General features: G+C 68.6%; 49 protein-coding genes (2 of these 49 running past the window's edge). 34 read left to right on the plus strand and 15 right to left on the minus strand.

All coding sequences use genetic code 11. From position 1 onward, the window contains the following. Window positions 1-1,291, minus strand: partial view of a cytochrome c oxidase assembly protein gene (locus tag ADBZ9K_RS17030; protein WP_526622402.1) — the 5' portion only. It extends 644 nt beyond the left edge of the window; the window shows 1,291 of its 1,935 coding nt (coding positions 1-1,291); it begins with the start codon at window positions 1,289-1,291; its stop codon lies off the left edge, out of view. A 144-nt stretch (window positions 1,292-1,435) separates the two neighbouring features. Between ADBZ9K_RS17030 and ADBZ9K_RS17035 the strand changes: the two genes are divergently transcribed. Next, on the plus strand, window positions 1,436-2,116 hold the full coding sequence (locus ADBZ9K_RS17035) for a DUF5134 domain-containing protein (protein ID WP_526622404.1): 681 nt from the start codon (window positions 1,436-1,438) through the stop codon (window positions 2,114-2,116). A 120-nt stretch (window positions 2,117-2,236) separates the two neighbouring features. Here the strand turns inward: ADBZ9K_RS17035 and ADBZ9K_RS17040 are convergent, their stop codons facing one another. Continuing rightward, window positions 2,237-2,968 carry a zf-HC2 domain-containing protein gene (locus ADBZ9K_RS17040; protein ID WP_526622406.1) on the minus strand — a complete coding sequence of 244 codons (732 nt, stop codon included), beginning with the start codon at window positions 2,966-2,968 and terminating at the stop codon, window positions 2,237-2,239. 79 nt (window positions 2,969-3,047) lie between these two features. Here ADBZ9K_RS17040 and ADBZ9K_RS17045 point away from each other — a divergent pair, with 79 nt between their 5' ends. Both ADBZ9K_RS17045 and ADBZ9K_RS17050 read left to right on the plus strand, forming a co-directional pair. Beyond that, window positions 3,048-3,380 carry an ArsR/SmtB family transcription factor gene (locus ADBZ9K_RS17045; protein WP_526622408.1) on the plus strand — a complete coding sequence of 111 codons (333 nt, stop codon included), beginning with the start codon at window positions 3,048-3,050 and terminating at the stop codon, window positions 3,378-3,380. A gap of 129 nt (window positions 3,381-3,509) precedes the next feature. Then, window positions 3,510-4,196, plus strand: coding sequence for an energy-coupling factor ABC transporter permease (locus ADBZ9K_RS17050; protein ID WP_526622738.1), 687 nt, complete (start codon window positions 3,510-3,512; stop codon window positions 4,194-4,196). 11 nt (window positions 4,197-4,207) lie between these two features. Here the strand turns inward: ADBZ9K_RS17050 and ADBZ9K_RS17055 are convergent, their stop codons facing one another. Further along, the gene (locus tag ADBZ9K_RS17055) at window positions 4,208-5,452 is read right to left on the minus strand and encodes an IS110 family RNA-guided transposase (RefSeq protein WP_526617886.1); all 1,245 of its coding nucleotides are present in this window, start codon (window positions 5,450-5,452) and stop codon (window positions 4,208-4,210) included. A gap of 299 nt (window positions 5,453-5,751) precedes the next feature. Here ADBZ9K_RS17055 and ADBZ9K_RS17060 point away from each other — a divergent pair, with 299 nt between their 5' ends. Genes ADBZ9K_RS17060 through ADBZ9K_RS17070 form a run of 3 tightly spaced genes read left to right on the plus strand, consistent with a single transcriptional unit; the run spans window position 5,752 to window position 7,635 of the window. Further along, window positions 5,752-6,117 (plus strand): PDGLE domain-containing protein, encoded by a 366-nt coding sequence (locus tag ADBZ9K_RS17060; protein ID WP_526622409.1) that lies wholly within the window; start codon window positions 5,752-5,754, stop codon window positions 6,115-6,117. Window positions 6,118-6,121: 4 nt separating this feature from the next. Beyond that, window positions 6,122-6,898 carry a cobalt ECF transporter T component CbiQ gene (cbiQ, locus tag ADBZ9K_RS17065; RefSeq protein WP_526622411.1) on the plus strand — a complete coding sequence of 259 codons (777 nt, stop codon included), beginning with the start codon at window positions 6,122-6,124 and terminating at the stop codon, window positions 6,896-6,898. Beyond that, window positions 6,895-7,635 carry an energy-coupling factor ABC transporter ATP-binding protein gene (locus tag ADBZ9K_RS17070; RefSeq protein WP_526622740.1) on the plus strand — a complete coding sequence of 247 codons (741 nt, stop codon included), beginning with the start codon at window positions 6,895-6,897 and terminating at the stop codon, window positions 7,633-7,635. Before cbiQ ends, ADBZ9K_RS17070 begins: the two co-directional genes overlap by 4 nt. Window positions 7,636-7,706: 71 nt before the next feature. On the opposite strand, the gene mtr is transcribed toward ADBZ9K_RS17070, so the two are convergent. Beyond that, on the minus strand, window positions 7,707-9,119 hold the full coding sequence (gene mtr, locus ADBZ9K_RS17075; protein WP_526622742.1) for a mycothione reductase: 1,413 nt from the start codon (window positions 9,117-9,119) through the stop codon (window positions 7,707-7,709). A 19-nt stretch (window positions 9,120-9,138) separates the two neighbouring features. Further along, window positions 9,139-10,104 (minus strand): alpha/beta hydrolase, encoded by a 966-nt coding sequence (locus ADBZ9K_RS17080; RefSeq protein WP_526622744.1) that lies wholly within the window; start codon window positions 10,102-10,104, stop codon window positions 9,139-9,141. A gap of 182 nt (window positions 10,105-10,286) precedes the next feature. On the opposite strand from ADBZ9K_RS17080, the gene mqo reads away from it, so the two are divergent. The 8 genes from mqo (at window position 10,287) to ADBZ9K_RS17120 (ending at window position 20,704) form a co-directional block, all read left to right on the plus strand. Further along, window positions 10,287-11,855: a malate dehydrogenase (quinone) gene (gene mqo, locus ADBZ9K_RS17085; protein WP_526622745.1), complete on the plus strand. Its 1,569-nt coding sequence runs from the start codon at window positions 10,287-10,289 to the stop codon at window positions 11,853-11,855. Next, the gene (locus ADBZ9K_RS17090; RefSeq protein WP_526622413.1) at window positions 11,852-12,415 is read left to right on the plus strand and encodes a GNAT family N-acetyltransferase; all 564 of its coding nucleotides are present in this window, start codon (window positions 11,852-11,854) and stop codon (window positions 12,413-12,415) included. The genes mqo and ADBZ9K_RS17090 overlap by 4 nt, the downstream gene beginning before the upstream one ends. Next, on the plus strand, window positions 12,412-14,295 hold the full coding sequence (locus ADBZ9K_RS17095; protein WP_526622414.1) for a VWA domain-containing protein: 1,884 nt from the start codon (window positions 12,412-12,414) through the stop codon (window positions 14,293-14,295). Before ADBZ9K_RS17090 ends, ADBZ9K_RS17095 begins: the two co-directional genes overlap by 4 nt. 19 nt (window positions 14,296-14,314) lie before the next feature. Next, window positions 14,315-14,929, plus strand: a complete 615-nt coding sequence (cobO, locus tag ADBZ9K_RS17100; RefSeq protein ID WP_526622416.1) for a cob(I)yrinic acid a,c-diamide adenosyltransferase — start codon at window positions 14,315-14,317, stop codon at window positions 14,927-14,929. After that, on the plus strand, window positions 14,923-16,302 hold the full coding sequence (locus ADBZ9K_RS17105) for a cobyrinic acid a,c-diamide synthase CobB (RefSeq protein ID WP_526622417.1): 1,380 nt from the start codon (window positions 14,923-14,925) through the stop codon (window positions 16,300-16,302). Before cobO ends, ADBZ9K_RS17105 begins: the two co-directional genes overlap by 7 nt. Next, complete coding sequence (cobA, locus tag ADBZ9K_RS17110) at window positions 16,299-17,519, plus strand: uroporphyrinogen-III C-methyltransferase (RefSeq protein ID WP_526622418.1); 1,221 nt, start codon at window positions 16,299-16,301, stop codon at window positions 17,517-17,519. Before ADBZ9K_RS17105 ends, cobA begins: the two co-directional genes overlap by 4 nt. A 33-nt stretch (window positions 17,520-17,552) precedes the next feature. Continuing rightward, entirely contained in the window at window positions 17,553-19,130 is a 1,578-nt protein-coding gene (locus tag ADBZ9K_RS17115; protein WP_526622420.1) for an MFS transporter, read from the plus strand. Between the two features lie 80 nt (window positions 19,131-19,210). After that, complete coding sequence (locus ADBZ9K_RS17120; protein WP_526622422.1) at window positions 19,211-20,704, plus strand: MFS transporter; 1,494 nt, start codon at window positions 19,211-19,213, stop codon at window positions 20,702-20,704. 3 nt (window positions 20,705-20,707) lie between these two features. Here the strand turns inward: ADBZ9K_RS17120 and ADBZ9K_RS17125 are convergent, their stop codons facing one another. The 3 genes from ADBZ9K_RS17125 to ADBZ9K_RS17135 all read right to left on the minus strand — a co-directional run bounded on the left by ADBZ9K_RS17125 (window position 20,708) and on the right by ADBZ9K_RS17135 (window position 24,868). Beyond that, window positions 20,708-22,039, minus strand: coding sequence for a purine-cytosine permease family protein (locus ADBZ9K_RS17125; RefSeq protein WP_526622746.1), 1,332 nt, complete (start codon window positions 22,037-22,039; stop codon window positions 20,708-20,710). Window positions 22,040-22,133: 94 nt separating this feature from the next. Beyond that, entirely contained in the window at window positions 22,134-24,128 is a 1,995-nt protein-coding gene (locus ADBZ9K_RS17130; RefSeq protein ID WP_526622423.1) for a YhgE/Pip family protein, read from the minus strand. 14 nt (window positions 24,129-24,142) lie between these two features. Beyond that, window positions 24,143-24,868 carry an ATP-binding cassette domain-containing protein gene (locus ADBZ9K_RS17135; protein ID WP_526622425.1) on the minus strand — a complete coding sequence of 242 codons (726 nt, stop codon included), beginning with the start codon at window positions 24,866-24,868 and terminating at the stop codon, window positions 24,143-24,145. 115 nt (window positions 24,869-24,983) lie between these two features. Between ADBZ9K_RS17135 and ADBZ9K_RS17140 the strand changes: the two genes are divergently transcribed. Continuing rightward, window positions 24,984-25,694, plus strand: a complete 711-nt coding sequence (locus ADBZ9K_RS17140; protein ID WP_526622427.1) for a VOC family protein — start codon at window positions 24,984-24,986, stop codon at window positions 25,692-25,694. Between the two features lie 122 nt (window positions 25,695-25,816). Further along, a complete protein-coding gene (locus ADBZ9K_RS17145; RefSeq protein ID WP_526622429.1) occupies window positions 25,817-27,559 on the plus strand; it encodes a proline--tRNA ligase in 1,743 nt (580 codons plus the stop codon). Between the two features lie 55 nt (window positions 27,560-27,614). Here the strand turns inward: ADBZ9K_RS17145 and ADBZ9K_RS17150 are convergent, their stop codons facing one another. Both ADBZ9K_RS17150 and ADBZ9K_RS17155 read right to left on the minus strand, forming a co-directional pair. After that, the gene (locus ADBZ9K_RS17150) at window positions 27,615-28,094 is read right to left on the minus strand and encodes a ferritin-like domain-containing protein (protein ID WP_526622431.1); all 480 of its coding nucleotides are present in this window, start codon (window positions 28,092-28,094) and stop codon (window positions 27,615-27,617) included. Further along, a complete protein-coding gene (locus ADBZ9K_RS17155) occupies window positions 28,091-28,624 on the minus strand; it encodes a hypothetical protein (RefSeq protein ID WP_526622432.1) in 534 nt (177 codons plus the stop codon). The genes ADBZ9K_RS17150 and ADBZ9K_RS17155 overlap by 4 nt, the downstream gene beginning before the upstream one ends. Window positions 28,625-28,736: 112 nt before the next feature. Here ADBZ9K_RS17155 and rimP point away from each other — a divergent pair, with 112 nt between their 5' ends. From rimP to ADBZ9K_RS17200, 9 genes are all read left to right on the plus strand, one after another. After that, window positions 28,737-29,270 (plus strand): ribosome maturation factor RimP, encoded by a 534-nt coding sequence (gene rimP, locus ADBZ9K_RS17160; RefSeq protein ID WP_526622747.1) that lies wholly within the window; start codon window positions 28,737-28,739, stop codon window positions 29,268-29,270. Further along, window positions 29,267-30,265: a transcription termination factor NusA gene (gene nusA / locus ADBZ9K_RS17165; protein ID WP_526622434.1), complete on the plus strand. Its 999-nt coding sequence runs from the start codon at window positions 29,267-29,269 to the stop codon at window positions 30,263-30,265. Before rimP ends, nusA begins: the two co-directional genes overlap by 4 nt. Before the next feature lie 78 nt (window positions 30,266-30,343). Then, window positions 30,344-30,721 carry a DUF448 domain-containing protein gene (locus tag ADBZ9K_RS17170; protein ID WP_526622436.1) on the plus strand — a complete coding sequence of 126 codons (378 nt, stop codon included), beginning with the start codon at window positions 30,344-30,346 and terminating at the stop codon, window positions 30,719-30,721. Window positions 30,722-30,801: 80 nt separating this feature from the next. After that, complete coding sequence (infB, locus tag ADBZ9K_RS17175; protein WP_526622438.1) at window positions 30,802-33,612, plus strand: translation initiation factor IF-2; 2,811 nt, start codon at window positions 30,802-30,804, stop codon at window positions 33,610-33,612. Beyond that, on the plus strand, window positions 33,612-34,139 hold the full coding sequence (rbfA, locus tag ADBZ9K_RS17180) for a 30S ribosome-binding factor RbfA (RefSeq protein ID WP_526622440.1): 528 nt from the start codon (window positions 33,612-33,614) through the stop codon (window positions 34,137-34,139). The genes infB and rbfA overlap by 1 nt, the downstream gene beginning before the upstream one ends. Then, entirely contained in the window at window positions 34,114-35,112 is a 999-nt protein-coding gene (locus tag ADBZ9K_RS17185; protein ID WP_526622442.1) for a DHH family phosphoesterase, read from the plus strand. Before rbfA ends, ADBZ9K_RS17185 begins: the two co-directional genes overlap by 26 nt. A 4-nt stretch (window positions 35,113-35,116) precedes the next feature. Next, window positions 35,117-36,454 carry an MATE family efflux transporter gene (locus ADBZ9K_RS17190; protein WP_526622444.1) on the plus strand — a complete coding sequence of 446 codons (1,338 nt, stop codon included), beginning with the start codon at window positions 35,117-35,119 and terminating at the stop codon, window positions 36,452-36,454. Between the two features lie 123 nt (window positions 36,455-36,577). Next, a complete protein-coding gene (locus tag ADBZ9K_RS17195) occupies window positions 36,578-39,625 on the plus strand; it encodes a Calx-beta domain-containing protein (protein WP_526622446.1) in 3,048 nt (1,015 codons plus the stop codon). Between the two features lie 213 nt (window positions 39,626-39,838). Further along, window positions 39,839-44,866 carry a Calx-beta domain-containing protein gene (locus ADBZ9K_RS17200; RefSeq protein ID WP_526622448.1) on the plus strand — a complete coding sequence of 1,676 codons (5,028 nt, stop codon included), beginning with the start codon at window positions 39,839-39,841 and terminating at the stop codon, window positions 44,864-44,866. A 40-nt stretch (window positions 44,867-44,906) separates the two neighbouring features. On the opposite strand, the gene ADBZ9K_RS17205 is transcribed toward ADBZ9K_RS17200, so the two are convergent. Beyond that, complete coding sequence (locus tag ADBZ9K_RS17205) at window positions 44,907-45,665, minus strand: enoyl-CoA hydratase (RefSeq protein ID WP_526622450.1); 759 nt, start codon at window positions 45,663-45,665, stop codon at window positions 44,907-44,909. A 44-nt stretch (window positions 45,666-45,709) separates the two neighbouring features. Here ADBZ9K_RS17205 and ADBZ9K_RS17210 point away from each other — a divergent pair, with 44 nt between their 5' ends. Next, window positions 45,710-45,994 carry a DUF2277 family protein gene (locus tag ADBZ9K_RS17210; protein ID WP_526622452.1) on the plus strand — a complete coding sequence of 95 codons (285 nt, stop codon included), beginning with the start codon at window positions 45,710-45,712 and terminating at the stop codon, window positions 45,992-45,994. Further along, the gene (locus tag ADBZ9K_RS17215) at window positions 45,991-46,536 is read left to right on the plus strand and encodes a DUF1802 family protein (protein ID WP_526622454.1); all 546 of its coding nucleotides are present in this window, start codon (window positions 45,991-45,993) and stop codon (window positions 46,534-46,536) included. The genes ADBZ9K_RS17210 and ADBZ9K_RS17215 overlap by 4 nt, the downstream gene beginning before the upstream one ends. Here ADBZ9K_RS17215 and ADBZ9K_RS17220 read toward each other — a convergent pair. Then, window positions 46,495-48,186, minus strand: a complete 1,692-nt coding sequence (locus ADBZ9K_RS17220; protein WP_526622456.1) for a CocE/NonD family hydrolase — start codon at window positions 48,184-48,186, stop codon at window positions 46,495-46,497. The genes ADBZ9K_RS17215 and ADBZ9K_RS17220 overlap by 42 nt on opposite strands. Window positions 48,187-48,288: 102 nt before the next feature. On the opposite strand from ADBZ9K_RS17220, the gene pptH reads away from it, so the two are divergent. The 3 genes from pptH (at window position 48,289) to truB (ending at window position 50,950) form a co-directional block, all read left to right on the plus strand. Beyond that, on the plus strand, window positions 48,289-49,224 hold the full coding sequence (gene pptH, locus ADBZ9K_RS17225; RefSeq protein ID WP_526622458.1) for an ACP phosphodiesterase PptH: 936 nt from the start codon (window positions 48,289-48,291) through the stop codon (window positions 49,222-49,224). After that, window positions 49,221-49,889 carry a 4'-phosphopantetheinyl transferase PptT gene (gene pptT / locus ADBZ9K_RS17230; RefSeq protein ID WP_526622460.1) on the plus strand — a complete coding sequence of 223 codons (669 nt, stop codon included), beginning with the start codon at window positions 49,221-49,223 and terminating at the stop codon, window positions 49,887-49,889. The genes pptH and pptT overlap by 4 nt, the downstream gene beginning before the upstream one ends. A 194-nt stretch (window positions 49,890-50,083) precedes the next feature. Next, window positions 50,084-50,950 (plus strand): tRNA pseudouridine(55) synthase TruB, encoded by an 867-nt coding sequence (gene truB / locus ADBZ9K_RS17235; protein WP_526622749.1) that lies wholly within the window; start codon window positions 50,084-50,086, stop codon window positions 50,948-50,950. 9 nt (window positions 50,951-50,959) lie between these two features. On the opposite strand, the gene mntR is transcribed toward truB, so the two are convergent. Beyond that, complete coding sequence (mntR, locus tag ADBZ9K_RS17240) at window positions 50,960-51,664, minus strand: manganese-binding transcriptional regulator MntR (protein ID WP_526622462.1); 705 nt, start codon at window positions 51,662-51,664, stop codon at window positions 50,960-50,962. Between the two features lie 80 nt (window positions 51,665-51,744). Here mntR and ADBZ9K_RS17245 point away from each other — a divergent pair, with 80 nt between their 5' ends. After that, complete coding sequence (locus tag ADBZ9K_RS17245) at window positions 51,745-52,722, plus strand: bifunctional riboflavin kinase/FAD synthetase (protein WP_526622464.1); 978 nt, start codon at window positions 51,745-51,747, stop codon at window positions 52,720-52,722. Between the two features lie 7 nt (window positions 52,723-52,729). On the opposite strand, the gene ADBZ9K_RS17250 is transcribed toward ADBZ9K_RS17245, so the two are convergent. Beyond that, window positions 52,730-53,215, minus strand: a complete 486-nt coding sequence (locus ADBZ9K_RS17250; protein WP_526622466.1) for an SRPBCC family protein — start codon at window positions 53,213-53,215, stop codon at window positions 52,730-52,732. Further along, window positions 53,215-53,571 (minus strand): ArsR/SmtB family transcription factor, encoded by a 357-nt coding sequence (locus ADBZ9K_RS17255; protein ID WP_526622468.1) that lies wholly within the window; start codon window positions 53,569-53,571, stop codon window positions 53,215-53,217. Before ADBZ9K_RS17255 ends, ADBZ9K_RS17250 begins: the two co-directional genes overlap by 1 nt. 163 nt (window positions 53,572-53,734) lie before the next feature. Here ADBZ9K_RS17255 and rpsO point away from each other — a divergent pair, with 163 nt between their 5' ends. The 3 genes from rpsO to ADBZ9K_RS17270 all read left to right on the plus strand — a co-directional run. After that, window positions 53,735-54,004, plus strand: coding sequence for a 30S ribosomal protein S15 (rpsO, locus tag ADBZ9K_RS17260; protein WP_059020502.1), 270 nt, complete (start codon window positions 53,735-53,737; stop codon window positions 54,002-54,004). Between the two features lie 299 nt (window positions 54,005-54,303). Continuing rightward, window positions 54,304-56,547 carry a polyribonucleotide nucleotidyltransferase gene (locus ADBZ9K_RS17265; RefSeq protein WP_526622470.1) on the plus strand — a complete coding sequence of 748 codons (2,244 nt, stop codon included), beginning with the start codon at window positions 54,304-54,306 and terminating at the stop codon, window positions 56,545-56,547. Beyond that, a protein-coding gene (locus tag ADBZ9K_RS17270; RefSeq protein WP_526622472.1) for a M16 family metallopeptidase crosses the window boundary here: on the plus strand, window positions 56,525-57,671 show its 5' portion. Its footprint extends 200 nt past the window's final position; only the first 1,147 of its 1,347 coding nucleotides appear in the window; the start codon lies at window positions 56,525-56,527; its stop codon lies beyond the right edge, outside the window. Before ADBZ9K_RS17265 ends, ADBZ9K_RS17270 begins: the two co-directional genes overlap by 23 nt.

Consider the following 57,671-nt stretch of genomic DNA (forward strand, 5'->3'; position numbering starts at 1 on the left):
GCACGAGGAACACCGGGATGAACATGTTGAGGGCCATGTGCTCGGACATGTGCACGCTGAACATCGCCGAGCCGTAGGCCCGCACCCCGGACCCGGTGGTGAACAACAGGGCGGCGCACCCGAGCAACCAGGCCACCGACCGCCCGGGCGGCCAGTTGTCGCCGCGCCGGCGCAGCCGGAGCACGCCGATCAGATACGCGGCCGCCAGCACCACGGCCAGGATCCCGAGCAGGACGTCGAAGCGCCAGACGGTGAGCAGCCGGACGGCGTTGGGGCCCTGCGGTAGTTGATAGCCGAGGAAGACATCCCAGGCGGTGAACTGGTGGGCCAGCAGGCGCGGCGCGGTCTGGATCGCCATCGCCGAGATGGCCGCGACCGCGAGGACGGCGACCAATGCGCCCGCCGTGCCCCCGGCGCGGGCGGTGCGTAACCGGGCGACATCGACCAGCACGGTCACCACCAGCGCGACCGCCGCGAGCACGCCCAGCCGTCCGTAGTCCGAGCCGGTCAGCCCGCCGGAGCCGGTGAGCAGGTACAGCAGCACCGCGCCGTACACCAGGGCCACCGCACCGGCCGCCACCTCGGTCAGCACCACCCTGCGGCACAGCGCCGCGGCGGGCGGGGCAACGGCGGCGCTCACCTTCACTCCGGTCAGGATGGCCAGTGCGGCCGTGAAAACGATGACGGCGCTGGTCGCGTAGTCGTGGTCTGGGCCCTGGCCGGCATTGCCGGACACGGGCAGGGCGATGAGGCCGATGAAGGTGGGGATCAGCAGCACGACGTGCCACACCCACCGCACGGTCAGCCGCAGGACGACGGTGACCACGGCGGCGAAGATGGCCGCAGCGATCCACGCCCGGGCCATCTCCGAAGCGCCCAGCGCACTGCCGATCGCTCCGCTGCTGACCAGCCGCGCGACCGGCATCCCGGCGGCATTGGCCGCCTGGATCGGTACCATCGCCAGCGCGGTGACCAGCCAGACCGGTGCCAGGCGTTCGGCGAGCAGGTGCACCCGGAACGAGGCCGGGTCCAGTACGCCCCGCTCGTCGGGGTCGGCGGTGATGGTGACGAACACCAGGGCGCCCAGGCAGATCGCCGCGGCCAGGGTGGCGACGAAGTACCCGACCACCTCGGCGATGCTCGTGGGGTTGCCGGGGAAGGAATCTCCGGTGGCGCTGAAACGGCGGTCTCCGGAAGCCAGCGCGTACCCGATCAGGGCCGCGACCATCACGACGATGCCACCGACGATCCAGCGGCCCGCCGGCCGGGCGCCTGTCTGGGTCGACCCCATCGTCGTCGTGGCCTTTCACCCGCGGAAAACTCAGCCGCCAGTCTACGACCCGTCGTCGTAGCCAAGTCGCCACGGTGGGAACTTTCTGGTGCGATGAATCGACCAATGCTGACGGGGCAGGGGACGACGCAGGAGGTTTGACCGGTGATCCAGGATCTCGCGCTGCGATGGGTGGTCACCATCCTGTTCGTGCTCAGCGCCGCCGAGTGCCTGTATTCACTGGCGGCCGGGAACCGGCGGCCGGTCAGCGTGGTTGGTCATGTCTTGCACGCCGTGATGGCGGTGGCGATGGCGGTGATGGCCTGGCCGTGGGGTGCGGCGCTGCCGACCGTCGCCCCGATGGTGTTCTTCCTGCTGGCGACCCTCTGGTTCGTGGCGGTCACCGTCAGCCCGGTGGGAGCCGGCCACCGAGTCGCCGGCACCTACCACGCGCTGATGATGCTGGCGATGGCGTGGATGTACGCGGTGATGAACGGGCACCTGCTGCCCGGCCAGTCGGGCTCCGGGGATGCCTCGGGCAGCGCCTCGACCGGTAGCGGCGGCGGCCACGCCGGGCATGCGGGGATGAACATGCCGGGGATGGACATGTCCGGCATGGACATGCCCGCCGCCGACGCCTCCGGGGCTGCGGGAAATCCGGCCTACATCGACACGCTCGACTGGGTGTGCACCATCGGCTTCGCCGTCGCCGCGGTGTTCTGGCTGTACCGCTACCTGGCCGTGCGGATGGATCGGTCCCCGGTACGCGGCGGCCATCCGCTCGGCATCCTGTGCCAGGCCATGATGGCCGCCGGTATGGCCATCATGTTCGGCGTCATGCTGTAGCGGACGGCGTGCACCGAGATCGTCGCCGAGATCGACGTTGTGGCGCTCTCGTCTCGGATTTCTTGTGCGAAACGTTGGTTTCGGCGGCGCTGGGTCGCTCCGCGACTGGCCCTGGGCCTCTCAGGCGGCCGAACCGTCGGTGGGGTAGAGGTGGCCACGGCGACGTCCGCGGGCGGCGTTGTCGGGCAGCACCAGATCCTCGGTCGCCGGGACGGCATCGGATCGGGGTTCGGGCCCGGGGGCCCGGGTGTCGCGCCACACCAGTACGGCCAGCACAGTCCCGGCCAGCACCGGCAGGTGGCTCAGGATGCGGCCGGCCGACACCGCGCCCGACACCGCGTCGCTGACGACGTAGCCGCTGAGGATCGCCGTGAACACCGAAAGCACCCCGGCCAGACCGGCGGCCGCGGTGGGGCGTACCGCGGCGGCGACCATGACCGCGCCGAGTGCCGCCGACCATGCGGTGGACTCGTTGAGCAGGTGCCCGCTCATCGTCATGTGGTGCGCGCCCGCCGACGTCCCGATTGGCGCGCCGAGGGCCTGGGCGACCGCCAGCGCCAGCTGGAGCACTCCCACGGCGCCCAACGTCGCGCGCCGCCACGACGCTGCCGCAGCCGGCAGCCGGCGACGCGCCGGAGGAGGGGTCGGCCGGGCCGGGGGTGCCGCCACTGCGGCCACCTGGGACCGGCCGGCCAGGCGGCGCAGCTGCTGGGTTTGCTCCACAGCACGCGCGTACCACGACCGGCAGTCGGCACAGGTGGCCAGATGCTCATCGACCCGGGCGGCGGGAACGGGTTCGCGTTCCCCGTCAATCCGGGCCGACAACGCCTCACGGGCGACATCGCAGTCCACGTTGCAATAGTCGCGTATCCGGGCCGGTTTGTTCCAGCGTCCCTGGCAGCGGCGCGATGGTGGACTAGATTCCTTAGGCATGGATGAGCCGGGTGCGCAGGGCAAGGTCGCGCTGGCCTCGTCCGCGCTGGCCGACGTGGACATCAACGGCTGGACGCAGCGCTTCGACCTGCTCTCCGATCCGCACCGGCTGGAGATCCTGCTCGGCCTGCACCGGGCGCCGGGTATCTGTGTCGGCGACCTGGCCGAGGCGGTGGGCAGATCAGAAAACGCCGTCTCGCAAGCTCTTCGGGTGCTCCGCCAGCAGGGTTGGGTCACCTCGACCCGGGTCGGCCGGCAGGTCTCCTATCGGCTCGAGGATCACACCGTGCACGACCTGCTGCATTGGATCGGTGCCGCCCACGCCGAATGATGCGCAGCGATTCAATCGATGATCTGAACATGTAGACAGATATCGACGGCGCGCACTAGGCTCCTGCTCGAGGGCCCGGGACACCGACCTCATCGCGAGGAGGCACGCTTGAGCGTCACATTCACCGCCATGCATATGAGCGACGGCCTGGTCAATGCACCGACATCGGTGGTCTTCGGCGTGCTGGCCATCGCCGTAGTGGCGTTCTGTGGCTGGCGGGCGAGGAGCGAGCTGGACGAACGCACCGTCCCCCTGGCCGGACTGGTCGCGGCGTTCATCTTCGCGGTCCAGATGATCAACTTCCCGATCCTGCCGGGCGTCAGCGGGCACCTCCTCGGCGGCGCCCTGGCCGCCATTCTGGTCGGCCCCTACACCGGCGTGTTGTGCATTACCATCGTCCTGGTCGTCCAGTCGCTGCTGTTCGCCGACGGCGGCGTGACCGCGCTCGGGATGAACATCACCAACATGGCCCTGATCGGGGTCGCCGCGGGCTACTCGACCGCGCTGCTGCTCTACACCCTGGTGCGCCGGCGCCGCCCCGAGCCCTCGGTGCCCGCCCTGGGTGTTGTGGCCTTCATCTCCGCGCTAGTCGGAACCGTCTGCGCGTCAATGGGTTTCGTCATCGAATACGCGATCGGGGGCGCAGCCCCGACATCGCTGAGCACCGTGGCGGCCTACATGCTGGGCACGCACGTGCTGATCGGCATCGGGGAAGGGGTGATCACCGCGATGACGGTGATGGCGGTCGCCCGGTCCCGGCCCGATCTCGTCTACCTGCTGCGCCGCAGCCGCGAGCGGGCGGCGGTGCCGGCATGAGTTGCCCTGTGTCAAGCCGCCCGGTGTTGTTCTTGGTTGAGCAGTATTTGGAGGGCGCGATGTTTGGCGGGGTCGTAGGCGATTTCGTCTTGCCAGCAGTGCCAGATGATGTAGAGCCAGGCGCGAGCGAGGATGCGGACGGCGTGGGGGTGGTCGTGTCCTCGGGCGATAGCGCGGGTGTAGACGTCGGCGGCCCAGGGGTTGGCGCGTCTGCTGTCGCCGGCGAAGTCGGTGACAGCGTCCCGGAGTTGTTTGTCTGCAGCCCAACGGAATCCGACGTGTTTGACTTTGCCGGACTGGCGGGTGGAGGGCGCGACACCGGCCAGGCAGGCCAACGATTCGGGGGTGGGGAAGCGGGCGCGGCAGTCCCCGATCTCGCTGAGCAGTCTGGCGGCACGCACGGTGCCCGAGCGGGGCAGGGACGTGAAGATGTGCGCGTCGGCGTGGGCGGCGAGTTGGTCGGCGATGCTGTCGTCGAGGACGGCGATCTGGGCGTTGAGCGCGGTCAGGGTCGCGACGAACGCACCGGTGATCGCGGCGCCGGTGACCTCGTTGGTGGCGCGGGGAGCAGCGGTCAATCGGCGGTGCAGCTCGCGGGGATCAGTGCGGCCGCTGTAGCCGACGCCGGCCAGCCAGGCGCTCAGGCGGGTGACCGAGAGCCAGTCGGCCCGTTGCTGGCAGTCGAAGCGGGCCAGGAACGCCAGGCTGATCGGGCTGTCGATCGCGGCGAACAGGCCCACGGCACCGGGAAACACGATCTTCAGATGTGCGCGCAGCTGGTTGGCCACCGCGACCCGGTGGGCGACAAGGTCTTTGCGGGCACGACAGGTCTGGCGCAGGGAGACGGTGGCCGGGGTGTCGGGCAGCAGCGGGGCCAGCCGTGCTCGGTCGGTGCGCAGAGTGTCGGCCAGCACGAACGCGTCGAAGCGGTCGTCCTTGTTGCCGGCCGAACCGTAGCGGCCGCGCAGGTTCTTGACCTGGTTGGGGCTGATCACCACGACCGTGACACCGGCGTCGAGCAGGGTGTCCACGACCGGCCCGTCCGGGCGTTCGATCGCAACCTCCCGCACGCCGGCGCGCTCGAGCACGGCGAGCAGCTCGCGCAGTCCGGCCGCGTTGTGAGTGATCGTCTTGCGGGTGACTTCGCGGCCCTTGGCGTCGACGATCGACAGAGCGTGATCGTCACGCGCCCAGTCGATGCCGCAGGTGATGCCGTTGACGGGTTCCGTCGGCAGGGTGTTTCGGGCAGACTTCATGACAGCCTCCTCGCTGCTAAGCCCAGTGGGGAGGCACCCTCGTGTGGTACCGGGGCACGACTGCTCGTTCGCTCACTGTGCGGCGCTCGGAGGCGCTTAGCCCTGTCGACGGTCGGCGTGCCCCGGGTAACCGCTGGCCCCCGCAGAACTCATGCTGGACGTCAGATGCGTCGAGCAAGCAGGGCGATGAACCAGCAGCCACCTCGGGTGCATCGGCAATCCATCCAAGATCACCGACACACCGGATGGTGCACCAGAAAACCCTCGACGAAGACTACCGACACGAGGATGGTGCACCAGTGAGCACGCAGCCGCAAGCCACGACGTCGCGGCACTGGCGGTTTTGGGCGGGCTTCGGCGTCGCGATCCTGCTGATCGCCGGCGTGGTGTCCTACTTCGCCAGCAAGAGTCCCGACGGGCTGGACTCGGCGACCCTGCAGGGCTGCCAGGTCGTGGAGACCGCCCACGGTGAGCAGCTCACCGGTAGCTGTATTGCCCAGCATGCGACCGAGCACCCCATGTCGGTGTCGCCGCTGGCCGACTACACCGTGTTCGGGCACCCCGCCACCGGCGGGCTGGCCGGTGTGATCGGCGCGGTCGTGGTGCTGGCGCTGGCCGGTGGTGCGTTCTGGTTGATCGCGCGCACCCGCCGCACGAAGGGCTGAGCGATTGGGCGCGGGGCATTCCCACCCGCTGTACCGGGACGGGGACTCGGTGGTGCACACCGCGCCCGCCGAGGTCAAGGTCGTCGGCCTGGTGACGTTCGTGCTCGCCGTGGTCGCTACCCCGCGCGAGATGATCTGGCCGTTCGCCCTCTACGCGCTGATCGTGCTCGTGGTGTGGCGGGTGGCGCGGATTCCGCTGCGGTGGATCCTGCCGCGGATGCTCATCGAGGCGCCGTTCATCGTGCTGGCCGTGCTGCTGCCGTTCGCCGAGGGCGGCGAGCGAGTCGCGGTGGCCGGCCTGCACCTGTCGGTGGCGGGGCTGTGGGCCGCCTGGGGCATCGTCATCAAGGGCACCCTGGGGGTGGCGGCCTCGCTCACCGTGGCGGCCACGACCTCGGCGCGGGAGCTGCCGCTGGCGTTGAGCAGGCTCGGGATGCCCGCCCTGGTGACCTCTATGCTCGTGCTGATGATCCGCTACATCGACCTGCTCTCGGCGGAGGTCACGCGGATGCGGATGGCCCGGGTCTCCCGCGGCGACTCCCCGCGGGCCCTTCACCAGGCCGGTGCGATCGCGAAAGGCGTTGGCGCGCTGTTCCTGCGGTCCTACGAGCGCGGCGAGCGGGTCTACCTGGCCATGACGTCGAGGGGCTTCGACGGCCGGGTACCCGAGCTGGCGGTCGTCGGCGCCGGGCCGCGCGCCTCGGGACGGCAATGGGCGTTCGCGCTGATGCCCGCGCTGGCCGCCGCGGCGGTGGCGAGCTGCGCGTGGGCGGTCCGGTGAATCCGCCCGCGATCCGCGTCGAGAACCTGCATTACCGCTATCCCGACGGGCACGCCGCCCTCGACGGTGTGGACCTGACCATCGCCCCCGGTGAGCGGGTCGCCATCCTCGGGCCCAACGGGGCCGGCAAGACCACGCTGATGCTGCACCTCAACGGTGTGCTGACCGCAACGGCAGGCTCGGTGTCCATCAGCGGAATTCCGTTGACCCGCAAGACTCTTCGTGACATCCGGCGTCGGGTCGGGCTGGTGTTCCAGGATCCCGACGACCAGCTGTTCATGCCGACGGTAGCCCAGGACGTGGCGTTCGGTCCGGCCAACTTCGGGGTCACCGGGCAGGATCTGGTCACCAGGGTGGCCGCAGCGCTGGAGATCGTGTCGATGACCGAGCACGCCGATCGCAGCCCTGCCCACCTGTCCGGCGGACAGCGTAGGCGCGCCGCGCTGGCCACCGTGTTGGCCTGCGAGCCGGAGATTCTGGTGCTCGACGAGCCGTCGGCGAACCTGGATCCGGTGGCGCGGCGCGAATTGGCGCAGACGCTGGCGACGCTGCCGGCGACCATGGTGATCGTCACCCACGATCTGCCCTACGCCGCGCAGCTGTGCGACCGCGCGATCGTGCTGGACGGCGGGGTGGTGGTGGCCGATGACGCGGTTACCGCGGTGCTCTCCGACGCCGAGTTGCTGGCTGCCCACCGGCTGGAGCTGCCGTGGGGTTTCGTCGTCCCCACGCCGTAACGCAGCAGTCAGTGTGCGGTTTCATCCGCGACACGCCGCGGGTGGCGTATCGATTCGCACGCTCGCCGGGCCTAGTGCCGGCGCGACGGCGGCCAGGGCGGCTCGCCGCACAGCGCCAGCAGCGCGTTCTCGATGACCTCGGGCAGGGCCGGATGGATCCAGTACTGACCGCGGGCCATGTCCTGGCCGGCGAGCCCGAAGCTCATCGCCTGGATGAGCGGTTGGATCAGCGACGAGGCCTGATGACCCATGATGTGGGCGCCCAGGATCACCCCGGTACCGCGCTCGACGATGATCTTGGCGAATCCCGTGTGGTCCTCCATCGCCCAGCCGTAGGCGACATCGGAGTAGTCCTGCACCTTGACGTTGATGTCGTAACCGGCTGCGCGGGCTTCGTTTTCGGTCAGCCCGACCGAGGCGATCTGCGGATCGGTGAACACCGCCGAGGGCACGAAGCGGTGATCCGAGGGCATCAGAGCCGCGGTGTCGTCCCAGTCCTGCAGCAGGTTGTGCCGCACCACCCGGGCTTCGTGGTTGGCGACGTGCTTGAGCTGGTAGGGCGAGGACACATCGCCCAGGGCGAAGACGCCCCGCGCCGTGGTCCGCTGGTATTCGTCGACGACGACCAGGCCGTTCTCGTCGAGCTGCACCCCGGCCAGGTCCAGGTCCATCAGATCCCCGTTGGGAGTCCGGCCGGTGGCGACCAGCACGGTGTCGGCGGCCAGCTCCGAGCCGTCGTCGAGTTCGATGACCACCTGTGAGCCGTCCCGGTGCGCGCCAATCATGTTGCGGTGGCTGTGGATTTCCCACTTCTTGGCGGCCAGGTCGGTGAACCGTTCGCAGAGCGTGTCGTCGCAGTGCGACAGCATGGCGGCTCCGCGGATGACGATGGTGACGCGGCTGCCCAGCGCGGAGAACACGTGCGCGAACTCGGCGGCGACGAACCCGCCGCCGATGATCACCAGGTGCTCGGGCAGTTCGGGGATGCGCATGATCGTGTCGCTGGTATGGACGGCGACCCCGCAGCCGGCGATCGCCTCGGGGACCATCGCCCGCGCGCCGGCGGCGATCACCACCTGCTCGGCGGTGAACTCGTCGCCGCCGTCGGTGCGTAGCCGGTAGCCGGACTCGGTGCGACCGGCGAAGCGGGTGTGGCTGTCATAGACGGTGACGTTGGGCAACGAACGCCGGTAGTGCTCCCCGCCGATCGCCAGCGGGTCGATGCGGCCGAACACCCGCGAGACGATGTCGCTCCAGCGCACCCCGTCGACGTGGGCGTCGACCCCGTACCGGGCTGCCTCCCTGATGGTCTGGGCCACCTCGGCGGCATAGACGAACATCTTGGTCGGAATGCAGCCGACATTGAGGCAGGTCCCACCGAACACCCCCTGCTCGCAGATCGCGACCTTCTTGTCGGCGTACCGCTCGTCGAGAATGCTGTTGCCCGAACCGGTTCCGATGATCGCGATGTCGAAGTGCTCCAACGAAGTCCCCTTATCGATGCTATCCATGGCCGGTCGACGCCGACGGCGCCGCCTCGACATGCTCGAGATAGAAATCCAGCCAGCCGGCCAGTTCGCGATAGGCCGCCACCCGCGGTTCCGGCAGCGACAGGAACACGTCGTGTTTGGCGTCGCGGACCGGCACGACGGCCGTCCGGTTGCCGATGCACCCGGCCCAGCGCGCGATCTGGCTGACGTCGAGGACGGCGTCGCCGCGCTGCATGGTCGACGCGTCATCGGTCTCGGTGACGCTGTGGTCGGAGCGCAGGATCAGGTTGGGCACCCCGACGTCGAGCCCGCGGTGCAGGGTGGCGTGACCGCGCCGAATCGCCCTGATCCAGCCCACCGTCACCGGGAAACCGCCCACCGGCTTCCACTGCAGGTTGTATTCGAACTCGCCGTGGTAGTCGCGGTGCAGGGTCAACCCGTACCCACCCTTGCCGGTGCCCCGCACCACTGTGGTCTTGCGCACCCGCGACATGGCGCCGATCGCCGTTGACGTCAGCCGGGTACGCAGGATCGCCGGGCCGTGCAGATCCAGCCACGGGCTGTTGAGTACCAGCCCGGCGATCGACAACCCCGCGGTCGCACCGCGGCGGCGCACCCGGTCCAGCCACAGCGACACGATCAGCCCGCCCGCAGAATGTCCGTACACCAGCACGGCGGAGCCGGGGTTCTCCGCGGCGATGATCGCCACCGCGCGCTCCAGCTCGCGGTCATAGCGGGCTAGGTCGGTGGTGAAGTGGGGGGTCTGGCCCTTGCGCCAGGACCGCCCACACTTGTGTTGGTCCAGGGCATAGAACCGGAACCCAGCCGCGATGAACTGGTCGGCCAGCTCGGTATTGAAGAAGTAGTCGGTGAACCCGTGCACGGCGAGCACCACGTGCCGGGCCGGCGTGCCGTCGGCGCGGCGCACCAAGGTGGCGAACAGCTCACCCTCGCCGTCGGGGTCCGGTCCCAACGCCATGGTGGCCTGTTGGTAGCCGGTAAGGACATCGTCAGCCCATTCGGCCTGCGCTGCCGTCACATGCTCACCATAGCGGTGGTGTGGTACTGGCTACTCGCGCGAATAGTTCAGTGTCCGGCGGGATAACCTGACACGTGGTAGGAGCCGTCACGAGTAAAGGACGACCGGTGTCAGATAACACAGTGCCCGATCACGGCAAGACCGACGTGGTGCTGGTCGGCGCGGGAATCATGAGCGCCACGTTGGGCGCCCTGCTGCGACTGGTCGAGCCCAGCTGGTCGATCACCCTGGTCGAGCGCCTCGACGCAGCCGCAGCCGAGAGTTCGGATCCGTGGAACAACGCCGGTACCGGGCACTCGGCGCTCTGTGAACTCAACTACACCCCGCAGAATCCCGACGGCAGCATCGAGATCGCCAAGGCCGTCACCGTCAACGAGCAGTTCCAGGTCACCCGTCAGTTCTGGGCGTATGCCCACGAGAACGGCATCCTGCCCGACGTCCGCAGCTTCCTGAACCCCATTCCGCACGTCAGCTTCGTGCACGGCGCCGAACACATCGACTATCTGCGCCGCCGCCGCGACACGCTGGTACGCAACCCGCTGTTCGCCACCATGGAGTACATCGACGGGGCCGACGAGTTCGCCCGCCGGCTGCCGCTGATGGCCAAGGGCCGCGATTTCGCCGAACCGGTCGCGCTGAACTGGACGCAGGACGGCACCGACGTCGACTTCGGCTCGCTGACCCGTCAGCTCCTCGGCTTCGGCACCGAGCGGGGAATGACCACGCTGTTCGGCCATGACGTGCACGACCTACACAAGGAATCCGACGGCAGCTGGACGGTCAAGGTCGCCAACCGGCGCACCGGGCAGAAGCGCAAGCTGTCGGCCAAGTTCGTGTTCGTCGGCGCCGGTGGCGGGGCCCTACCCCTGCTGCAGAAGGCCGGCATCGCCGAGGCCAAGGGGTACGGCGGATTCCCGGTCAGCGGCCAGTGGCTGCGCACCGGCAACGCCGCGCTGGCCGCCGCCCACCAGGCCAAGGTCTACGGCATGCCCCCGCTGGGTGCACCGCCGATGTCGGTGCCGCACTTGGACACTCGTGTGATCAACGGACGGTCCTGGCTGCTGTTCGGGCCGTTCGCCGGCTGGTCGCCGAAGTTCCTCAAGGAGGGCAAGATCACCGATCTGCCGCTGTCGGTCAAGCCGAACAACCTCGCCTCGATGATCGGCGTCGGGCTCACCGAGATGAGCCTGTTGAAGTACCTCATCGGTCAGCTGGCGCTCAGCGAGGCCGACCGGGTGGACACGCTGCGCGAGTTCGCCCCCAGCGCCGTCGATTCCGACTGGGAACTCGACATCGCCGGCCAGCGGGTACAGGTGATCCGCCGCGACAAGAAGAAGCTCGGCGTGCTCGAGTTCGGCACCACGGTGCTGGCGGCGGCCGACGGCTCGATGGCCGGCCTGCTCGGCGCATCCCCGGGTGCCTCCACCGCGGTGCCGGCCATGATCGAGGTCCTGCACCGCTGCTTCGGCGACCGCTACCCGAGCTGGGAGCCCAAGCTCAAGGAGATGGTGCCGTCCCTGGGAGTCAAGCTCTCGGAGAACCCTGCCCTGTTCGACGAGGTTTGGACGCACGGCACCAAGGTACTCGGGCTGGGGTGTGTAGACTCGAGCACCGATGCCGGCAGTGCCGCCCGCTCCGCCGGTGCGGATGCCACACCGTCGGGTGACCCGGAACCCGCGGGAGTGGTGTGACGGTCGCCCTGCGCCGCTCCTGGGCCAAGGATCTCGACGCCGCGACTCTCTACGAGCTGCTGAAGTTGCGGGTCGAGGTGTTCGTCGTCGAACAGGCCTGCCCGTATCCCGAACTCGACGGTCGTGACCTGCTGGCCGAGACCCGCCATTTCTGGCTGGAACAGCCCGACGGCACCGTGGTCGCCACCCTGCGGTTGATGGAGGAGCACGCCGGCGGGGAGAAGACCTTCCGGATCGGACGGGTGTGCACCCAGCGCGCCGCACGCGGGCACGGCCACACCACCCGGCTGCTGCAGGCCGCGATCGCCGAAGTCGGTGACTACCTCTGCCGGATCGACGCCCAGACCTACCTCGCGGACATGTATGGCCGGCACGGCTTCGTCGCCGCCGGGCCCGAATTCGTTGAAGACGGGATCCCGCATGTGCCGATGGTGCGGCGCACCACCGGAGCCGCCTGGCCGGCGACATCGGATACCGGAGCCGCCTGGCCGGCGACATCGGATACCGGAGCCGCCTGGCCGGCGACATCCGATACCGCCACCGAGACCGAACAGTCGTGAGCACACCCGCCTTCCCCTTCAGCGCGATCGTCGGCCATGACCAGCTCCGCCTGGCGCTGGTGCTGTGCGCGGTGCGGCCCGAGATCGGCGGTGTGCTGATCCGCGGCGAGAAGGGCACGGCGAAGTCGACGGCGGTGCGGGCGCTGGCGGCCGTTCTGGCCCAGGTGGACGAGGGCTCGCGGCTGGTGGAGCTGCCGATCGGCGCGACCGAGGACCGGGTCGTCGGCTCGCTGGATCTGCAGAAGGTTCTGCGCGACGGCGAGCATGCCTTCTCGCCGGGTTTGCTGGCTCGCGCCCACGGCGGCGTGCTCTACGTCGATGAGGTCAACCTGCTGCACGACCACCTCGTCGATCTCATGCTCGACGCCGCCGCGATGGGCCGGGTGCACATTGAGCGCGACGGAGTGTCGCACTCCCACGACTCCCGGTTCGTGCTGATCGGCACGATGAATCCCGAAGAGGGCGAGCTGCGTCCGCAGCTGCTGGACCGGTTCGGGCTGACCGTGGACGTGCATGCCTCCCGCGACGTGCCGGTGCGCAGCGAGGTGATCCGTCAGCGGCTGTCCTACGAGGCGGACCCGGCCGGGTTCGCCGCCCGCTACGCCGGTCAGGACAGTGAGCTGGCCGCCCGGATCAGCGCCGCCCGCGCGCGGGTGGCCGATGTCGTGTTGCCCGACGCCGAGCTGACCCGTATCGCGGCGCTGTGTGCGGCCTTCGACGTCGACGGGATGCGGGCCGACATTGTGGTGGCGCGCACCGCGATGGCGCACGCGGCCTGGCGTGGATCCGGGGCGAGCGAAGCGACGGGGAATATATCCGGGGCGAGCGAAGCGACGGGGATCATTACCGTCGTCGAGGAGGATATCCGGGTGGCCGCCGAACTGGCACTGCCGCACCGGCGCCGGCGTGATCCCTTCGACGACCCGGGCATCGACCCCGCCCAGCTGGACGAGGCGCTGGCCGCCAGCGCCCCCGCAGCCGACGGCGGTGGCGATCCCGAACCGGACCCCGACCCGCCCGGCGGTGGACAGTCCGCCGATGGACCGGCCGAACAGTCTGCGCCGCACAGCAACTCGTCCTCGACGCCGCGCCCCGCTGCGCCGCCGGCGGCGACGTTCCGGACTAGGACGTTGACCGTGCCCGGCGTGGGGGAGGGCAACCCCGGGCGGCGCTCGCGGGCGCGCAACCGTTCCGGAGCCGTCATCACCGCGACCGACGTACCCGAGCAGGGGCATGGACTGCACCTGTTCGCCACCGTGCTCGCGGCCGCCGGAAACGGGCGGCTGCGCCCCGATTCCGACGACCTCCGCCGGGCGGTGCGGGTGGGCCGGGAAGGCAACCTGGTGATCTTCGTCGTCGACGCCTCGGGGTCGATGGCCGCACGCGACCGGATGGCTGCCGTATCCGGCGCTGCGTTGTCGCTGCTGCGCGACGCCTACCAGCGGCGCGACAAGGTTGCCGTCATCACCTTCCGGCAGGACAGCGCCCGGGTGCTGCTGCCACCGACCTCATCGGCGCACATTGCATCGCGGCGGCTGACCCGCTTCGACACCGGCGGTACCACGCCGCTGGCGCAGGGCTTGCTTGCTGCCCGCGACGTCGTGGTCCGTGAGCGGGTGCGTGACCGTCACCGCCGACCGCTGATCGTCGTGCTCACCGACGGCCGCGCCACCGGTGGCCCGGATCCGTTGGGGCGCACTCGGTCCGCCGCGCGACGGCTGGTCGCCGAGAATGCGGCCGCGGTGGTGGTGGACTGCGAGACGTCCTACGTGCGCCTCGGGCTGGCCGGTGACCTGGCCCAACATCTGGACGCCCCGCTGCTTGCGCTCGAGCAGCTGCGCGCGGACTATCTGGCGCAGGCCGTGCGCCGCGCCGCCTGACCCGGAAAGGGGACCGCCCATGCCGCAGGGCCAGCCGGTTGTCGTGCCCGACGACGGCCTGACCACCCGAGCCCGCCGCAACACCCCGGTGCTGGCCGTCCATACCGGCGCCGGCAAGGGCAAGTCCACCGCCGCCTTTGGAATGGCGTTGCGGGCGTGGAATGCCGGGATGAACGTGGCGGTGTTCCAGTTCGTCAAGAGTGCCAAGTGGAAGGTGGGCGAGGAGTCGGCGTTCGCGGCATTGGGCCGCCTGCACGCCGAGCAGGGCCTCGGCGGCGCGGTGGAGTGGCACAAGATGGGGTCCGGTTGGTCGTGGAGCCGAAAGCCCGGATCCGAACTCGACCATGCCGCGGCCGCTGCCGAGGGGTGGGCCGAAATTGCTTCGCGGATAAGCGAACAACGCCACGACTTCTATGTGCTCGACGAGTTCACCTACCCGCTGAAGTGGGGGTGGGTCGATACCGACGAGGTGGTGGATACCCTGCTGGCCCGCCCGGGCAGCCAGCATGTCGTGGTCACCGGCCGAGAGGCTCCACAGCGACTGCTCGACGCCGCCGACCTGGTGACCGAGATGACGAAACTGCGGCACCCGATGGACGCCGGGCGCAAGGGTCAGCGCGGCATCGAATGGTAACCAGCATCCCCGCCCTGGTTATCGCGGCCCCGGCCTCGGGCAGCGGGAAGACCACCGTCGCAACGGGTTTGATCGGCGCCCTGCGGGCGGCCGGGCACCGGGTGGCGCCGTTCAAGGTCGGTCCGGACTTCATCGACCCCGGCTATCACGCCCTGGCGGCGGGCCGCCCGGGCCGCAACCTCGATGCGGTCCTGGTTCCCGAGGACCTCATCGGCCCGCTGTATCGGCACGGCAGCCGCGACGCCGACATCGCGGTGGTCGAGGGGGTGATGGGCCTCTTCGACGGGCGCATCGACGAGCACGCCGTGACCCCGGCACGGGGCTCGAGCGCCCGGGTGGCCGAGCTGTTGAACGCGCCGGTGCTGCTGGTCGTCGACGCGCGCGGCCAGAGTCAGAGCATCGGTGCTGTGCTGCATGGCTTTTCGACATTTCATGCCGGCGTGCACATCGCCGGGGTGATCCTCAACCGGGTCGGATCGGAGCGCCACGAGCAGGTTCTGCGCCAGGCCTGCGAGGGCGTCGGCATTCCGGTGCTAGGGGCGATACCGCGCCACGACGAGCTGTCGGTGCCGTCGCGGCATCTGGGTCTGGTGACCGCCGTCGAGCACGGTGACCGGGCGCACTCGGCGGTGGCGGCTATGACCGATCTGGTCGCCGGCCACGTCGACCTCGCCGCCGTCGTCCGGCTGGCCGCCTCGCGGGTGGTCGCACCGGCGTGGTCGCCCGAGGAGGCCGTCGGGGAACCGGTCGGGGGCAGCCCGGTGGTGGCGATGGCCACGGGCCGGGCATTCAGCTTCGGGTATGCCGAGCACCCCGAACTGCTGCGCGCGGCCGGTGCGCAGGTGGTGGCGTTCGATCCGCTCACCGACCGGTTGCCGGAGCATGCCGCGGCGCTGGTGCTGCCCGGGGGATTCCCCGAGGAGCACCTGGCCGACCTGTCGGCGAACACCGCATTGCGCAGCCAGATCGCCGAGCTGGCCCGGCGGGCGCCGGTACAGGCCGAATGCGGCGGCCTGGCCTACCTGATGGACGAGCTGGACGGCCACCCGATGTGTGCGGTGCTGGGCGGCTCGGCTCACTTCACCCAGCGGCTGACCCTGGGCTATCGGGAGGCGGTCGCCGTCATCGACTCCGCGCTCTACACCGCGGGACAACGGGCCGTCGGCCACGAATTTCACCGCACCACAGTCGAATTCACCGAGAACCTGGATCCGGCGTGGGCATTTCGGTCCGGCGCTGGGAGCCCGGTGCGCGACGGCGCGGTCCGGGCCGGGGTGCACGCGTCCTATCTGCACACCCATCCCGTCGCCCAGTCGGGCTCGGTCACACGGTTTGTCGCGCACGCGGCCTCATTAACTAAGCTCGGCCGGTGACCGAGAACGCCTACCTCGTCGGCCTGCGTCTGGACGGTAAGAAGGTCGTCGTGGTCGGCGGCGGCACGGTGGCCCAGCGGCGGGTGCCGCTGCTCATCTCCGCGGGAGCCGACGTGCACGTGATCGCCCGGGCGGCCTCGCCGGCCGTAGAAGCGCTGGGTTCCCAGCGGCCGGGGATCACGCTGGCGCTGCGCGACTACCGCGACGGCGACCTGGCGGGCGCCTGGTATGCCATCGCCGCCACCGACGACCCGGCCGTCAACGCCGCGATCGTCGCCGAGGCCGAACAGCGCCAGATCTTCTGCGTGCGCGCCGACTCCGCGCGGGACGGCACCGCCGTCACGCCGGCCTCGTTCGACTACGACGGCCTCGCGGTGGGCGTGCTGGCCGGTGGGGAGCACCGCCGCTCGGCGGCCATCCGCTCGGCCATCCGGGAAGCCCTTCAGCAGGGGCTCATCGCCCTGGACAGCCCCGAGGACGCCGCGGAGGCCGCGCGCGGCAGTGTCGCCCTGGTCGGCGGCGGCCCGGGTGATCCCGAGCTGATCACCGTGCGCGGCCGCCGGCTGCTGGCCCGCGCCGACGTCGTCGTCGCCGACCGGCTGGCCCCGCCGGAACTGCTCGCCGAGCTGGCGCCGCATGTCGAGGTGATCGACGCCGCCAAGGTCCCGTACGGGCGGGCGATGGCCCAGGAGGCCATCAACGACGTCCTCATCGACCGGGCCCGCCGCGGGCAGTTCGTGGTGCGCCTCAAAGGCGGGGACCCGTTCGTCTTCGCCCGCGGCTATGAGGAAGTCCTGGCCTGCGCGGAGGCTGGGATTCCGGTCACAGTCGTGCCTGGTGTGACCAGTGCCATAGCGGTGCCGGCAATGGCCGGGGTTCCGGTCACCCATCGCGCGGTGAATCACGAGTTCGTGGTGGTCAGCGGCCATTTAGCGCCTGACCATCCGGAATCGTTAGTGAATTGGAATGCGCTGGCCCAATTGTCGGGAACGATAGTTCTATTGATGGCCGTCGAACGTATCGAATTGTTCGCCGATATATTGATGAAGGGCGGCCGAGCTGCGGAAACGCCGGTCCTGGTGGTGCAGCACGGCACCACTGCGGCCGAGCGGATTATGCGGACCACGCTGCGAGAGGTGCCGGATCGAATTCGCGCCGAGGGAATTAAGCCGCCGGCGATCGTCGTGATCGGTTCGGTGGCGGCCTTCGCGACTTAAACTTCTCTTAAGATTACTGTAGGGTAGCTCGGTATGACGGCTCTCAACGATGCTGAGCGGGCGAGTAATCGCTGCGCCAACAGTTCAGAGCGGGCGGTCCCCATGCGGCTCGAACCGGCGGCTCTGGAACGGACCAGCAAGTACTACCCGACGTGGCTGCCGTCCCGGCGTTTCCTGGCCGCGGTTACCGCGATCGGCGGGATGCAGCTGCTGGCCACCATGGACAGCACGGTCGCGATCGTGGCGCTGCCCAAGATCCAGGACGAACTGAGCCTGTCGGATGCCGGCCGCAGCTGGGTCATCACCGCCTACGTTCTGACCTTCGGCGGGCTGATGCTGCTGGGTGGCCGATTGGGCGACACCATCGGGCGCAAGCGCACCTTCATCGTCGGCGTCGCGCTGTTCACCATCGCCTCGGTGCTGTGCGGTATCGCCTGGGACGAGGCCACCCTGGTGGTGGCCCGGTTACTGCAGGGCGTCGGTGCGGCGATTGCCTCGCCCACCGGCTTGGCGCTGGTGGCGACGACGTTCCCCAAGGGCCCGGCGCGCAATGCCGCGACGGCGGTGTTCGCCGCGATGACGGGCATCGGTTCGGTGATGGGCCTGGTGGTCGGCGGCGCCCTGGTGGAGGCGTCCTGGCGGCTGGCGTTCCTGGTGAACGTGCCGATCGGCCTGCTGATGATCTATCTGGCCCGCAAGACGCTGCGGGAAACCCAGCGCGAGCGGATGAAGCTTGACGCCGCCGGCGCGCTGCTGGCGACCGTGGGCTGCACCGCGGCGGTGTTCGGCTTCGCCCAGGCGCCAGAGAACGGCTGGGCGTCGCCGGTGACGCTGGCCTCCGGCGTCGCGGCCGTGCTGGCCTTCGTCGCATTCGTCTTCGTCGAGCGCCGCGCCGTCAACCCGGTGGTGCCGTTCGTCCTGTTCCGTGACCGCAACCGGCTGGCGACCTTCGCCGCGGTGTTCCTGGCCGGCGGGGTGATGTTCACCCTGACCGTGCTCATCGGCCTGTACGTGCAGGACATCATGGGCTACAGCGCCCTGCGCGCCGGTATCGGCTTCATCCCGTTCGTGATCGCCCTCGGCATCGGACTGGGGCTGTCCTCCCATCTGGTGTCGCATTTCCCGCCGCGGCTGCTTGTGATCGCCGGCGGCGTGCTGGTGCTGGGCGCGATGATCTACGGCTCCACGCTCAACGGCGGCATCCCCTATTTCCCGAACCTGGTCATCCCGATCACGGTCGGCGGCCTCGGCATCGGCATGATCGTGGTGCCGCTGACGGTGTCGGCGATCGCCGGGGTCGGCTTCGACCAGATCGGTCCGGTATCGGCGATCGCGCTGATGCTGCAGAACCTGGGCGGACCGGTCGTGCTGGCCATCATCCAGGCCGTGATCACCTCGCGCACGCTCTACCTCGGCGGCACCACCGGGCCGGTGAAGAAGATGAACCCCGCCCAACTGCACGCCCTGGACCAGGGCTACACCTACGGTCTGCTGTGGGTGGCCGCGGTGGCGGTGATCGTCGGTGCCGTCGCATTGTTCATCGGCTACACCGCACAGCAGGTGGCGCACGCGCAGGAAGTCAAGGACGCGATCGACGCCGGCGAGCTGTAGAGCTCCTCGCGATTTCGGAGCGCTCACCGTCGGTATGCGACTGTAAGCGCGCCGAAATCGCATGGGTAGGGTAGTGACCCATGTCTGGCGCGAGCGGTCCCCAACCCGCCGTCCGACCTCTTTCCTCGAGTGTGCTCGGGATCGCGATCGTCGCGATCACCGGTATGCAGCTGATGTCCACGCTGGACGGCACGATCGTGATCGTCGCGCTGCCGCGCATGCAGGCCGAACTGGGCCTGTCGGACGCGAGCAAGAGCTGGGTGATCACCGCCTACGTGCTGACCTTCGGCGGTCTGCTGCTGCTGGGCGGGCGGGTCGGCGATGCGATCGGGCACAAGCGGGCGTTCATCTCCGGCGTGGGGGTGTTCACCATCGCCTCCCTGGCCTGCGGGGTGGCCACCGAGCAGTGGACCCTGATCGTGGCACGGGCGGTGCAGGGCATGGGTGCGGCGGTGGCCGCGCCGACGGGCCTGGCGCTGATCGCCACCACCTACGCCGTCGGGCATCCCCGCAATCGCGCGATGGCGGTCTCGGCGGCCATGCAGGGCCTGGGCTCGGTGTTGGGCCTGGTCCTCGGCGGAGCGCTGACCGGTGTCTCGTGGCGGCTGGCCTTCCTGGTCAATGTGCCGATCGGCCTGTTCATCATCGTGATCGCGCTGACCCGGCTCGAGGAAACCCGGCACGAACGGCTCAAGCTCGACGTCACCGGGGCGCTGCTGGCCACGCTGTCGTGCACCTGCGCGGTGCTGGTCTTCACGCAAGGGCCGCCGCGGGGCTGGGTCGATCCGTGGGTGATCGGCGCGGGGGTGGCCGCCATCGTGTTCTTCGTGGCATTCCTGGTCGTCGAGCGCAGCGCCGACAACCCGCTGGTGCCGTTCTCGGTGTTCGACAACCGCAGCCGGGTCGCCTCCTTCGCGGCGTACTTCCTGGCCGGCGGGGTGATGCTGACCCTGAGCGTGATGATCGGCCTGCTGGTGCAGGACGTGCTGGGCTATTCGCCGCTGCGGGCCGGTGTGTGCTTCATGCCGTTCGCGGCGGCCTTCGTGGTGGGCAACGTGGTGGCGACCCGGCTGGCCCCGCTGCTGGCGCCGCGGTGGGTGATTCTGGGCGGCGGCCTGCTGGTGTTGGCCGCCATGCTGTACGGGTCGACGTTGAGCCGGTCGATCCCGTACTTCCCCGACCTGTTCGTTCCGATCGTGGTTGGCGGCCTGGGAATCGGTGTCATCTCGGTGATCCTGCCGCTGTGCACGCTGGCCAATGTCGGCCCGCGCGAGATCGGTCCGGTGTCGTCGATCACCCTGATGGTGTTCAACCTCGGCGGCCCGCTGGTGCTGGTGGTCGTCCAGGCGGTGCAGACCTCCCGCACGCTGTACCTGGGCGGCACCACCGGGCCGGTGAAATACATGACCCCGGCCCAGCTGGACGCGCTCGGCTACGGCTACACCTATTCGCTGCTGTGGATCGCCGGGATCGCCGTGCTGGTCGGTGTGGCCGCCCTCGGCATCGGGTTCTCCACCAGGGACATCACCGCCGCCCAGCACACCCGCGAAGCCTTCGAAGCCGGCGAGCTGTAGGTCTTAGCGGCGGGCCCGCACCAGCCGGTAGCCGCCGTAGAGCACCGCTGCGGCAAGGAAGTTGACGAAGTAGGCGAGGTCGGCGCCGTGTAGTGCGGTGGCCACCGGCCCGACGATCAGGTTGGTGTGCATGAACGGCACCGCGGCCGCGAACGCCACGAAGAACGCGGCCAGCGCCACGACAGCGTCGGCGCGCGGCGTGCGCTCCTCGGTCGGGTTGACGGCGTCGCGCCCGGCACTGCGGTAGCGCCAGTCGATGGCCACGATCGCCACGAACGCCGGGATCCAGTAGCTGACGAAAAGCAGCACGCCCTGGAAGCGGGCCGCCAGGTCACCGGAGTGCAGCCACATGATGAGCGCGAACGCGATCACCACCACCACGACCGCCGACACCGGTCGGCGCACCCGAACGCCGACCGTCTGCAACGCCAGCGAGCCGCTGTAGTCGTTCATCGCGTTCGACGCCACCGAGCCCAGCGCGATCACGGCCAGCGCCACGGCACCCAGCACACCGCCGCCCATGATCTCTCGGACTCCCTCGGCGGTCTGATCGGTGAGGGTGCCCGCCGCCGCCACCCCGATCGCCTGCACGGCGATGTAGGCCGACGCCAGCCCGGCGACGGTGTAGCCGAACACCGCGGGCCGCGAGGTACGCACCGGCAGGTAGCGGCTGTAGTCCGAGGCGTAGCTGGCCCATGAGATGGCCAGGCTCAGCGCGATGGTGACCTCCAGCACGAAGGACCCGCCCAAATCCGCGCCGCTCAGGGTCGGCAGGCTGATCACGTCGTGGCCGTCGATCAGCTTCCATGCGAACACCGCGAACGTCACCAGCAACACGACGGTCATCACCGCCTGCATCCGGTGGATCACCTCGTATCCGAAGACGCCGATCACCCCCTGGGCCGCCAGCACGATCACCACCGCCAGCCAGAACGGCAGCCCGAGCAGTTCGGCCAGTGCTTCACCGCCGAACAGCCCGACCAGGCCGTCCCAGGCGATCGACGACAGCCACTGGATCACCGCCACCACGGCCACGGTGCTGCCGAATGCCATGCGCGCGTTGGGCAATTGGGCCGTGCCGGTGCGTGGACCCCAGGTCGACAGGTAGCCGACGGCCAGCGAGCCGATGACCGTCCCGATCACCATCGCCAGCAGGCCCAGCCAGAAACCCAGACCGAGCACTACCGCCAGGGTGCCGGTGAACACCACGGTCATGTTCACCTGGGGGGCGAACCACACGGTGAACAGCCGCCGCGCGGTGCCGTACCGGTTGCCCGCCGGGATCGGCGCGATGCCGTGCGTCTCAACGGCCAGATCCCCGGCGTGGGCCGGCATCCGGCCGGTGTAGGCGTGGTCGGCCAATGCCGACCCGGGGGGAGATGATTCCGCTGTCACCCATCCACCCTAGAGGGCCGGGGGCGGCTGGTCGTCAGACCTCGATGGGCGGGTGCAGTCGTTCCATCGTGTATTGGCGATTGCGTCGGGCCGCCCAGGCGCTGGCCGCCAGCGATGCCGCGAGCACCCCGGTCAGCACCGCAATGCTCACCCACAGCCGGTGGTCTATACCGCCGTTGATCAGCTGACGTAAACCGTTGACGGCGTAGGTCATCGGGTCTGCCGGGTGGATGAGCTGGAACGGTTTGGCCGTGGTCTCCACCGGATAGATCCCGCCCGCCGACACCAGTTGCAGCATCAGGAAGGCCAGGGTGACGACCCGCCCGACGGCCACGCCGAAGAGCGCGTTGAACGCCTGGATGATGCCCAGGAACGTGGCGATCACCAGGATCAGGAAGGCCACCGTGGACAGCGGGTAGCGGGCCTTGAGTCCGACGCCGAAGTGCACGACGGCATACATCACCACCACCTGGCACACCGCCACGAGCAGCGCCGGCCAATAGGATGCCAGCACCACCCGCAGGGCGCCGAGTCCGTTGATGATGGGGCGAGACTGCAACGGCGTCAACAACATCCAGATGATCAGGGCGCCGATGAACAGGGCCAGCGGCAGGAAGAACGGTGCGAAGCCGGTGCCGAAGGTGGCGGCCTTGTTGTGGGTGACCAGATCCAGGCCCACCGGGGCGGCGACGGTCTTGGCCACGGCCGCTCGTTGCTCCGGTGTCCAGGACGGAACCTGGCTGGAGCCCTGGCGCAGTTTCCCGGCCAGCTCCTGGCTTCCGGCCCGCAGTTGACCGGTGCCGTCGGCCAGCCGGTTCGCTCCGGCGGCGAGCTGGCGGCTTCCGTCGGTCAGTGCGACCAGCCCGGCGCTCAGGCGCTGGGCGCCGGTGTTGAGTTGCTGTGCGCCGGTCTGCAGCTTGACCACGTCATTGCGCAGCTGCCCGTTGACCGCGGCGGTGAGCAACGTCCGCAGCTTGCTGTTGGGATCGCCGAGCTCGTCTTCGAGCCGGGTGGCGCTGTCGCGCAATCGGGCCAGGCCGTCGTCGGTGGCGGGGTCGATGCCCTGGGCGCGCAGCAGCCGCTGGGCGCCGGCCAGGAACCCGCCGACATCGCGCACGGCCGGATCGGGGTTGTTGGACAGTGTGGCCACCGCCTGATCGACGATGGCCGCCGCCTGTGTCTGGTCGACGTGCAGCGCGGCCAGGCGGTCGGTGGTGGAGCGCACCGCGCCGCTGAGGTGCTCGGCGGCCGCCCCGACCTCGGCCGGGTCCAGTCCCATCGTGTCGATGCGCTGGAGCACATGCACCAGCGGTTCGGTGGACGTGCTGATGGCGGTGCTCAACTGCTTTGTGCCGGTGGCCAATTGGGCAGCTCCATCGCGGGCGGTGGCCATGCTGGTGGCCAGCGTGGTCGAGCCGGTGGCCAGCTGCTGCGCCCCCGCATCGGCGGTGACCAACCCCGAGGCCAGCCGGTCGGCGCCGTCGGCGGCGGCCACCAGGCCGGCGCCGGCATCGGTCAGCCCGGTCAGCACCGTGCCGACGGTCTGTTCCCCGACGCTGGAGTCGACCTGGTTGATCACCTCGCGGGCAGCGTTCTGCCCGATGATCGAACCGAGGTAGTTGTTCGCGTCGTTGAAGGTGAAGCGCAGGCTCGCCTGCTGGGGTTGCCCGCCGGAGGGTGAGGTGATGTTGGCGCTGAAGTCGGCCGGAATCGTGATCGTGAAGTAGTACGTGCCGTCGGCCAGGCCCTTGGCGGCATCGGCGGCCGACACCTCGTGCAGCATCAGCTGGCCGGAGTCCTTCAACGCCTGCGCCACCTGGTCTCCGGCCCGCAGCGGCTTGCCATTGGCTTGGGCGCCGCGATCCTCGTTGACCAGTGCGGCCGGAACCTTGTTGACGGCCGCGAACGGATCCCAGAACGCCCACAGGTACATCGCGCCGTACAGCAGCGGCATCAAAATGATGGTGATCAGGGCGATTCGGGGGAGGACTCCGCGGGAGTACCGCTTGAGGTCGGTGCCCAGTGACATTCCGGCGAGCATGTCTAACCGGTCCCTTTCTGCGTATCCGACAGGGTGGCGCGGTCGGCGTTGGACACCTGGATCTGGGAAGGCACGTCGTGGTTGGCCACCCCGTTGACGGTGGCGGTGACGACGGTCTGTTCGCGTCCTAGGTCGATGAGTCGCTCGATGAGCACGTCGCGGTTGACGTCGCTGGTGACGAAGTCGAGGTTGGCGACGACCAGCAGCGGCGGGCGCTTGGTGTTGGCCAGGGCGATCCGCAGCAGCAGACGGTCGAGCTCGGAGAGCTCCTCGAAGTACTCGTCGAGGGGAGGCCGCGGCAGGTCGCCGAACACCGGCGCGCACACCGCCTCGAGCGTGCCGTCGTCGGCGCGGGGCACCAGATGGAACCACGGTGCGTCCCATCGCATCTGCTCGGTGATCAGATCGCGCACCGTCACCGACTCCGGAACCGTGTCGAGTTCGTCGATGCCGGCCAGCGCGGCCAAGGCGAAGATGTCGTCGGCCCGGGTCGCCCCGAACACCGAAAGCTGGCCGTCCTTGGGTTCCATGCGCCCCGCGATCGTCATCAGCAAGGCGGTGCGTCCCGAGCCGGCCGGGCAGATCAGGACGTTGAGCCCGCCCTGCGGGATCTCGAGGTCGACCGGCCCGTAGACCGGCCCCCACGGTCCGCGCAGGGCGATACCGCGGGCGAGGACAGCGGGTGGTGCCGGTTCGTCGGGGTGGCTGCCGGGCGGTTCCGCTGACACTGTGTCTTCCCTTCGTTGCGTGCCCGCACATCACAACACGTCCCGCCGCCGGCGCGCCGAGGAAGCAGCCTCCAGAGCGGTCTGACCTAGGCTGGCTCACTGTGATCTTGTCGTCATGCCCGGTGGCCGACGGCTGCGCGGCGTGACCCCGATGGATCGCGACGCCCGGCCGAGTCGCCAGGAGGTGTCCGCTGCGGTCGACCCGCAGGGCTGGCGTCTGATTCTCGGAGCGATCTACGCCCAGGTCGAGGTGGCCTCGCTGGCGCGGGCGGCCGAGGTCGCGGCGCTGGCGGTGGCGGCCGTCGGCGGTGACGGGCACGGCCACCTCAGTGTCGACATCCGCGCCGACCGAGCGGTGTTGCGGCTGCAGTCGGCCGCCGTCGGTGCGGTGACCGGCCTCGACATCGAGCTGGCCCAGACCCTGGCCGCGAGGGTCAGCGGCGCCGGCCTGCACCTGGCGCCAGGTGGTATCCAGGCGGTGGAGATCGCCATCGACGCACTCGACATCCCCGCGGTCCGCCCCTTCTGGAAGGCGGTCACCGGTTATGTCGACGAGCCCGGGCCGTCCGATCTCAGCGACGGGCTGATCGACCCGCTCTGTCGCGGCCCGGCGATCTGGTTCCAGCAGATGGATGCGTCCCGACCGCAGCGCAACCGCATCCACCTCGACGTCGACGTGCCCGCCGACGAGGCGCGCGCCCGTCTGGACGCCGCGATCGCCGCCGGTGGCCGGCTGCTCTCCGATGCGGCCGCGCCCGCCTTCTGGGTGTTGGCCGATCCGGAGGGCAATGAGGTCTGCATCTGCACCTGGCAGGGACGCGACTGAGCGCAACCGGAGTCCTCGGCTCTTCGCGCAAGCGCTCATCGTGGCCCGTCGACTCTTCGCGCAAGCGCTCATCGTGGCCCGTCGGCTCTTCGCGCAAGCGCTCATCGCTAGGCTGACGCACTGTGATTACCCGCATGTCCGAGCTGTTCTTGCGCACCCTGCGTGACGATCCGGCCGACGCCGAAGTGCCCAGCCACAAGTTGTTGATCCGGGCCGGTTACATCCGGCCGGTGGCGCCGGGCCTGTACACCTGGCTTCCGCTGGGCCTGCGGGTGCTGCGCAAGGTGGAGAAGATCGTGCGGGAGGAGATGGTCGCCATCGGCGGGCAGGAGATCCTCTTCCCGGCGCTGCTGCCGAAGGCACCGTATGAGGCCACCAATCGCTGGACGGAATACGGCGACGGGGTGTTCCGGCTCAAGGACCGCCGGATGAACGACTACATGCTGGGCCCCACGCACGAGGAGTTCTTCACCTTGACGGTGAAGGGGGAGTACAGCTCCTACAAGGACTTCCCGCTGGTGCTGTTCCAGATCCAGACCAAGTACCGCGACGAGGCGCGGCCCAGGGCGGGCATCCTGCGCGGCCGCGAGTTCATCATGAAGGACTCGTATTCCTTCGACGTCGACGACGAAGGCCTCAAGACCGCCTATCACGCGCACCGCGAGGCGTATCAGAACATGTTCAAGCGCATGGCGATTCGCTATGTGATCGTCTCAGCGGTGTCGGGTGCCATGGGCGGCAGCGCGTCGGAGGAATTCCTGGCCGAAAGCGAGGTCGGTGAGGACACGTTCGTGCGCTGCCTGCAATCGGGGTACGCGGCCAACGTGGAGGCGGTGATCACCGCCGTGCCGGAGTCGCTGCCGATCGAGGGTCAGCCCGACCCGGTCGTCCACGACACCGGGGACACGCCCACCATCGCGACGTTGGTCGAGTGGGCCAACTCCGCGGGACTGGGCCGCGAGATCACCGCGGCCGACACGCTGAAGAATGTGTTGCTCAAGGTGCGTCAGCCCGGCGGCGAGTGGGAGCTCCTGGCGATCGGGGTGCCCGGTGACCGCGAGGTCGACGACAAGCGCCTCGGGGCGGCGCTGGAGCCGGCCGAGTATGCGCTGATCGACGACGCCGACTTCGCCAGGTACCCCTTCCTGAAGAAGGGCTACATCGGTCCGAAGGCCTTACTGGCCAACGGTGTTCGCTATCTCGTCGATCCGCGGGTGGTGGACGGCACGTCCTGGATCACCGGGGCGGACGAACCGGGCAAGCATGTGGTTGGTCTGGTGGCCGGTCGCGACTTCGTCGCCGACGGCACCATCGAGGCGGCCGATGTGCGCGACGGCGACCTTTCCCCGGACGGCGCCGGACCGCTGGTGTCGGCGCGCGGCATCGAGATCGGGCACATTTTCCAGCTGGGCCGCAAGTACACCGACGCCTTCTCCGCCGATGTGCTCGGCGAGAACGGCAAGCCGGTGCGACTGACCATGGGCTCCTACGGGGTCGGGGTGTCCCGGCTGGTCGCGGTGATCGCCGAGCAGCAGCACGACGGGCTGGGGTTGCGCTGGCCGTCGTCGGTGTCGCCGTTCGACGTGCACGTGGTGATCGCCAACAAGGATGCGCAGGCCCGGACCGGGGCCGAGGAGCTGGCGCGGGATCTGGATGCGCAGGGCCTGGAGGTGTTGTTGGACGACCGCACCGCCTCGCCGGGGGTGAAGTTCAAGGACGCCGAACTGCTCGGGGTGCCGTGGATCGTCGTCGTCGGGCGCGGCTGGGCCGACGGAATCGTGGAGCTGCGCAACCGATTCGGTCACGACAGCCGCGAAATCGGGGTCGGGACCGCCGTCGCCGAGATCGTCTCGGCCCTCTCCTGAGCGGTTTCGGCGCGCTCTCGTTCGCCTAGCGGCGGTTTGCGCGCCGAAATCGCAGTTACTCGCTGCCGCCGGGAAAGGCGACCGTCACCGGAACGGTGCGCAGCACCTGCTTCCAGCGTGCGGCCAGCACCGCCGACTCGGTCAGCGCGGTGACCCCGAACGCGCGGTCCTGCTCGGCGGTGGCCTGCTCGATCACCGCGCGCCAGGCCACCGCACAGTCGTTCTCCATCAGCACCGCCAGGTTGGCCGCGGCGGTCGGGTCGGCCACCGCCATCGGCAGCTGGTAGCCCGCGGCAGGCAGCGGCGCCTTGGCCGCACGGCCGGACAACATCGCGATCGCCGCTTCCCGTCGTTCGCGGTGCTGGGCCAGCGCCTGCGAGACCAGGTCGTTCTCGTCCGGTGAGCTGTGCGCCGAGACGATGCCGTAGCCGTAGATCGCGGCGTGCTCGGCGGCGACGGCGTCAAAGAGCGCCGCCGCGGCGGCATCCGAAGGCCGGTCGGGGTTCGGGGTGGTCGACGGGGTGGGGGAGGTCACTGGGCACCCCTTCGAGACGGCAGGGCCACCGAGTATGCAGTCGTGCAGGAGGCGGCGATAGACCCCAGCAGCCCCGCCCGGTAGCCGGCGAGCGTGGGCGCGAGCTTGGTGGCGCTCTCGGCCGAACTGCGCAACGCGGCGACCACGTCGTCCACCGTGGGCGGCGGGGCAGCGGCGGCCGACGTGGTGGTGGTCGGTGCCGTGGTCTCAGTCGTCGGAATGGGTTTGCCGGCGGCGCGGGCGATCTCTTCGACGAGCGCCGCGGCGTGCCGGGCGCGTTCGGCTGCCACCTCGGTCAACGCCGGCACCAGCGTGGGCGGGGCGGCCTTGGCCGCCGCGGCGGCGAGTTCGCTGTCGTGGTGGGCCAGATCGACTTGCTGTTCCAGCGGATCGGGGCCCGGGGGCGGGCCCGAGCCGCAGCCGGTGCTCGCCGCACCGAGCAGGGCCAGAACCGCCAGGCCGAGACCGCCGTCGACGAGAACCCGTCGCCGGGTGATGCCGGGGACAGGCCTGGGATCTCGGCTCAGCACGCCAACATCCTGCCATTGCGGCCGGTGGTGCTGGCGTATCGTGGATACCTGGCTCCCCAGAGCCCTGCAGACAACGCAGCTGATCAGGACAACTCAAGATGAGGAGCTCGCCGTGACTGGCCGGTCAACGGGATTACCAACCCCCGAGCAGGTGATCGAGCTACTCGCTGGCGAGTTCGCGCGCGCCGGATACGAAATCGAAGACGTGTCCATCGACACGCGCACCCGTCCGCCGCGCATCACCGTGGTCGCCGACGGCGACAAGCCACTCGACCTGGATGCCGTTGCCGAGCTGTCCCGTTCCGCGTCGGCCCTGCTGGACGGACTCGACACCGGCGAGGCCGCCTACGTCCTCGAAGTCGGCTCTCCTGGGGTGGATCGGCCGCTGACCGACGAGAAGCACTTCCGCCGCGCGCACGCCCGCAAGGTCGACGTCGAATTAACCGACGGCAGCACGCTCAACGGTCGGCTGGGCACGGTGTCGCAGGGGCTGGTGAATCTGGTCCTGCGCGAGCGCGGCGGCTGGACCGTCCGGCAGATTCCATTCGCAGAAATCGTAAAAGCTGTTGTCCAGGTTGAGTTTTCACCACCCAATGCGCGTGAGCTGGAGCTGGCGGGGGCTGTCGAAACGGAGGCCGGAGCATGAACATCGACATTGCGGCACTGCACGCGATCGAAATCGACCGCGGCATCTCGGTCGACGAATTGCTGGACACCATCAAGACGGCACTGCTGACGGCCTACCGGCACACCGAGGGCCACCAGCCCGACGCGCGTATCGAGATCGACCGCAAGAGTGGCGCCGTACAGGTCATCGCTCGCGAGACCGACGATGACGGCAACGTCATCAGCGAGTGGGACGACACCCCGGAGGGATTCGGCCGGGTCGCGGCGACCACCGCGCGTCAGGTCATGTTGCAGCGGTTCCGCGACGCCGAGAACGAGCGCAGCTACGGCGAGTTCTCCGCCAAGGAGGGTGATATCGCCGCCGGCGTCATCCAGCGCGACGCCCGCGCCAACGCCCGCGGCTTGGTGGTGGTGCGGCTGGGCAGCGAGGCCAAGGGTGCCGAAGGGGTCATCCCGGCCGCCGAGCAGGTGCCCGGCGAAAGCTACGAGCACGGCGACCGGCTGCGCTGCTACGTCGTCGGGGTCAGCCGGGGCGCGCGCGAGCCGCTGATCACCCTGTCGCGAACCCATCCGAACCTGGTGCGCAAGCTGTTCTCGCTGGAGGTGCCCGAGATTGCTGACGGTTCGGTGGAAATCGTGGCGGTGGCCCGCGAGGCGGGGCACCGGTCCAAGATCGCGGTCAAGTCGCGAATACCCGGGCTCAACGCCAAGGGAGCATGCATCGGCCCGATGGGCCAGCGGGTGCGCAACGTGATGAGCGAATTGTCCGGCGAGAAGATCGACATTATCGATTTCGACGACGATCCCGCCCGGTTCGTCGCCAACGCGTTGTCGCCGGCCAAGGTTGTCTCGGTCAGCGTCATCGACGCCGCCGCGCATGCGGCGCGCGTCGTCGTGCCTGACTTCCAGCTGTCGCTGGCCATCGGCAAGGAAGGGCAGAACGCCCGGCTGGCGGCCCGACTGACCGGCTGGCGCATCGATATCCGCAGTGACGCCGCCCCGCCCGATGCCTGACCGGGCGGCCGGCACGAGCCCCGGCCGCGGCGAGGGTACGTCCAGCGCCGACGCAGGGTGGTTCTGAGTGCCGCCGCGATGACGGTAGACTGTGCCGTGATCCAGCGCGAGACTCCGACACCCGGTCATCGACGCACCGAAGGACCGGTGCGGACGTGTATCGGGTGCCGGAAGCGAGAGCTGGCCGTCGATCTCCTCCGAGTGGTGGCTGTGTCGGACGGGAACGGTAATTGTGCCGTGACCGTTGACTCAGCAGGTAATCTCCCTGGGCGGGGTGCGTGGTTGCACCCCGACGATCGCTGCCTCGAGGCAGCGATTCGGCGGCGAGCTGTTGCGCGAGCGTTGCGCATCACCGGTTCACCGGATACATCGGCGGTGGTCGAGCACTTCGAGAGATCGAAGGACCCGACGGCCCCGGCAACAGAACAGGCAGCGAAGAACATGAGCACACCGTGAAGTCCCGACGATGACCATGCGTCGTAGCTAAACCCGAGGCGCGGCCTACCACCGCTGTCGCCTCCTGAGTAGGAGATGTAGTGGCAGCACCAGGTAAGGCACGTGTACACGAGTTGGCCAAGGAACTCGGTGTCAGTAGTAAGGAAGTTCTCGCCCGGTTGAGCGAACAGGGCGAATTCGTCAAATCCGCGTCGTCGACAGTGGAAGCCCCCGTCGCGCGGCGTCTTCGTGAAGCATTCGGTGGCGGCAAGGCCGCCGACAAGCCCGCGGCCCGGCCCGCGCCGGCCCGGCCCGCCAGCAACCCGGTGGCACCCCCCAAGCCCGCGCCGGTGGCCGAGGCCCCCGCTGCGACGGCACCGCCCCAGGCGCCGGCCCCCAAGCCCGCCGCTCCGATCCCGGTAGCTGCCCCGCCGGCTCCGCCTGCACCGGCGGCTCCCGCGGCCCCCACACCTGCGGCCCCGGCCCCAGCAGCACCAGCAGCAGCTGCCGCGCCCGCGCCGGCCCGTCCGGCCGCACCGACGCCCGGCCCCCGTCCGGGACCGGCCGCACCCAAGCCGGGCCTTCCACGCCCGCCGCGGGTCGGCAACAATCCGTTCTCCTCAGCACAGCCGGTCGAGCGACCGATCCCGCGCCCGCAAGGTCCGCGGCCCGGCCCCGGCGGTCCGCGTCCGGGCCCCGGCGGCCCGCGTCCCGGTGGTGGCGCCACACCCGGCAACATGCCGCCGCGTCCCGGTGGGACCGTCGGTCGCCCGGGTCGTCCCGGTGCCCCGCGTCCCGGTGGCGGGCCTCGGCCCGGCCCCGGCGGTGGCGGCGGCCGTCCCGGCGGTCCCGGTGGCGGTGGCGGTAACTACCGCCCCGGTGGCGGTGCCGGTGGTGCCGGTGGAGCCGGTGGAGCGGCTGCCGGCGGCTTCCGCGGCCGTCCCGGCGGCGGCGGCGGTGGCGGCGGCGGTGGCCGGCCCGGTCAGCGCGGTGGCGCAGCCGGTGCGTTCGGTCGCCCGGGCGGTGCCCCGCGCCGCGGCCGCAAGTCGAAGCGGCAGAAGCGCCAGGAATACGACTCGATGCAGGCTCCGGTCGTCGGTGGTGTGCGGTTGCCGCATGGCAACGGTGAGACCATCCGGCTGGCTCGCGGTGCGTCCCTGAGCGACTTCGCCGAGAAGATCGACGCGAATCCGGCCGCGCTGGTGCAGGCGTTGTTCAACCTCGGCGAGATGGTCACCGCCACCCAGTCGGTGGGTGACGAAACCCTGGAGCTGCTCGGCAGCGAGATGAACTACGTGGTTCAGGTCGTTTCGCCTGAGGACGAGGACCGCGAGCTGCTGGAGTCCTTCGACCTCACCTACGGCGAGGACGAGGGTGGCGAAGAGGATCTGGTGATCCGCCCGCCGGTGGTCACCGTGATGGGTCACGTCGACCACGGCAAGACCCGCCTGCTGGACACCATCCGCAAGGCCAACGTCCGCGAGGGCGAGGCCGGTGGCATCACCCAGCACATCGGTGCCTACCAGGTGGCCGTCGAGCATGACGGTGTCGAGCGCCTGATCACCTTCATCGACACCCCGGGTCACGAGGCGTTCACCGCCATGCGTGCCCGCGGTGCGAAGGCCACCGACATCGCCATCCTGGTGGTGGCCGCCGACGACGGTGTGATGCCGCAGACGGTGGAGGCCATCAACCACGCACAGGCGGCCGACGTGCCGATCGTGGTCGCGGTCAACAAGATCGACAAGGAAGGTGCCGACCCGGCCAAGATCCGGGCGCAGCTGACCGAGTACAACCTGGTGGCCGAGGAGTACGGCGGCGACACGATGTTCGTCGACATCTCCGCCAAGAACGGCACGAACATCCAGGCTCTGGAGGAGGCGGTGCTGTTGACCGCCGACGCTTCGCTGGACCTGCGGGCCAATCCGGACATGGAAGCCCAGGGTGTGGCGATCGAAGCGCACCTGGACCGCGGTCGCGGTCCGGTGGCCACCGTGCTCATCTCGCGCGGCACGCTGCGGGTCGGCGACTCGATCGTGGCCGGCGACGCCTACGGCCGTGTCCGCCGGATGGTCGACGAGCACGGCGAGGACGTTCACGAGGCGCTGCCCTCGCGTCCCGTCCAGGTCATCGGCTTCACGTCGGTGCCCGGTGCCGGTGACAACCTGCTGGTTGTCGACGAGGACCGCATCGCCCGTCAGATCGCCGACCGGCGCAGCGCGCGTAAGCGCAACGCACTGGCCGCGCGTGCCCGCAAGCGGATCAGCCTGGAAGACCTGGATTCGGCGCTGAAGGAAACCAGCCAGCTGAACCTGATCCTCAAGGGCGACAACGCCGGTACGGTCGAGGCGCTCGAGGAGGCCCTGCTGGGCATCCAGATCGACGACGAGGTGGAACTGCGCGTCATCGACCGCGGCGTCGGTGGTGTCACCGAGACCAACGTCAACCTGGCGTCGGCTTCGGATGCGATCATCATCGGCTTCAACGTCCGTGCCGAAGGCAAGGCCACCGAGCTGGCCAACCGCGAGGGTGTGGAGATCCGGTACTACTCGGTGATCTACCAGGCGATCGACGAGATCGAGAGTGCGCTCAAGGGCATGCTCAAGCCGATCTACGAAGAGCGCGAACTCGGCCGGGCCGAGATCCGGGCGATCTTCCGGTCCAGCAAGGTCGGCAACATCGCCGGCTGCCTGGTCCAGTCGGGCATCATGCGCCGCAACGCCAAGGCACGGTTGCTGCGTGACAACGTCGTCATCGCCGAGAACCTCACGGTCTCCTCGCTCAAGCGAGAGAAGGACGACGCCACCGAGGTGCGCGAGGGTTACGAATGCGGTCTGACGCTGACGTACTCCGACATCAAGGAAGGCGATGTCATCGAGACCTACGAGCTCGTCGAGAAGGCGCGCGTCTAGTGGCCGACCCTGCTCGGGCGAAGCGGCTGTCCAAGCGCATCGCCACCATCGTCGCCTCGGCGATCGAGTTCGAGATCAAGGATCCGCCGCTGGCGTTCGTGACGGTCACCGATACCAAGGTCACCGGTGACCTTCACGACGCCACCGTCTACTACACGGTGCGCGGCAAGACCCTCGACGAAGAACCGGACTACGCGGGCGCGGCCGCGGCGCTGGAACGCGCCAAGGGCACGCTGCGGACCAAGGTCGGTGCCGGCACTGGCGTGCGGTTCACCCCGACCCTGTCGTTTGTTCTGGACAAGGTGCCCGACACTGCGCAGAAGATGGAGGAACTGCTCGCCCGCGCTCGCGCCGCCGACGCCGATGTGGCTCGGATCCGCGAGGGGGCCACTCCTGCAGGAGACGCGCAGCCCTACCGTGTGGTAGGAGAAGAGGGAGCCGTTGCGCAGGAGCGCGGCGACTCGGGCTATGACACGGCCGGGCACGACGACCAGGACTCCGGTGACCGCGATCGACTCGACGACTGAGATCACTCGCCTCGGCAGGCGGGTGGATGTGCACGGCGCCGTCGCGGTGCTGGGCGCAGCCAGCTCGGTCAGCGTGATCTGCCATGTCCATCCCGATGCCGACAGTGTTGGCGCCGGTCTGGCCCTGGCACTGATCCTCGAGCGTGACGGCGTCGACGTACAGGTGAGTTTCGCAACCCCGTCGACCCTGCCGGAGTCGCTGCGCATGCTGCCGGGTGGACACCTGCTGGTCGCCCCCGGCACGATGCGCCGCGACGCCGACCTGGTGGTGACCGTCGACGCCCCGAGCGTCAACCGGCTCGGCGCCCTGGCGGCGGTCGCCGACGCCGGCCGCGAGGTCCTGGTCATCGACCACCACAAGTCGAACACCTTGTTCGGCAGCGTCAATCTCGTTGACGCAGGCGCTGACTCGACCACCATGGTGGTCGCCGAGCTGCTCGACGCGTGGGGCAAACCAATCGACCGCGATGTCGCGGTGTGCCTCTACGCCGGCTTGACCATCGACACCGGTTCGTTCAGGTGGGCCTCGCCGCGGGCACTGCGGCTGGCCGCCCGGCTCGTCGAGCTGGGAGTGGACAACGCCGCGATCAGCCGGGAGCTGTTCGACACCCATCCCTTCGTGTGGCTGCCGCTGCTGTCGCGGGTGCTCTCGACGGCCCAGCTGGTGCCCGCGGCGGCGGCCGGAGCGGGACTGGTCTACGTCGTGGTGGGCCACGAGGACTGGATGGCCAACCGATCCGAAGAGGTCGAGAGCATTGTCGACATCGTCCGCACGACCCACGAGGCCGAGGTCGCGGCGGTATTCAAGGAGATTGAGCCGCAGCACTGGTCGGTCTCGATGCGCGCCAAGAGCTATGACCTGGCCGCGGTCGCGAGCGGGTTCGGCGGCGGCGGTCACACGCTGGCCGCCGGATACTCCGCCGCGGGCCCGATCGACGACGTGGTGGCGGAGCTGACCGCCGCCCTCGGCTGACAGATTGGCCGGACCGGACGACCGGGGCAACGTCACCGGCCGGCGTATCGCGGCGCTGGCGTTCCCCGCGCTTGGTGTCCTGGCCGCCGAGCCCATCTATCTGCTCTTCGACATCGCCGTCGTCGGCCGGCTGGGCGCGCTCAGCCTGGCAGGCCTGGCTATCGGCGGGCTGATCCTGTCGGTGGTCAGCTCCCAGCTCACCTTCCTGTCCTACGGCACCACGGCTCGCTCGGCGCGTTTCTACGGCGCGGGCAACCGCGGCTCGGCCGTCGGCGAGGGGGTGCAGGCCACCTGGCTGGCGCTGGCAATGGGGGTGGCGATCGTCGCCGTCGTCGAGCTGACAGCGGCTCCGCTGGTGTCGGCCATCACCGGTTCGAAGGCCGGGGGCGATGAGATCGCCGCCGCGGCGATGCCATGGGTGCGCATCGCGACCTTCGGGGTGCCGGCGATCCTGATCTCGGCGGCCGGCAACGGCTGGATGCGCGGTGTGCAGGACACCATGCGGCCGCTGCGCTTCGTGCTGGTGGGGTTCGGCGTCTCGGCAGTGCTGTGTCCGCTGCTTGTGTACGGCTGGCTGGGCATGCCGCGACTGGAGTTGGCCGGCTCGGCGGTGGCCAACCTGGTGGGCCAGTGGCTGGCGGCGGTGCTGTTCTGTCGTGCCCTTCTGGTGGAGAAAGTGCCGCTGCGACCGGATGTCTCGGTGCTTCGGGCGCAGCTGGTGATGGGCCGGGACCTGGTGGTACGCACGCTGGCCTTCCAGGCCTGTTTCGTCTCGGCGGCGGCGGTGGCCGCCCGGTTCGGCGCGGCCGCGGTGGCCGCCCATCAGGTAGTGCTGCAGCTGTGGAATTTCCTTGCCCTGGTGCTGGATTCGCTGGCGATTGCCGCGCAGTCACTGGTCGGGGCCGCGCTCGGTGCCGGTCAGATGCGCCACGCGAAGTCGGTGGCGTGGCGGGTGACGGTGTTCTCCACGATCGCCGCGGCGGTGTTGGCTCTCGCGTTCGCGGCCGGCGCGTCGGTGCTGCCGTCGTTGTTCACCGACGATCGCTCGGTGCTCGACGCGATCGGGGTGCCGTGGTGGTTCATGGTTGCGCAACTTCCCATCGCCGGAATCGTGTTCGCCCTCGACGGCGTGCTGCTCGGGGCGGGCGACGCCGCGTTCATGCGCACCGCGACGTTGATCAGCGCGCTGGTCGGATTCCTGCCGCTGATCTGGTTGTCGCTGCTGTTCGGTTGGGGCCTGCTCGGCATCTGGTCGGGGCTGAGCACGTTCCTGGTGCTGCGACTGGCCTTTGTCGGCTGGCGCGCCGCATCCGGACGCTGGCTGGTGTCGGGGACACGCTAGCTGGCCGGCGACCAGGTAACGCGCAGTCGACCGCCGCGTCAATTTTTGCTGCATCCGCTGCGGTTGTTGCCAATGTGCGCTACTAATTGCGTTGCTGGAGTATCGGGTCGCGACGGGGGTCCTATGAGTTCGACGGCGTTTGGAATTCGTATCGGATCGGCCGCGTTCGCTATGGGCTTGGGTCTCGCGGTGGCGAGCAATCCCGGGGTCGCGGTAGCTGATGACTCGGATGCCGGTGGGACGTCGCAGTCGTCGAATCCGTCGGGCGCCTCGGATGCCTCGGATGCCTCGAATGCCTCGGACTCGGCTGGGCCGACCCGTTCGGTGGGTACGTCACGGCGTTCTGCCCAGGCTCATGCCGGTGGTGTGGTGGCGGGGTCGAAGAAGCGTGCCGCTGCGGCTGCGGCGGTGCGGCCGGACTCGCACAGTTCGGATACCCCGAAGGCTGCCACTTCGGCGGTTTCCGGCGCTGCTGCGCGCGCTGGCGAGATCGATGATGGTGCGACAAATTCTGCTGCTGTAGAACAGGTTTCGGTTCCGGCCGAGGCTTCGGCGATGGTGACGGCGGCGGTGGACCCGACGCCGCAGGGTGTGCTAGCCCCGGCCCGGCAGGCCACGGCGGTGGCGGCTCGGTCGACGAATATTGTGTCGGGATTCCTGTCGCTGCTGGGGCTGAGCCCGTCGGGAGCCGGCAGCGGGCTGCCGGCCTCGCCGGTGCAATTCATCACGGGCGCGCTGGAGTTGGTGCGCCGGGAGATCGAGTCGTTCATCAATCAGCTCACGGCGCTGTTGCCCACTCAGCGGACCCAAAGCCTTACGGCCGGGGCCACCGCGGCGACCGGCACGACGACGAAAATCACCTGGGCCTGGGGCACCAACCCGGTGTTGGCGTTCAACCCGGCCACCGACAAGCTCGACTTCGGGTGGATGCAGTCCAGCCAGTTCACCGTCGCCGAGAAGGCCGGTTCGGTGGTGATCGGGGTCGTCGACAACAACCACACCTACACGCTGCAGGGCGTGACCCTGGGTCAGCTGCAGATGAGCAATATTGTCGCCAAGGACGCCGGCGCCGTCGCCAAGTGGCAGTCCCTGATCAGCAATGCGCAGACGGCGCTGCCGAGTGTTTCGGTTGCCGATACCACTGTGGCCGAGGGAAACAGCGGCACCAAGAACGCGTCGTTCACGGTGACGTTGTCCAAGGCGTCCACCAAGCCGGTGACGGTGACCTACACGACGTCCAACGGCACCGCCACCGCCGGCCAGGACTATGTGGCCGGTTCGGGCACCGTCACGTTCGCGGCCGGGGTCACCTCTCAGACGGTCACCGTCGGCGTGCTCGGTGATGCCACGTTCGAACCTAATGAGACCTTCACCGTCACGCTGTCTAACGCGTCCGGGGCCACCGTCAGTCGGGCCACCGCGACGGCCACCATCACCAACGACGATGCTGCCCCTGTCACGCCGCCGACGGTGTCGATCGCCGACGCGACGGTCGCCGAAGGTGCAAGCGGAACATCCGCGATGGTCTTCACTCTGACGCTGTCCAAGGCGTGGACGACGGCGGTGACGCTCAGCTACGCCACGTCCAATGGCACCGCGACCGCCGGCCAGGACTACACGGCCGGGTCCGGCACGGTCACGTTTGCACCCGGGGTGGTCTCCCAGACGATCAACGTCGGCGTGCTCGGTGACACCACCGTCGAGCCGACCGAGACGTTCACCGTCACCCTGTCGAACCCGACCGGTGCCACCATCGCCGACGGCTCGGCACTCGGCACGATCACCAACGACGACTCCGCGACCACACCCGGGGGAACCGCCCGGTGGGGCACCTCATTCTTCGCGCCCTACATCGACATGGGCTCCTACCCGGTGCCGAATCTCGTGCAGATCGCCCAGGCCACTGGCGTCTCGCTGCTGACGCTGGGCTTCATGCAGGCCGACCCCAACGGCAAGCTGGCCTGGGCAGGATTGTCTGCCCTGGAACCGGATTCGACCCACGAGCAGGCCCAGGCGATCAACGCCTCGATCGCCGCGCTGAAGGCGGCCGGTGGTGACGTCATGATCTCCTTCGGCGGCGCTGCCGGCACCAGCATCGCGCAGACGTATGCGGCCAAGGGCCTCAGTGCCCAGGCGCTGGCCAACGCCTACGCGGCCGTCGTGGACACCTACGGGGTTACCCATCTCGACTTCGATATCGAGGGCGCGGCGGTGGCCGACGCGGCGTCGATCGCATTGAACAGCCAGGCCCTCAAACTGCTCCAGCAGGCCAGGCCCCAGGTCCAGATCTGGTACACGCTGCCGGTGCTGCCGACCGGGCTGACCGCCGACGGCGTCAACGTGGTCGATTCGGCGCTCAAAGCCGGCGTCACCCTCGCCGGGGTCAACGTGATGGCGATGGACTACGGCGAGTCCGCCGCACCCACCAGCGGTGCGAACGCGCAGACGATGGGCACGTATGCCATTCGGTCGGCCGAGTCGACCTACTCTCAGCTGACCTCGGTGTACACCAAGTACGGTAAGACCTTCGGGTGGAGCCAGATTGGTGTGACACCGATGCTGGGCGTCAACGACATCACCAGTGAGGTGTTCACCGTCGCCGACGCGCAGGCCCTCGAGGACTTCGCCCGCACCAAGGGCATCGGCATGCTCTCAATGTGGGAGATCCTCCGCGATAAGCCGGGGACGCTCGGGCAGGCCTCGATCAGCGCGTCGGGGATCAGTGCCCCCGCCGGCAGCTTCAGCAAGGTCTTCAACGACTACGGCACCATCAACGTCGTCAACTACGGCACCGGCGGTACCGGCACGGGCGGTACCGGCACGGGCGGTACCGGCACGGGCGGCACCGGTGGCACCGGCGGCACCGGCACTGGCGGGGGTACCCCGGTGACGGGCGGCTCGACCACCACCATTACGTGGGCGTGGGGCACCAACCCGGTGCTGAGCTTCAACCCCGCCACCGACAAGCTGGACTTCGTCTGGATGCAGCCGACCGAATTCGACGTCACCGAGAAGTCGGGTTCGGTGCAGATCTCCGTCGTCGGCAACAATCACACCTACACGCTGCAAGGGGTAACCCTGAGCCAGTTGCAGATTGGCAACATCGTGGCCAAGGACAGCGCCACCCTGGCCAAGTGGCAGGGCATCCTGGCTGCCGCGAAAGCGGTGTGACGCGGCAGCACGGCGCGGGCGGTCGGCCGTAGCTTCTCGTGCGTCGTTGGTGGAGAGGTCGTCGCCGGTCAGGCCCATCCGTCGGGCCAGGCCATGCCGATCTTCTGGGCAGTCGAAATCGGCGAACCAATTTTTGCTGCATTGACTGCGGTTGTTGTCAATCTGCGCTAGAACTTTATCGTTGCTGGCGTTCGATCGACTGACGGGGGTTCGATGAGTTCGAAGGCGTTTGGAATTCGTATCGGATCGGCCGCGTTCGCTATGGGCTTGGGTCTGGCGGTGGCGAGCAATCCCGGGGTCGCGGTAGCTGATGACTCGGATGCCGGTGGGGCGTCGCAGTCGTCGGATCCGTCGGGCGCCTCGGACTCGGCTGCCTCGGACTCGGCTGGGCCGACCCGTTCGGTGGGTACGTCACGGCGTTCTGCCCAGGCTCATTCCGGTGGTGTGGTGGTGGGGGCGAAGAAGCGTGCCGGTGCGGCTGCGGCGGTGCGGCCGGATTCGCACAGTTCGGATACTCCGAAGGCTGGCACTTCGGCGGTTTCCGGCGCTGCTGCGCGCGCTGGCGAGATCGATGATGGTGCGACGAATTCTGCTGCTGTAGAACAGGTGTCGGTTCCGGCTGAGGCTTCCGGGATGGTGACGGCGGCGGTGGACCCGACGCCGCAGGGTGTGCTGGCCCCGGCCCGGCAGGCCACGGCGGTGGCGGCTCGGTCGACGAATATCGTGTCGGGCTTCCTGTCGCTGCTGGGGCTGAGCCCGTCGGGAGCCGGCAGTGGGCTGCCGGCTTCGCCGGTGCAATTCATCACCGGCGCGCTGGAGTTGGTGCGCCGGGAGATTGAGTCCTTCGTCAACCAGCTCAAGGCGCTGTTGCCCGTCCAGAAAACCCAGAGTCTGACCGCTGGGACCGGGGCGGCCTCGGTGGCCACGGGTACGACGACGACGATCACGTGGGCGTGGGGCGCCAACCCGGTGTTGGCGTTCAACCCGGCCACCGACAAGCTCGACTTCGGATGGATGCAGTCCAGCCAGTTCACCGTCGCCGAGAAGGCCGGTTCGGTGGTGATCGGGGTCGTCGACAACAACCACACCTACACGCTGCAGGGCGTGACCCTGGGTCAGCTGCAGATGAGCAATATTGTCGCCAAGGACGCCGGCACCGTCGCCAAGTGGCAGTCCCTGATCAGCAACGCACAGACGGCGCTGCCGAGTGTTTCGGTTGCCGATACCACTGTGGCCGAAGGAAACAGCGGCACCAGTAACGCGTCGTTCACGGTGACGTTGTCCAAGGCGTCCACCAAGCCGGTGACGGTGACCTACACGACGTCCAACGGCACGGCCACCGCCGGCCAGGACTATGTGGCCGGTTCGGGCACCGTCACGTTCGCGGCCGGGGTCACCTCTCAGACGGTCACCGTCGGCGTGCTCGGTGATGCCACGGTCGAACCTAATGAGACCTTCACCGTCACCCTGTCGAACGCGTCCGGGGCCACCGTCAGCCGGGCCACCGCGACAGCCACCATCACCAACGACGATGTGGCGGTTACCCCGCCGACGGTGTCGATCGGCAACGCGAGCAAAGCCGAGGGCAATAGCGGGACGTCGAACATCTCGTTCACGGTGACGTTGTCCAAGGCGTCGACGACGCCGGTGACGGTCAACTATGCGACGTCCAACGGCACCGCGACCGCCGGCCAGGACTACACGGCCGGGTCCGGCACGATCACGTTCGCGGCCGGTGAGACCGCCAAGACGGTCAGTGTTGCAATCAGCGGCGACGCGACGGTGGAGTCGGACGAGACCTTCACCGTCACGTTGTCGAATGCCAACGGCGCCACGATCTCTGCAGCCTCGGCAGTCGGGACGATCACCAATGACGACACCGCAGGCGGGGGCGGGACCGGTGGCAGTGGTGCCGGTATCAATTCGGGTAATGCCGGGGATGCGAAGTGGGGTGAGGCCTTCTTCGCTCCGTATGTCGACATCGCGGGCTGGCCGACACCGGACTTGATGGCGATCGCGCAGGCCAATGGGGTGTCGTTGGTGACGTTGGCGTTCATGCAGGCCACCTCGGATGGCAAGGCGGCGTGGGGTGGCTACTCGACGTTGACGCCGGGTTCTACCGATGAGCAGGCTAAGAAGATCGATGCCTCTATCGCAGCATTCAAGGCTGCCGGCGGCGATGTGATGGTGTCCTTCGGAGGGGCGAACGGCACGAGCTTGGCGCAGTACTACTCCCAGCACGGTAAGACGGCCCAGGAGTTGGCCGACGCGTACGGCAGCATCGTTGATGCGTATGGGTTGAATCGGATTGATTTCGATATCGAGGGTGCGGCGGTTGCTGACGGGTCCTCGGCATTCAACGCAGCGGCATTGAAGATTCTGCAGACAGCGCGGCCGGATCTCGAGGTGTGGTACACGCTGCCGGTGTTGCCGACGGGTTTGACCGCTGACGGTGTGAATGTGGTGGACCAGGCGTTGAAGGCCGGTGTCAAGCTCGACGGCGTCAACGTCATGGCGATGGATTACGGGGAGGCCACGGCACCCACGACGGGTCCGAACGCAAAGTCGATGGGTGCGTACGCGATTCAGTCGGCGCAGTCGACCTATGACCAGATGACCCCGTTGTTCGGTAAGTACGGTCAGACGTTCAATTGGCGTCAGATCGGGGTGACTCCGATGATTGGGGTCAACGACATCCAGAGTGAGGTATTCACCGTCGCCGATGCGCAAGCGTTGGAAGCCTTTGCGCGCACGAATGGTATCGGGATGCTGGCGATGTGGTCGGTGCAACGCGACACGCCGGGAAGTCTGGGGCAGGCCTCACCGATCGCATCGGGTCTGAGTGATCCCGCCGCCAGTTTCAGTAAGACCTGGAACGACTACGGCACCCAGAACGTCGTGAACCTCAACACCGGCGGCGGGGGTGGCACTCCGGTCACGGGTGGGACGACCACGGTCATCGGTTGGCATTGGGGCCAGAACGCAGTGCTGAACTTCAACCCGGCCAAGGACAAACTGGATTTCGGCTGGATGCAGCCGGCCAACTTCACTGTTGCCGAGCAAGCGGGTTCAACCGTGATCTCGATCGTTGACAACAACCAGACCTACACACTCAACGGAGTCACGGTGAGCCAGCTGCAGATGGGCAACATTGTGGCTCTGGACAGCACCACAACGGCCAAGTGGCAGGGACTGATCAGCACAGCCCAGTCGGCGACCCCGACCTTGTCGGTCGCCGGTGCCAGCAAGGCTGAGGGCAACTCGGGGGCGTCGAATCTGGCGTTCACGGTGACGTTGTCGAAGGCGTCGACCACGCCGGTGACGGTGCAGTATGCGACGTCGAATGGAACGGCCACGGCCGGTCAGGATTACACGGCGGCGTCGGGAACGATCACCTTCGCCGCGGGGGAGACCTCCAAGACGATCAATGTCGCGATTGCCGGTGACGCGACGGTGGAGGGCGACGAGACGTTGACGGTGACGTTGTCCAACCCGTCGGGCGCCACGATCGGCGCTGCGTCGGCAACGGGGACGATCACCAATGATGACATCGCTCCGGCACTGTCGATCGGCAATGTCAGTAAGGCTGAGGGCAATAGCGGGACGTCGAATCTGGCGTTCACGGTGACGTTGTCCAAGGCGTCGACCACGCCGGTGACGGTGCAGTATGCGACGTCGAATGGAACGGCCACGGCCGGTCAGGATTACACGGCGGCGTCGGGAACGATCACCTTCGCCGCGGGGGAGACCTCCAAGACGATCAATGTCGCGGTCGTCGGCGATGCGACGGCAGAGGGCGACGAGACCCTCACTTTGACGCTGTCGAGCCCCTCGGGTGCCACCATCAGCACCGCATCCGCGACGGGCACGATTACCAATGACGACGGCACTCCGCCGCCGTCGGTGTCGATCGGCAATACCAGTAAGGCTGAAGGCAATAGCGGGACGTCGAGCATGGCGTTCACGGTGACGTTGTCCAAGGCGTCGACCACGCCGGTGACGGTGCAGTATGCGACGTCGAATGGAACGGCCACGGCCGGTCAGGACTACACGGCGGCGTCGGGAACGATCACCTTCGCCGCGGGGGAGACTTCCAAGACGGTCAATGTTGTGGTTGCCGGTGATGCGACGGTGGAGGGCGACGAGACGTTGACGGTGACGTTGTCGAATCCGTCGGGTGCCACGATCGGCACTGCGTCGGCGACGGGGACGATCACCAACGATGACGGACTAGCCGGCAGTGGGATCAACTCCGGTAATGCCGGGGATGCCAAGTGGGGCGAGGCGTTCTACGCACCGTATGTCGATATGGCGGGATGGCCGCCGCCGGACCTGTCGGCGATCGCCAAGCAACGTAGCGTTTCACTGCTGACTTTGGCCTTCCTGCAGGCGAACTCGGATGGCAACGCTGCCTGGGGCGGGTATTCGACGCTGACCCCGGGGGGAACCGACGACCAGGCAAAGACCATCGATGCCGCAATCGCCAAGTTCAAGGCAGGTGGCGGCGATGTGATGATCTCGTTCGGCGGTGCCGCGGGAACCAGCCTGGCCCAGTACTACGCGCAGCATGGGAAGTCCGCGCAGGAACTGGCCAACGCGTATGGCGCGGTCGTCGACACCTATGGGCTGAATCGGATTGACTTCGATATTGAAGGCGCAGCTGTTGCCGATCCGGCTTCGATCGCGTTGAACGCTGCGGCATTGAAGCTGCTGCAGACGGCCCGGCCCGATCTTGAGGTGTGGTACACGCTTCCGGTGCTCCCCACGGGTCTGACCGCCGACGGGATCAATGTGGTGGACCAGGCGTTGAAGGCCGGTGTGAAGCTCGACGGCATCAACGTGATGGCGATGGATTACGGTGAGTCCTCGGCACCCACCACGGGCTCGAACGCCAAGACCATGGGCGCCTACGCGATCCAGGCTGCGCAGTCGACCTACGACCAGATGACCCCGCTGTTCAGCAAGTACGGTCAGACGTTCAACTGGCGCCAGATCGGGGTCACCCCGATGATCGGCGTCAACGATGTCACGACCGAGGTGTTCAAGGTCTCAGATGCCCAAGCGCTCGAGGACTTCGCGCGCAGCAAGGGAATCGGCATGCTGTCGATGTGGTCGGTCAGCCGCGACACCCCCGGAACCCTGGGCCAGGCCTCGTCGAGCGCATCCGGACTGAGCGACCCGGCTGGCAGTTTCAGCAATGTCTGGAATGACTACGGCACAACCAATGCCATGAGTCTCTGAGAGCTGGTCTGCCACCGCGCGGCAGATGAGACGCGGCGGGCTAGTTGACCTGCGCGCGGCCCCGCTCGATCACCGCGGCGCGGTTGGCGGCGATGTCGTCACCGGTGGCCTGGGCCATCCACGCGCGGGCCGAAGCCGCCTCGATCCACAGACCCGAGCCGGTCTGGTCCTCGTCGATGCGGTGGTAGGACGCCAGCAGGGCGCGAACGGCGTTCTGGTTGTTGCCCACGATCGTGGCGGCCACCGCGCGGGCCGTCGGCAGCAACTCCTCGTGCGCCACGACCTGGGTGACCAGCCCGGCGCGCAGCGCATCCTCGGCGGACAGGTAGTCGCCGGTCAGGCTCATCCGGCGGGCCAGGCCCACGCCGACCTTCTGCGGCAGCCGCACGCTCAGGCCCCAGGTCGGCAGCAGCCCGACCCGGGCGTGGGTGTCGGCGAAGCGGGCCCGGTCGGAAGCAATCAGGATGTCGCAGTACAGCGCCAGCTCCAGCCCGCCGGTCACCGCCGCGCCGTTGATCGCCCCGATCACCGGGGTGCTCATCGGCGGCCACTTCGGGGAGATGTCGGGGAGTTCGGTGGTGTCGCCGAGCTCCTTGAGGTCCAGCCCCGCGCAGAACACCGGGTCGGCGCCGGTGACGATGACGACGTCGACACCCGGATCGGCGTCGGCGTCCCGCAGCGCCGCGAAGAACCGGCTGCGCAGCGCCGATGACAGCGCGTTGCGCGACGCCGGGCGGTTCAGCGTCACCGTACGGACGCGGTCGGTGGTCTCGATGAGCAAGATGTCGTCGCTGGTCATAGCGACACCGTAGCCAGGGGGCGGTTCGGCCTATCGTGGGGGTCATGTGCCGAAACATCACCGAGTTGCGCGGCCTGGAACCGGCGGCCACGGCCGAGGAGATCACCGCGGCCGCCCGCCAGTACGTCCGCAAGGTCAGCGGGATCACCCGGCCCAACGAGTCGGTCGCCGACGCCTTTGAGGCCGCCGTCGCCGAGGTTGCCGCCACCACGTCACGGCTACTTGCTGCGCTGCCCGCTCGCCGTCAGCCGCCGAAAACCGTTCCGCCGCTTCGGCGGCCGGCCGTGCGTGCCCGGCTGGAAGCCGCCTCTGGTACGTCGGCGCCATGACCACCGCGCTCAAGGAGTGGAGCGCGGCAGTGCACGCCCTGCTCGACGGACGGCAGACGGTTTTGCTGCGCAAGGGCGGTGTCGGCGAGAAGCGATTCGCCGTGGCAGCCGACGAATTCCTGTTTTTCCCGACCGTCGCGCACAGTCACGTTGAGCGGGTACGCCCGGAGCATCGCGACCTGGTTGCCGCGTCGGTCCCGGACAGCACCGGGGAGCAGGTCGTCATCCGCGCCGCGGCGAAAGTCGTTGCCGCCCTTGCCGTCAACCGCGAGGAAGGGCTGGCCGGCATCGAAGACCTGCACATCTGGACCGCCGACTCGGTGCGCGCCGACCGGCTGGACTTCCGGCCACGGCACCGGCTGACCGTGCTGGTGGTACAGGCCAGCCCGCTGGTCGCCCCGATCCGGCTGCACCGCGAGCCGCAGTTCGGCGGCTGTACCAGCTGGGTGGAACTACCCGCGACGGCCGAGCGGGGTGAACCGGTCCACCATGCGGCCGCGCTAGCCGAGATCGCCGGCCGCGTTCGCGCCGCTGTGGGGTGAGGGCGGCTCCGCCGAGGCCGGCAGGATCAGCTTGGACACCCCGCCCTCGCCGTGGTGCACGGTGTGCGTCGAGGGAACCATCCGCGCTGCGCTGATCGCGGGCTCACCGGTTCCGAGGTTGCGGGCATACCGGGGATGGGACCCGCCGGCGACGAGCACCCTGATCCGGCTGCCGGCCTGGAAGCGGTGTGCGATCGCGTCGAGCTCGATGCGCAGCGGGCTGCTCGACGTGCTGTACCGCTGGAAGCCGTCGCTGACATTGCGGGAGCGCCCGCGGGAGTCCAGCTCGCTGATGCGGACGAACACATCGAAGTGGGCCAGGTCGGATCCGTGCGCGAGTTCGATGACCGGGTTGCCGAACACGAACAGGTCGGCGTCCAGCGGGCCGCTGGTGAAGCTGAGCACGTCGGAGCGTGCGGCCAGCGCGGAGTCGTCGCGGTAGCCGCTGCGCTGCGCCAACAGCCGTCCGCCCACCGTCGGGGTCGGGTCGGCGGGGTCGTATCGGAAGGTCGACGGCGCGGCATCGGGCGGCGGGGGAGCCGCGGCCAGCCGACCGCCCGGCTGGAGGTACAGCACGCCCTCGCCGGTCACCGGTGGCCAGTCCGGCAGCTCGATCCAGCCATGATGGCCGACGAACACCCTGACCCGGCTGCGTCGGGCCGGTGTCGGGGCCGCCGCGAGATGGCTGCCCAGCCAGGTCAGCGTCTCGGCCGCCGCGAGGCCGCCGGCCTTGGTGACCATCTGCGAGTGGGTCCACGGCCCGACCGTCATCGCCACGTCCACACCGCGATCACGCAGCCGGCGGTACTGCGCCAGCGTCTGCTCCAGAAACAGGTCCTGCCAGCCACTGAGCAGCAGCACCGGCACCGAACACCGTTCCAGGGCGGCGGTCATCCGCATGGACTCCCAGAACGGGTCGTCGGCGTCGGGATGCTCGATCCACGACTCGTACCAGGGTGATCCCGAACCCAGCAGATCGCGGCCCGCGCTGCCCAGGGGCAGGCCGTGCACACCGCGTTCGAGCCGGCGCGCCGAGCGGGCCTGGAACGCCGCCCGCCGCAGCGGCGGCGTCTCCTGGTGAGCGACCATGTCCGACCAGCCGAGGAAGTCGTTCAGCGAGAACGATCCGGTGCCCCACGACGAGGCGTGGAAGTCGTGCGGACCCACGGTGATCACCGCGGCCGCCAGCTCCGGCGGCGGGTCCGACAGCAACGCCCACTGGGTGAACCCCAGGTAGGACAGCCCGATGGTGGCGAACCTGCCGGTGAACCAGGGTTGTTCGCGCAACCACGCCACGGTGTCGGCGGCGTCGTAGGCCTCGTGCACCATCGGCACGAAGTTGCCACCGGATCCGAACGTCCCGCGCACGCTTTGGAGCAGCACGTGATAGCCGCGGGCGGCGTAGAGCTGGGCGTAGATCACCGAGAACGGGAACGATCGCCCGTAGGGGCCACGCACCAGGATGGTGCCCAGCGGCGTGCCGGTGTCGGGGGCGTAGTGGGTGGCGCGCAGTAGAACCCCGTCGCGCATCGGGATCGCGACCCCGCGATGCACGGCGTACTCGGTGGACGGCGGGGGCAGCCGCAGGGCGCGGGCGACCGCCCGGTCGGTGAACTGGCGGACCCGGGTTCGCACGGCGCTGCTTGGCACCCCGTCAGACTATGTAGTGGGGTGCGCGGCGCTGAGCCCGCATCACGTCGTCGGCAGCCCGGCCGCTCCAGAATGCGCGGTGCGCCAGTAGGCTGGCGTGTTGTGGCTCCCACGCTCTGGGCGATCAGTGACCTGCACACGGGTCACACCGGCAACAAGCCGGTCACCGAATCGCTGTATCCCTCGACACCGGACGACTGGCTGATCGTCGCCGGCGACGTCGCCGAACGCACCGACGACATCCGCTGGTCGCTGGATCTGTTGCGCCGGCGCTTCGCGAAGGTGATCTGGGTGCCCGGTAACCACGAGCTGTGGACGACCGGCAAGGACCCGGCCCAGGTGTTCGGCCGCGCCCGCTACGACCATCTGGTCACCATGTGCGACGAGATGGGGATCGTCACCCCCGAACACCCGTTCCCAGTGTGGACCGAGCAGGGTGGTCCGGCGACGATCGTGCCGATGTTCCTGCTCTACGACTACACGTTCCTGCCCGAAGGGGCGACGACCAAGGCCGAGGGTCTGGCGATTGCCAAGCAACGCAACGTAGTGGCCACCGACGAGTTCCTGTTGTCCAGTGAGCCTTACGCCACCCGTGACGCGTGGTGCCGAGACCGGCTGTCCTACACCAGGGCTCGACTCGAAGAACTCGACTGGATGACGCCGACGGTGTTGGTGAATCACTTCCCGCTGCGCCGCGAGCCCTGTGATGTGTTGTTCTTCCCGGAGTTCGCCCTGTGGTGCGGGACGGTCGAGACCGCGGACTGGCACACCCGTTACAACGCGCTGTGCTCGGTGTACGGCCACCTGCACATTCCGCGGACCACCTGGTATGACGGTGTGCGCTTCGAGGAGGTGTCGGTCGGGTATCCGCGGGAGTGGCGGCGCCGCAGGCCGTATCGCTGGCTGCGCCAGATTCTGCCGGACCCGCAGTACGCGCCGGGTTATCTCAACGACTTCGGTGGGCACTTCGTGATCACCGAGGAGATGCGGGAGCAGTCGGAGAAGTTGCGCGACCGGCTGCGTAGCCGACGCGGATGAGTGAGCTCATGGCTGCGGTGCTGCCCGGCATCACCGATCTCGTCTACGCCGAGGCCTACGACGATCCGCCCGGCCTGATGCCGCTGCCCGAAGAAGAGCCATTGATCGCGAAGTCGGTGGCCAAGCGGCGCAACGAATTCGTCACCGTTCGGCACTGTGCGCGGGTCGCCCTGCAGCAGCTGGGGGTGCCGCCGGTGCCGATCCTCAAGGGGGAGAAGGGCCAACCGTGCTGGCCCGAGGGCGTGGTGGGCAGCCTCACCCATTGCCAGGGCTATCGCGGCGCGGTGGTCGGCCGCACCGCGGCGGTCCGGTCGGTGGGCATCGACGCCGAGCCGCACGGAGTGCTGCCCGACGGGGTGCTCAATGCCATCAGCCTGCCTGTTGAACGCTATGAGATCGGCGCACTGCCCGGTGGGCTGCACTGGGATCGAATCCTGTTCTGCGCCAAGGAAGCAACGTACAAGGCGTGGTTTCCACTCACCGAGCGCTGGCTGGGTTTCGAGGATGCGCACATCAGTTTTGACGTGGATGCGACCGGGGTGGCCGGCAGTTTCGTGTCCAGGATTCTCATCGATCCCGCCGCGCGCTCGGGTCCGCCACTGACCGAACTGGCCGGGCGTTGGTCGGTGGGTGGTGGCCTGGCGTTGACGGCGATCGTGCTGTGAGCGCACCTCCCGGCGGGCAGGAGCGAAGCGACGCGGGGAAGGAACCCGGCGGGCAGGAGCGAAGCGACGCGGGGAAGGAACCCGGCGGGCAGGAGCGAAGCGACGCGGGGAAGGAACCCGGCGGGCAGGAGCGAAGCGACGGGGGGAAATCACCCGGCGGGCAGGAGCGAAGCGACGGGGGGAGATCACCCGGCATCGTCGTCGTCGACAAACCCGCGGGGATGACCAGCCACGACGTGGTCGGTCGTTGTCGGCGCATCTTCGGCACCCGCAAGGTCGGTCATGCCGGCACGCTCGACCCGATGGCCACCGGGGTCCTGGTGATCGGCATCGAGCGGGCCACCAAGATCCTGGGTCTGCTGGCGGCCACCTCGAAGGCGTACTCCGCGACCATCCGGCTCGGCCGGACCACCACCACCGACGATGCCGAAGGTGAAGTGCTGCAAGATGTTTCCGCCGCGTCGGTGACCGCAGAGCAGATCGATGGCGAGATTGCGAACCTGCGCGGTGAAATCTCGCAGCGGCCGTCGGCGGTCAGTGCGGTCAAGATCGGCGGCAAACGCGCCTACCAGTTGGTCCGGGAGGGCCACGAGGTGCAACTGGCCGAACGTGCGGTGCGCATCGACCGCTTCGACGTGACGGCCGTGCGACGGGAGGGGGCATTCGTCGATCTCGACGTCGAGGTCGAGTGCTCCTCGGGCACCTATATCCGGGCGCTGGCCCGCGACCTCGGCGAGGCTCTCGGTGTCGGCGGACACCTGACCGCGCTGCGGCGCACCCGGGTCGGCAGATACGGGCTTGACCAGGCCCGAACGCTCGACGAACTCGCCGAGCATCCGCGGCTGAGCTACTCCCTCGACCAGGCCTGCCTGCTGGCGTTTGCGCGCCGCGACATCACCGCGCAGGAGGCCGACGACACCAGTCACGGCCGGCCGCTCACCAGCGCCGGCATCGACGGAATCTATGCCGCAACGGCACCCGGTGACCGGGTGATCGCGCTGCTGCAGGACCGCGGGACCCGGACCACGTCCGTCGTCGTCATCCGCCCGGCCACGCTGTAGGTCAGCCCGCTAGCTGGTCACCCAGATCGCCTGTGCCGCAGGACTTCCCAGTTCAACAGTGCTTGTTGCTCCGTCGGCGGATTCCACCGACACCGAGATCACGCCGGCGAAGTCGCGCCGCGCCAGCACCCGCAGCTGGGAGTCCAGGCTGATCCCGACGGTATCGAAGTAGCGCAGCATCTCCGGGTCGGCGTCGGAGATGCGGGCGACCGTGCCCAGATCGCCGTCGGTGCAGGCGGACAACTGGCGCGCCGGCGGGGTGGGCACCTGTCCGTCGGCAGCCGGGATCGGATCGCCGTGCGGGTCGCGGGTCGGGTGACCGAGCTTGGCGTCGATGCGGTCCAACATCATGTCGCTGACCGCATGCTCGAGGATCTCGGCCTCGTCGTGCACCTCGTCCCAGCTGTAGCCGAGTTCGCGCACCAGGAACGTCTCGAGCAGCCGGTGCCGGCGGACGACCGCCAGTGCGGCGTGCCGGCCGCGGTCGGTCAGGGTGACCGCACCGTACTTCGCGTGGTGCACCAGGCCCTGGTCGGCCAGCTTGCGGATCGACTCCGAGGCGGTGCTGGCCGACACTCCGATGCGCTCGGCCAGCAGCTTGGTGCTGACCTTCTCGTGCGACCACTCCTGGGCGGTCCAGATCGTCTTGAGGTAGTCCTGGGCGACCGTTGTCAGGTCGTGTACCCCGGGGTTTGGGGTGCCATCAGGGCTCACACCCGAAAGTTTAGGCAATCATCATCTGATCTGGGGATCTAGCGTGTGCCTTGGTCGCGGCGCGCCGTAGGCTTGCCGACGTGGAACGGTGGCGGGGGCAGGACGAGATCCCCTCGGACTGGGGCCGGTGTGTGCTGACCATCGGCGTGTTCGACGGCGTGCATCGCGGGCATGCCGAGTTGATCGCCCGGGCGGTCAAGGCCGGCCGGTCGCGTGGGGTGCCGACGGTGCTGATGACATTCGATCCGCATCCGATGGAAGTGGTCTTTCCTGGCAGCCACCCGGCGCAGCTGACCACGCTGGCCCGGCGCGCGGAGTTGGTCGAGGAACTGGGCATCGACGTCTTCCTGGTCATGCCGTTTACCACCGACTTCATGAAGCTCACACCGGATCGCTACATCCACGAACTGCTGGTCGAACGGCTGCACGTGGTCGAGGTGATCGTCGGCGAGAACTTCACCTTCGGCAAGAAGGCGGCCGGCAACGTCGAGGCCCTGCGCAAGGCCGGTGAGCGGCTCGGGTTCGCCGTCGAGAGCATGTCGCTGGTCGCCGAACACCTCAGCAGCGAGACGGTCACCTTCTCCTCGACCTACATCCGGTCATGCGTCGACGCCGGTGACGTGGTGGCGGCGGCCGAGGCGCTGGGCCGCCCGCACCGTGTCGAGGGCGTCGTGGTGCGCGGTGACGGGCGAGGGCGGGTGCTGGGTTTCCCGACCGCCAACGTTGCCCCGCCGATGTACTCGGCGATCCCGGCCGACGGTGTCTACGCGGCGTGGTTCACCGTGTTGGGCCACGGCCCGGTCACCGGCTCGGTGACGCCCGGGGAGCGCTACCAGGCCGCGGTGTCGGTAGGAACCAACCCGACCTTTTCCGGCCGCACTCGCACGGTCGAGGCGTTCGTGCTGGACACCGCCGCCGACCTCTACGGCCAGCACGTGGCGGTCGATTTCGTCGCCCGCCTGCGCGGTCAGCTCAAGTTCGAATCGGTGAGCGATCTCGTCGAGGCGATGGGCCGGGACACCGAGCGAGCCCGCGCGATCCTGTCCGCGCAGGACTGACTGCGAATCAGGACGCGATCAGGTCATCGATCTGGTTGATCGCCAACGTGGAGCCCTCCACCACACCCATGTCCAGCACCTGCTGAAGCGCCTCGGCGGACGCGAACTTGGCGACGTACACCGCGCGGGTGCGGCCGCCCAGCTCGGTGAACGTGTAGGTGTTCGCCGAGACCGGCATGTCGGGGTTCGGGTTGAGATCCGCGTCCGCGAAACCGTCGAGGAACGCAAAGCTCGTCGGCTCGTCGACGGCCGTGATGTCCCAGTAGCCGGCATGCCTGTCACCCTCGGGCCCGGTCATGAAATACGTCGTGCGGCTGCCGGGGGCCAGCTTGTGGTCGACGACCGTCGCCGGGTACGTCGGCGGCCCCCACACCTTCTCCAGCTGGCGTGGATCGGCGTAGACCTGCCAGATGCGCGCCACCGGCGCGGCGAACTCGGCGGTGATGGTTAGCGTCAGGTTCTCGAGATCGTGGCGGACATCGGTGACGGGCATTATTCAGTACTCCTTAAATTTCCGACTTCGTCTTCCATTGCGATGAGTTCGTCGATACGGGCGATGCGACCCCGCCAGAGGAGCTCCAGCTCGGTGAGCATGGCGGCCACGGAGCGTACGGCCGTCACATCACCGCTGGTCAACTGTTCGCGACCGTTGCGTCGCTTGGTGATCAGGCCGGCTTTTTCCAGCACGACGATGTGCTTCTGCACAGCGGCGAAGCTCATGTCGTACTTGAGCGCCAGTGCGGAAACCGAGTGCTCTCCGGACAGGGCCCGGCGCATGATGTCCCGCCTGGTCCGGTCGGCGAGCGCGTGGAACAGAGCGTCCGCCCGGTCCTCCTGGTCAACGATCACCCACTCAACATACAACCAAACGGTTGTATGTTGTCAAGGACCTGCCGCGATTTCGGTTCCCGGCATACCCGCTGCTAGAGTCACCACCTGGCGTGTGCTGCAGTCCGCGGCGGCCACCAACATGATTCCCTACGCGCGGCACTGATTTGATGGAGATTTTTTCGTGGCACTGACTGCTGAGCAGAAGAAGGAAATCCTGGGTTCCTACGGTCTGCATGAGACCGACACCGGTTCGCCCGAAGCCCAGGTCGCACTGCTGACCAAGCGGATCTCCGATCTCACCGAGCACCTCAAGCAGCACAAGCACGACCACCACTCGCGGCGCGGTCTGCTGCTGCTGGTCGGCCGTCGCCGCCGGCTGCTGAAGTACGTCGCCGATGTCGACGTCGCCCGCTACCGTTCGCTCATCGAGCGGCTGGGTCTGCGCCGCTGAGCGCACATCCCGCCGTGTAACATGGGGGCGTTACGAGCCGGTTTCCGGCTTGAACATCGGGTGCGGTTCACGCACATCCGCGTGTCCCGTTCCCGCGTGTCATAGCGAAGCTGCCTTGATCGGGCGGTCTTCGGTAGTGGCTGCCGGGCCCCCATGAACCGGGGACTGCCCGGCCGCTTCGATCGACGGCCGTAGCCGCATCTTGGAACAAGCCTCGTCGTGCTCAGGTCTACCTGGGTTCACCTATGACACCGCGAAACAGCTGAACAGTGAATTCAGAAAGGCTGTAACGGACGTCTATGTCTGTAGCTGAAATCGACGAAGGCGTGTTCGAAGCGACCGCCGTCATTGACAACGGGAGCTTCGGCACCCGCACCATCCGTTTCGAGACCGGCCGGCTGGCCCAGCAGGCCGCCGGCGCCGTCGTCGCCTACCTCGACGACGAGACCATGCTGTTGTCGGCGACGACCGCCAGCAAGAGCCCCAAAGAGCATTTCGACTTCTTCCCGCTGACCATCGACGTCGAAGAGCGGATGTACGCCGCGGGACGCATCCCGGGTTCGTTCTTCCGCCGCGAGGGCCGGCCGTCCACCGACGCCGTCCTGACTTGTCGCCTCATCGACCGGCCGCTGCGCCCCACGTTCGTCTCCGGGCTGCGCAATGAGATCCAGGTCGTGGTGACGATCCTGAGCCTGGATCCCAAGGATCTCTACGACGTGCTGGCCATCAACGCCGCCTCGGCGTCGACCCAGATCTCCGGCCTGCCCTTCTCCGGGCCGGTCGGTGGCGTGCGGGTCGCCCTGATCGACGGCACCTGGGTGGCGTTCCCCACTGTGGAGCAGCTCGAGACCGCCGTCTTCGACATGGTCGTCGCGGGCCGCAAGGCGGGCGATGACGTCGCCATCATGATGGTCGAGGCCGAGGCCACCGAGAACGTCATCGACCTCATCGCCGGCGGCGCCACCGCGCCCACCGAGAGCATCGTGGCCGAAGGCCTCGAGGCCGCCAAGCCGTTTATCGCCGTGCTGTGCAATGCGCAGCAGGAGCTGGCTGAGAAGGCCGCCAAGCCGGTCGCCGAGTACCCGCTGTTCCCGGATTACCAGGACGACGTCTACACCGCGGTCGCCTCGGTGGCCACCGACGACCTCACCAAGGCCCTGCAGATCGCCGGCAAGACCGAGCGCAACGACCGCACCGACGAGATCAAGGTCGAGGTGCTCGATCGCCTCGCCGAGGATTTCGCCGGCCGGGAGAAGGAGATCGGCGCCGCCTACCGGTCGCTGACCAAGAAGCTGGTGCGCCAGCGCATCCTGACCGACCACTTCCGCATCGACGGCCGCGGCATCACCGACATCCGGGCGCTCAGTGCCGAGGTCGCCGTGATCCCGCGGGCACACGGCAGTGCACTGTTCGAGCGCGGTGAGACCCAGATCCTGGGCGTCACCACCCTCGACATGGTCAAGATGGCCCAGCAGATCGACTCGCTGGGGCCGGAGAAGTCCAAGCGCTACATGCACCACTACAACTTCCCGCCGTATTCGACCGGTGAGACCGGCCGGGTCGGCTCGCCCAAGCGTCGCGAGATCGGCCACGGCGCGCTCGCCGAGCGGGCCCTGATGCCGGTGCTGCCGAGCGTCGAGGATTTCCCGTACGCCATCCGGCAGGTGTCCGAGGCGCTGAGCTCCAACGGCTCGACGTCGATGGGCTCGGTCTGCGCGTCGACGCTGTCGCTGCTGAACGCCGGTGTGCCGCTGAAGGCCCCGGTCGCCGGTATCGCGATGGGCCTGGTGTCCGACGAGGTCAACGGTGAGACCCGCTACGTCGCGCTCACCGACATCCTCGGCGCCGAGGATGCCTTCGGCGACATGGACTTCAAGGTCGCTGGCACCAAGGACTTCGTCACCGCGCTGCAGTTGGACACCAAGCTGGACGGCATTCCGTCTCAGGTGCTGGCCGGTGCGCTGGCGCAGGCCAAGGATGCCCGTACCACCATCCTTGAGGTGATGGCCGAGGCCATCGACGAGCCCGATGAGATGAGCCCCTACGCACCGCGGGTCACCGCCATCAAGGTGCCGGTAGACAAGATCGGCGAGGTGATCGGGCCCAAGGGCAAGATGATCAACTCGATCACCGAGCAGACCGGCGCCTCGATCTCGATCGAGGACGACGGCACGGTGTTCGTCGGCGCCACCGACGGCCCGTCGGCGCAGGCCGCGATCGACATGATCAACGCGATCGCCAACCCGCAGCTGCCCAAGACCGGCGAGCGGTTCCTCGGAACCGTCGTCAAGACCACCGACTTCGGTGCGTTCGTCTCGCTGCTGCCGGGCCGCGACGGCCTGGTGCACATCTCGAAGCTGGGCCGCGGCAAGCGGATCGCCAAGGTCGAGGATGTCGTCAAGGTCGGCGACAAGCTGCGCGTGGAGATCGCCGACATCGACAACCGCGGCAAGATCTCGCTGGTCCTCGTCGATGAGGATGCGCCGGCCGAGGAAGCTGCACCCGACGCGGCCCCTGTCGATGCCGCGACCGCCAGCAGCTAGCTCAGCGTCGCTTCGCCGCGGCCGGCACACCGATGAGGTGCCGGCCGCGGTGCGGCGCACTGTCCTCCCGGGCGGCCTGCGGGTCGTCACCGAGTTCGTGCCGTCGGTGCGGTCGGCCTCGGTCGGGGTCTGGGTGAACGTGGGCTCCCGCGACGAGGGGCCAACCGTCGCCGGCGCCGCGCACTTCCTGGAACACTTGCTGTTCAAGGCAACCCCGACCCGCACCGCGGTCGATATCGCCCAGTCGGTCGACGCCGTCGGCGGTGAACTCAACGCGTTCACCGCCAAGGAGCACACCTGCTACTACGCCCACGTCCTCGACGAGGACCTGGAACTGGCCGTCGATCTGGTCGCCGACGTGGTGCTCAACGGCGTGTGCGCCAGCCATGACGTCGAGCTGGAGCGCGACGTCGTGCTCGAAGAGATCGCGATGCGCGACGACGATCCCGAAGACGCCCTGGGTGATGTTTTCCTGACGGCGATGTTCGGCGACCACCCGCTCGGACGGCCGGTGATCGGCAGCGTCGAGTCGGTGTCGGCGATGACCCGCGCGCAGCTGCATTCCTTTCACGTCCGGCGCTACATCCCGGAGCGCATGGTGGTGGCCGTGGCCGGCAACATCGACCACGACGAGGTGGTCAGGCTGGTGCGGCGCTATTTTCGCGACCGCCTGGTCAAGGGCCACCAGCCGAAGGCGCCCCGCAAGGGGGCCGGGCGGCTCACCGGCCAGCCCAGCCTGGAGCTGATCAACCGCGACGGCGAGCAGACCCATCTGTCCCTGGGCGTTCGCGTACCGGGCCGGAACTGGCCGCACCGCTGGGCGCTGACGGTGCTCAACACCGCACTCGGCGGCGGCCTGAGTTCGCGGCTTTTCCAACAGATTCGGGAAAGCCGTGGTCTGGCCTACTCGGTGTACTCGACGGTTGACACCTTCTCCGATAGCGGGGCATTGTCGGTGTATGCGGCGTGCCTGCCGGAACGATTCGACGAGGTGGTGCGGTTGACCACCGAGGTCCTCGACGGGGTGGCCCGCGACGGCATCACCGAGAACGAGTGCCGCATCGCCAAGGGGTCGATTCGCGGTGGATTGGTGCTCGGCCTGGAGGACTCCGCCTCGCGGATGA

This window comes from Mycobacterium sp. (genome assembly GCF_965229265.1).
Classification (GTDB): domain Bacteria; phylum Actinomycetota; class Actinomycetes; order Mycobacteriales; family Mycobacteriaceae; genus Mycobacterium.

What these genes read in the sequence shown, in the direction of transcription:
- ADBZ9K_RS17045 (WP_526622408.1), top strand. Translation starts at nt 3,048, where the DNA reads ATGGATGAGCCGGGTGCGCAGGGCAAGGTCGCGCTGGCCTCGTCCGCG.
- ADBZ9K_RS17050 (WP_526622738.1), top strand. Translation starts at nt 3,510, where the DNA reads ATGCATATGAGCGACGGCCTGGTCAATGCACCGACATCGGTGGTCTTC.
- ADBZ9K_RS17055 (WP_526617886.1), bottom strand. Translation starts at nt 5,452, where the DNA reads ATGAAGTCTGCCCGAAACACCCTGCCGACGGAACCCGTCAACGGCATC.
- ADBZ9K_RS17080 (WP_526622744.1), bottom strand. Translation starts at nt 10,104, where the DNA reads ATGGCGTTGGGACCGGACCCCGACGGCGAGGGTGAGCTGTTCGCCACC.
- cobO (WP_526622416.1), top strand. Translation starts at nt 14,315, where the DNA reads ATGCCGCAGGGCCAGCCGGTTGTCGTGCCCGACGACGGCCTGACCACC.
- ADBZ9K_RS17105 (WP_526622417.1), top strand. Translation starts at nt 14,923, where the DNA reads ATGGTAACCAGCATCCCCGCCCTGGTTATCGCGGCCCCGGCCTCGGGC.
- ADBZ9K_RS17115 (WP_526622420.1), top strand. Translation starts at nt 17,553, where the DNA reads ATGACGGCTCTCAACGATGCTGAGCGGGCGAGTAATCGCTGCGCCAAC.
- ADBZ9K_RS17120 (WP_526622422.1), top strand. Translation starts at nt 19,211, where the DNA reads ATGTCTGGCGCGAGCGGTCCCCAACCCGCCGTCCGACCTCTTTCCTCG.
- ADBZ9K_RS17125 (WP_526622746.1), bottom strand. Translation starts at nt 22,039, where the DNA reads ATGCCGGCCCACGCCGGGGATCTGGCCGTTGAGACGCACGGCATCGCG.
- ADBZ9K_RS17130 (WP_526622423.1), bottom strand. Translation starts at nt 24,128, where the DNA reads ATGTCACTGGGCACCGACCTCAAGCGGTACTCCCGCGGAGTCCTCCCC.
- ADBZ9K_RS17140 (WP_526622427.1), top strand. Translation starts at nt 24,984, where the DNA reads ATGCCCGGTGGCCGACGGCTGCGCGGCGTGACCCCGATGGATCGCGAC.
- nusA (WP_526622434.1), top strand. Translation starts at nt 29,267, where the DNA reads ATGAACATCGACATTGCGGCACTGCACGCGATCGAAATCGACCGCGGC.
- ADBZ9K_RS17170 (WP_526622436.1), top strand. Translation starts at nt 30,344, where the DNA reads ATGACGGTAGACTGTGCCGTGATCCAGCGCGAGACTCCGACACCCGGT.
- ADBZ9K_RS17195 (WP_526622446.1), top strand. Translation starts at nt 36,578, where the DNA reads ATGAGTTCGACGGCGTTTGGAATTCGTATCGGATCGGCCGCGTTCGCT.
- ADBZ9K_RS17200 (WP_526622448.1), top strand. Translation starts at nt 39,839, where the DNA reads ATGAGTTCGAAGGCGTTTGGAATTCGTATCGGATCGGCCGCGTTCGCT.
- ADBZ9K_RS17205 (WP_526622450.1), bottom strand. Translation starts at nt 45,665, where the DNA reads ATGACCAGCGACGACATCTTGCTCATCGAGACCACCGACCGCGTCCGT.
- ADBZ9K_RS17210 (WP_526622452.1), top strand. Translation starts at nt 45,710, where the DNA reads ATGTGCCGAAACATCACCGAGTTGCGCGGCCTGGAACCGGCGGCCACG.
- ADBZ9K_RS17215 (WP_526622454.1), top strand. Translation starts at nt 45,991, where the DNA reads ATGACCACCGCGCTCAAGGAGTGGAGCGCGGCAGTGCACGCCCTGCTC.
- pptT (WP_526622460.1), top strand. Translation starts at nt 49,221, where the DNA reads ATGAGTGAGCTCATGGCTGCGGTGCTGCCCGGCATCACCGATCTCGTC.
- ADBZ9K_RS17250 (WP_526622466.1), bottom strand. Translation starts at nt 53,215, where the DNA reads ATGCCCGTCACCGATGTCCGCCACGATCTCGAGAACCTGACGCTAACC.
- ADBZ9K_RS17265 (WP_526622470.1), top strand. Translation starts at nt 54,304, where the DNA reads ATGTCTGTAGCTGAAATCGACGAAGGCGTGTTCGAAGCGACCGCCGTC.